Source organism: Streptococcus sp. GMD4S (assembly GCF_000296955.1).
This window is the reverse complement of the sequence record NZ_AJRE01000028.1, coordinates 57,672-115,342: the sequence shown is the minus strand read 5'-3', so window position 1 is coordinate 115,342 and position 57,671 is coordinate 57,672. Positions and strand designations below refer to the sequence as shown.

The window sequence follows — 57,671 nt, the reverse complement described above, 5'->3', positions numbered from 1 at the left end:
ATGATTTACGAATTTTGTGCTGAAAATGTGACCTTGCTAGAAAAAGCGATGCAGTCTGGAGCTCGTCGAATCGAACTTTGTGACAATCTAGCAGTGGGTGGAACAACACCTAGCTATGGAGTGACCAAGGCAGCGGTTGAACTGGCAGCTAACTACGACACGACCATTATGACCATGATTCGTCCCCGTGGTGGCGACTTTGTCTATACTGATCTTGAAATAGCGATCATGCTAGAAGACATTCGTTTGACTGCTCAGGCTGGAAGTCAAGGTGTTGTATTTGGTGCTTTAACTGCTGATAAGAAGTTGGATAAGGCTAATCTTGAAAAGCTGATTGCCGCATCTAAAGGAATGGAAATTGTCTATCACATGGCCTTTGATGAATTGAGTGATGAAGACCAGTTGGAAGCCATTGACTGGCTCAGCCAAGCCGGAGTCACTCGTATCTTAACTCGTGCTGGTGTGTCTGGAGACTCGCTAGAGAAACGTTTCGCTCATTATCACAGAATTTTGAAACATGCAGCTGGTAAAATTGAAATTCTACCAGGTGGGGGGATTGACTTGGACAACCGTCAAACCTTTATCGACCAGCTGGGTGTGACACAATTGCATGGAACTAAGGTTGTCTTTTAAAAAATAGAAAGGAACTGCTAGCTTTGGGTAGCAGTTTTCACTTATGTTTGAAATTTTTAAATCCTATCAGTTTAATCAAGAAAAAGCCAGTGCCTACGGTTTTATAGAAAACGAGGGAGTCTGGACCTACAGTTTACAGATCTTGGATGGAGCCTTTGTCATGAAAGTATCCACCTCTACGGATAAAGTGAGCTTTCAAGTTTTTGATCAGGAGACTGGTGACCTTTATCCTCAAGTCCATATGGAAAGCATGAGAGGGACTTTTGTAGGAACTGTTCGTCAAGCTTGTCTGGAGATTCTCTATCAAATTCGGAAGGCTTGTTTTGATGTGCAGGATTTTATCTGCCCTCAGACTAAGCGTATCATGGATCAGATTCAGGAAAAGTATGGTAATCAGTTGGAGTATTTGTGGGAAAAGTCACCTGATACAGCTGTATTGCGCCATGGAGGCAATCAAAAGTGGTATGCTGTTTTAATGAGAATCCCATGGGATAAGCTGGAAAAGGGCAGAGAAGGGCTAGTCGAAGCAATCAACCTCAAACACGACCAAGTAGCTGACCTGCTTTCACAAAAGGGTATTTATCCAGCTTTTCATATGAATAAACGCTACTGGCTTAGTCTGGCGCTTGATGATAGTTTGCAAGATGAAGAAGTGATAGAACTCATCGAAAGAAGTTGGAACTTGACTGTGAAAAAATAAGGAAAGTTACTTGAGTTTTCAAATACTTTCAATTAGCAAAATATTCTTTACTGAAGAAATTTTCAGAAAATATTGGATTTTTTCTTGACAAGTGTTTTTAGCTATGCTAAAATACTAAACAAGATATCAAACGAAGGAGAAAGTCAAACATGAAAACAGCTAAGTTTAATCAATTTGCTTTGTTGTTGAGGTACTCGGGCTAGTGCAAAAGCATTAGTCCTGTTTGGCTTACCAAGCGGGAGTAAATCAACATCTCGCTTGGGCTTCTAAGCGAGATGTTTTTTTAAAACCACATTTGGAAAAGGGGAAATCTTATGCGTAAAGTTGAATTTTTTGATACAAGCCTTCGTGATGGGGAACAAACACCTGGTGTTAACTTCTCAATAAAGGAAAAAGTTTCCATTGCAAGACAGCTGGAGAAATGGGGAATTTCTGTAATTGAAGCTGGTTTTCCGGCTGCTAGTCCAGATTCATTTATAGCCGTTCAAAAAATTGCTAGAGCCATGAAAAAAACTGCAGTGACAGGATTAGCTCGTTCTGTAAAATCTGATATTGATGCTTGTTATGAGGCGCTTAAGGATGCCAAGTATCCTCAAATTCATGTCTTTATCGCTACCAGTCCGATTCACCGCAAGTATAAGCTCAATAAGAGCAAGGAAGAGATTTTAGAAGCTATCAAGGAACATGTTTCTTATGCTCGTTCTAAGTTTGAAATCGTCGAATTCTCTCCTGAAGATGCGACTAGAACAGAGTTGGATTTCCTATTACAAGTCGTTCAAACAGCGGTCGATGCAGGAGCATCTTATATCAATATCCCTGACACAGTTGGCTTTACGACTCCAGAAGAGTTTGCACGTATCTTTGATCACTTGACTGAAAATATTAAATCAGATCATAAAGTTGTCTTTGGTGTCCACTGTCACGATGATCTCGGTATGGCAACTGCAAATACTTTGACAGCAATTAAACATGGTGCTGGACGTGTCCAGGGAACTATTAATGGTATCGGTGAACGCGCAGGTAATGTTGCTCTTGAAGAAGTAGCTGTTGCTTTGAAGATTCGTGAGGATTTCTTCCAAGCAACTAGTGATATTGTTTTGGATGAAACAATGAATACGTCTGAAATGGTTTCTCGCTTCTCTGGTATTCCAGTTCCTAAAAACAAGGCTGTGGTTGGTGGTAATGCCTTCTCTCACGAGTCTGGTATTCACCAAGATGGAGTCCTTAAAAATCCTCTCACTTATGAAATCATCACACCTGAATTGGTCGGTGTCAAGAGCAATAGTCTTCCACTTGGTAAATTGTCAGGTCGCCATGCCTTTGTTGAAAAACTAAGAGAACTGGCCCTAGATTTTACAGAAGAGGATATCAAACCACTCTTCGCTAAGTTCAAGGCACTGGCAGATAAGAAACAAGAAATCACAGATGCAGATATTCGAGCTCTGGTAGCTGGAACCATGGTTGAAAATCCAGAAGGATTCCATTTTGATGATTTACAACTTCAAACTCATGCAGACAATGACATTGAAGCGCTTGTTAGTCTGGCTAATATGGATGGTGAAAAAGTCGAATTTAATGCGACAGGACAAGGTTCCGTTGAAGCAATCTTTAACGCTATCGATAAGTTCTTTAACCAATCTGTTCGCTTGGTGTCCTATACCATTGATGCTGTGACAGATGGAATTGATGCTCAAGCTCGTGTCTTGGTTACTGTTGAAAACAGAGATACAGAAACCATCTTTAACGCAGCAGGCCTCGATTTCGATGTATTGAAGGCTTCGGCTATTGCTTATATCAATGCTAATACCTTTGTTCAAAAAGAGAATGCAGGTGAGATGGGGCATAGCGTTTCCTACCGAGACATGCCTAGTGTGTAAAGGAGATGGCTATGACAAAGAAAATAGTAGCTCTAGCAGGGGATGGAATCGGTCCAGAAATTATGGAAGCTGGTTTAGCGGTTCTGGAAGCTCTAGCTTCAAAAACGGGCTCTGACTATGAGATAGATAGATGCCCCTTTGGAGGTGCAGGTATTGATGCTGCGGGGCATCCCTTACCTGATGAAACCCTCAAGGCATGTAGAGAAGCAGATGCTATTCTCCTTGCGGCTATCGGTAGTCCCCAGTATGATGGGGCGGCAATTCGGCCTGAACAAGGCTTGCTAGCTCTTCGTAAGGAACTCAATCTCTATGCCAATATTCGGCCTGTAAAAATCTTTGATAGTCTCAAGCATTTATCACCACTTAAACCAGAACGAATTGCTGGTGTAGACTTTGTCGTGGTGCGTGAGTTGACAGGTGGGATTTACTTTGGGGATCATATCCTTGAAGAGCGAAAAGCGCGTGATATCAACGACTACAGCTACGAAGAAGTAGAGCGGATTATTCGCAAGGCATTTGAAATTGCAAGAAATCGGAGAAAACTCGTTACTAGTATCGATAAGCAAAATGTTCTAGCAACATCAAAACTCTGGCGCAGAGTAGCTGAGGAAGTCGCGCAGGATTTCCCAGATGTGACCTTGGAAGACCAGTTGGTGGACTCAGCTGCCATGCTTATGATTACCAATCCTGGCAAGTTTGATGTCATCGTGACGGAAAATCTTTTTGGAGATATTCTATCTGATGAATCAAGCGTTCTATCAGGCACTCTTGGTGTTATGCCATCAGCCAGTCATTCTGAAAAGGGGCCAAGTCTTTATGAGCCTATTCACGGTTCGGCACCCGATATTGCAGGTCAAGGAATCGCTAATCCTATTTCCATGATATTATCTGTTGCCATGATGTTGAGAGATAGTTTTGGACTTTATGAGGATGCAGAGCGTATCGAATATGCTGTTGAAGCTAGTTTAGCGGCTGGTATTTTAACAAGAGATATAGGAGGACAGGCTTCAACCAAGGAAATGACAGAAGCCATCATTGAAAGATTATGAAGATAAATGAAGGAATCACGCTTGCTCTCTTGATTTGGAATTTGCTGATTTTCTTGATTTATGGCATTGACAAATCCAAGGCAAGAAGAGGTGCTTGGCGCGTACCAGAGAAAATCTTACTCATTTTAGCCCTTACTTGTGGTGGTTTTGGTGCCTGGTTGGCAGGAATCACCTTTCACCACAAGACTAGAAAATGGTATTTTAAAACAGTTTGGTTTCTCGGGATGGTGACCACACTAGTAGCCTTATATTTTATTTGGAGGTAATGGATGGCAGGAAAATCGATTTTTGATAAATTATGGGACCGTCATGTCATCACAGGAGAAGAAGGGCAGCCCCAACTCATGTATGTGGACCAGCACTATATTCATGAAGTGACTAGTCCCCAAGCTTTTCAAGGATTACGAGATGCAGGCCGCAGATTGAGACGACCAGACTTGACATTTGGAACCTTTGACCACAATGTACCAACGGTCAACATCTATGATATTCGAGATGTCATTTCCAAGGCTCAAATTGATAAGCTTGCTGAAAATGTTGAGGAGTTTGGGATTGAACATGCTGCCCACGGTTCTGAAAAGCAGGGAATCGTTCACATGGTAGGTCCAGAGACAGGACGGACACAACCAGGAAAATTCATCGTCTGTGGAGACAGCCACACAGCTACCCACGGAGCTTTCGGAGCTATCGCCTTTGGGATTGGGACCAGTGAGGTCGAGCATGTCTTTGCTACCCAGACACTCTGGCAAGTTAAACCCAAGAAAATGCTGGTAGAATTCACTGGTGTTCCTCAAAAAGGAGTTTATTCTAAGGATTACATTCTCGCCTTAATTGCCAAGTACGGCGTTGCCTGTGGTGTTGGCTATGTGGTTGAATATCGTGGAGAAGCCATTGATGCACTGAGCATGGAAGAGAGAATGACCATCTGCAATATGTCCATCGAGTTTGGCTCCAAGATGGGAATCATGAATCCAGACCAGACTACCTATGACTATCTCAAGGGACGGGAATGTGTTCCCGAAGCTTTCGAGGAGGCTGTTGCTGACTGGAAGACGCTTGTCAGCGATGACGATGCTGTTTATGATAAGGTTATCCGGATGGATGTCTCAGACTTGGCTCCTATGGTGACCTGGGGAACCAATCCTGCTATGGGCGTTGACTTTGACAGTAGCTTCCCAGAAATTAAGGATATGAACGATGAACGTGCTTATCATTACATGGACTTGGAGCCTGGTCAAAAGCCAGCGGATATTGAACTAGGTTATATCTTTATCGGGTCTTGTACCAATGCTCGACTCAGTGACTTACAGCTGGCTGCGCGATTTGTCAAAGGGAAGAAAATTGCTCCCAATCTAACAGCAATTGTAGTGCCAGGATCGCGTCCTGTCAAACGAGCTGCGGAGAAGTTGGGCTTGGATAAAGTATTCTTAGACGCTGGCTTTGAGTGGAGAGACCCAGGTTGCTCTATGTGCTTAGGGATGAATCCGGACAAGGTTCCTGATGGGGTTCACTGTGCCTCAACCAGCAACCGTAACTTTGAAGACAGACAGGGATTTGGCGCTAAGACCCATCTTTGCAGTCCAGCTATGGCAGCTGCGGCGGCTATCGCAGGGCGCTTCGTAGATGTTCGGCAAATGCCAGAGGCCCAGTAAGGAGAGGATATGGAGAAATTTACAGTTTATACGGGAACGACCGTTCCTCTCATGAATGATAACATTGACACTGACCAAATCCTCCCCAAGCAGTTTCTCAAGTTAATTGATAAGAAAGGCTTTGGTAAGTACCTCATGTATGCTTGGCGTTATTTGGACGATAAGTATACTGAGGATCCAGACTTTGTCTTTAACCGACCTGAATATCGTAAAGCCAGTATCCTCATCTCAGGGGATAACTTTGGGGCAGGTTCTTCAAGGGAACACGCAGCTTGGGCTCTAGCCGACTATGGTTTTAAGGTCGTGATTGCAGGATCTTTCGGGGACATTCATTACAATAATGAACTCAATAATGGTATGTTGCCTATTGTTCAGCCTAGGGAGGTTAGAGAAAAGCTAGCCCAACTCAAACCGACCGACCAGGTAACTGTAGACTTGGAACAACAAAAAATCATCTCACCAGTTGGAGAATTCACTTTCGAAATTGATAGCGAATGGAAACACAAGCTCTTAAATGGTTTGGATGATATCGGTATTACTTTGCAGTATGAAGATTTGATTGCTGCCTATGAAAAACAACGACCAGCCTACTGGCAGGAATAGAAAAATAGAAAAGGAAATATAGAACTATGACAAAACACATTCAATGGAACGGTACACTTTCACAAGAAGGCTATGACATTTTAAAAGGTGAGGGCGGATGTATCGTTTGCCCTACAAAAGTTGGTTACATTATCATGACGAGCGATAAGGCAGGTCTTGAACGCAAATTTGAAGCTAAAGAGCGTAACCGTAACAAACCAGGTGTTGTACTTTGTGGTAGCATGGACGAGCTACGTGCTTTAGCACAACTCAACCCAGAAATTGAAGCCTTCTACCAAAAACATTGGGACGAAGACATTCTCCTAGGTTGTATCCTTCCTTGGAAACCAGAAGCTTTTGAAAAACTCAAAGCATACGGTGATGGCCGTGAAGAACTCATGACTGACGTTCGTGGTACTAGCTGTTTTGTCATCAAGTTTGGTAAATCTGGTGAACAACTGGCTGCTAAACTTTGGGAAGAAGGTAAAATGGTCTATGCCTCATCAGCCAACCCATCTGGTAAAGGAAACCGTGGTAAGGTGGAAGGTATCGGTCAACGTATCGAAGGAGCAGTGGACCTTGTCATCGAAGCAGACGACTATGTGGCATCCATCCAACCGGACAAAACGATTGAAACTCGCTACGAGCAAGGTGTGATGGTATCAATGGTCGATAAGGACGGCAAACTCATCCCAGAACAAGGAGGAGACCGTTCAATCTCACCAGCGCCAGTTGTTATCCGCAAAGGGCTTGACATTGATAAAATCATGATGCATTTGTCAGATACCTTTAACTCATGGGACTACCGTCAGGGTGAGTATTATTAATATTGAAAAGAAGTCTAGTGTTAAGAAACATTGAAGCTCCTAACACTGGGCTTTTTCTTTGGAAATTCTTTTCTTTTTTAAATAGATATGATATTCTAGGAGTGGACTGTGGTTAGAAGATAATTTAGCAAAAGTCAAATGAATTATCATTAAATATTGTGTTTTGAAATGGAAAAATTTTATGGAGAATATAGTGAACTTTTGGTTAATTGCGATTCCTACGCATAAAGGTATATGGGATGATTTTATAAAAAATAATAAACTTTCTATTGATTTTTCAAATTATAATATTTCAGATTTATTTAAATATAACAATTATCGGGAGCTTCCTGCTGGGGATAAACAAAAGAAGTTTATATGGCAATTTGCACATAAAATTAAAGTTGGCGATATTGTGATAGCTAAGAAAGGAATATCAAAATTTTATGGAATCGGAAAAGTAATTAAATCCTACTATTATGAATCATCAAAAGAAAAGTTCAACCATTCTATTGGTGTAGAATGGTTGAAAATTGGTGAATGGAACATGGGTAATAACACAAACAGACATACAGTGTATTGGGATAGAAATTCAGAACGTATCAATTTATATAAATCCATTCTAAATGGTACATACAGAAAAAATATAGAGAAAGTTGTTATGAATAAAAATATTAACGATTATTTAGATAAATTAAAAAAATCCAAAAACCTCATCCTCCGCGGTGCTCCTGGCACAGGAAAAACTTATCTTGCTAAAGAAATTGCTAAAGAATTAACGGATGGCAACGAAGACCAAATCGGCTTTGTACAGTTTCATCCATCTTATGATTATACGGATTTTGTTGAGGGGTTAAGACCGGTATCAAATGGGGATGGAGCTATTGAGTTTAAGCTAGAGGATGGTATTTTTAAGAAGTTCTGTCAGAGAGCGAAAGAAGCTCAGAAAACTGGAGGACAAGATAATTTTGATGAAGCTTGGGATCTTTATCTTGAGTATGTTAATAGTAGAGATGAAAAAGAATATTTGACAGAATTTTCCTATCTCACAGTAAATAGTCGAAATAATTTTAATATCAATTATGAAACTAAAGCCAAAGGAACTGTCTTAACAAAATCTTATGTTTATGAACTCTATAAAGACAAAAATTATCTGAAAAAGCTCTATTATCGTAACCAAGGAAAAAAAGTCCTTGAAACTTTAAAGAAAAGATTTGGTTTGAAAGACTATATCTCTCCAACAGAGATCAAGACAGACAAGAATTTTATCTTCATCATCGATGAAATCAACCGTGGTGAGATTTCTAAGATTTTTGGTGAACTCTTTTTCTCTATTGACCCTGGCTATCGTGGTGAAAAGGGATGTGTTTCTACTCAGTATGCTAATTTACATGAGACTGATGAGAAATTTTATATCCCTGAAAATGTCTACATTATTGGAACCATGAATGATATTGACCGTTCAGTGGACACCTTTGATTTTGCTATGCGCCGTCGTTTCCGTTTTGTTGAAGTTACTGCTGAAAGCCAAGTTGCTATGTTGGATAAAGAACTAGATATCCATGCAGAAGAAGCAAAACTTCGTCTAAGAAACTTGAATGCTGCTATCGAAAACGTTCAGGAATTAAACAGTCATTATCATATCGGTCCAAGTTATTTCCTTAAATTGAAGGATGTAGACTTTGACTATGAATTCCTCTGGTCTGATTATATTAAACCCCTCCTAGAAGACTACTTGCGGGGTTCTTATGAAGAGTCTGAAACTCTGGCAATATTGAAAAAAGCATTTGATCTGACAAATAAAGAGCAAACAGTTCAGCAAGATACTGGTGATGATAATGCGGATAACTGATAATCAGCATAGAATTGCTAAAGAAGATTTTGTCGCAGAATATCCCAAACTAAGTCAAGCTCTTCTTGATAGAACACTGGATAACCTTTCTATAGAGGACAGTATCTTTATATTCCCAAATGATTTGACTCATTCTCCTGATTTGGATAAGGACCAAAAGATTTTTGAAACTGTCGATCAGGAAATTAAGACTGGAAATGTGATTGGTTTTCTGGGGTGTGGTCAGGAAAAATTGACGATTTCCTCTCGTTTTTCTGATGAAAGTAACGACCATTTTTTGCATTATCTATTGCAGAAAGTTCTAAATATCAATCTGACTAGTTTGGATGTAGCTTTGTCGCGTGAAGATAAGCTCTATCAACTTTTGATGTATCTCTTCCCCAAGTATCTACAAGCTGCAATTCGAAAAGGTCTGTATAAGGAATACCAGCGATTTTCTCATAACGACAGTCATGTAAAAGGAGTGATAGATGTTGGAAATCACCTTAAAAGAAATGTTCCTTTCATGGGAAATGTTGTCTACACAACAAGAGAGTTCACCTATGATAATCCCCTCATGCAGTTGATTCGGCATACGATTGAGTACATAAAGAATCAGAAAAGTTTCGGAGTTCTGCTCGATAGTAATCGTGAAAATGTATCTGAAATCGTGCGTGTAACTCCAGCTTATAAACTAGCTGATCGTGCCAAGATTATCAGAATAAATAAAATCAAACCCATCCGACACGCCTATTTCAGAGAGTACAGAAAATTACAGGAACTCTGCTTGATGATTCTGAGTAGAGAAAAGCATGGTCTTGGATCTCAAGCCCAAAAGGTACATGGTATTCTTTTTGATGTTTCCTGGCTTTGGGAAGAGTATGTTTATACCTTGTTGCCAAAAGATTTCATCCATCCACGAAATAAGGATAAGACAGACGGTATTTCAGTATTTTCTAATCGTGAAAGAAAAGTATTTCCAGATTTTTATCATAAAGAGTTAAAAATAGTTTTAGATGCTAAATATAAAGAACTGGAGTTCACTGAAAAAGGAATCAACCGTGAGGACTTATTCCAGCTGATTTCCTATTCTTATATTTTAAAAGCTGAGAAAGGTGGTCTTGTTTTTCCGAGCAAGGACAAGGTTGTTGATAATGAGATAGGAAAGCTAGCAGGTTATGGAGCTTTGTTGAAGAAATTTTCTATCCAAATTCCTCAGAATGCTTCATCTTATAGGGGATTTTCTGAAATGATGGAAAGCTCTGAAGAAATTTTTAAAAAGAATATTGATAAGGAAGTGGGGAGAAACTAGTCTCTCCACTTTTTATATTTAAACCATAAAAACCGAACATTATTGTTTTATAATTGAAATTATTTGACAAAAACTGTACTTTGATTTATAATAAATCAAGGAAACGTCGCAAAAAGGCGTAGGGATGCGCAAGCATAGGTAGGTCATCACAAAAGAAACGAGACATCGATATGTTAAATGAATTTCCGATTTTTGATTACGAAGATATTCAGTTGATCCCTAATAAATGTGTCATTAAAAGCCGTGCAGAAGCGGATACGAGTGTCACACTTGGAAATCACACTTTCAAACTACCTGTTGTACCAGCCAATATGCAGACGATTTTGGATGAGAATGTTGCAGAGCAATTGGCTAAAGGCGGCTACTTCTACATTATGCACCGTTTTGATGAAGCTGGGCGCATTCCTTTTATCAAGCGCATGCACGATCAAGGGCTCATTGCTTCCATTTCTGTCGGTGTCAAGGATTACGAGTACGACTTTGTTAGCCAACTCAAGGCTGATGCTCCTGAGTATATCACGATTGATATTGCTCATGGTCATGCAGATAGCGTGATTTCTATGATTCAGCACATCAAGAAAGAATTGCCGGCTACTTTTGTCATTGCTGGGAATGTGGGAACACCAGAAGCTGTGCGTGAATTGGAAAATGCTGGTGCGGATGCTACCAAGGTTGGAATCGGTCCTGGTAAGGTTTGTATTACCAAGGTCAAGACTGGTTTTGGTACAGGTGGTTGGCAGTTGGCTGCCCTGCGTTGGTGTGCAAAGGCTGCGCGTAAACCGATCATCGCTGATGGTGGGATTCGTACTCATGGTGATATTGCCAAGTCTATCCGTTTCGGTGCTAGCATGGTCATGATTGGTTCCCTATTTGCAGGACATATCGAAAGCCCAGGAAAGACGATTGAAGTCGACGGCGAACAGTTTAAAGAATACTATGGTTCCGCTTCACAATATCAAAAGGGTGCTTATAAAAATGTGGAAGGAAAACGCATCTTACTTCCTGCCAAAGGTCATCTACAAGATACCCTTACTGAGATGGAGCAGGACTTGCAAAGTGCCATTTCCTACGCAGGTGGACGAAAAGTTGCCGACCTCAAACACGTTGATTATGTTATCGTGAAAAACTCTATCTGGAACGGTGATGCATCCCACTAAGAGACACTTAGTCCACCCATAAAAAAACTTGTTATTAGAGCAAATTTCTGTTATAATAAGACAAGTTTCCACCCTTAGTGTAATGGATATCACGTAAGATTCCGGTTCTTGAGATGGGGGTTCGATTCCCTCAGGGTGGATGTAATTAGCCTATGAAAGCCTTTAAATAAGGCTTTTTTTCTTTATATTGTCTCTAAAATTGAAAATCGCCTTCTAAAAAATGCTCAATTCCCCTCTAGTCCCGTTTTAAAGTGACTCAGGGGGCTTTTTTTGATATAATAAGAAGGACCGTTATCAGTTAGAAAGAGGTTGGTATGAAAGAATTACAAACTGTCCTGAAAGACCGTTTTGCAATCGAATTTGCAGATAAAAAGCTACTAGAAACTGCCTTTACTCATACGAGTTATGCCAATGAGCACCGCCTCTTAAAAATTTCACACAATGAGCGCTTGGAATTTTTAGGAGACGCTGTTCTGCAATTATTGATTTCAGAATATCTGTATAAAAAATATCCTAAGAAACCAGAGGGCGATTTGTCCAAGCTCCGTGCCATGATTGTCCGTGAGGAAAGTTTGGCAGGTTTTGCGCGTGATTGCCAGTTTGATCAGTTTATCAAACTAGGAAAAGGGGAAGAAAAGTCTGGTGGGCGCAATCGTGACACCATTCTTGGTGATGCCTTTGAAGCCTTTCTGGGTGCTTTGCTTTTAGACAAGGATGTGGCTAGGGTAAAAGAATTTATCTATCAGGTCATGATTCCCAAGGTTGAAGCAGGTGACTTTGAAATGATTAAGGATTACAAGACACATCTGCAAGAGTTGCTCCAGGTCAATGGAGATGTAGATATTCGCTACCAGGTTATCTCTGAGACGGGGCCTGCTCATGATAAGGTTTTTGATGTAGAAGTTCTGGTTGAGGGCAAGAGTATTGGAAAAGGCCAAGGGCGTTCTAAAAAATTAGCAGAGCAAGAGGCCGCCAAAAATGCAGTTGAGAAGGGGCTGGATTCATGTATTTAAAGGAAATTGAGATTCAGGGATTCAAGTCCTTTGCTGACAAGACTAAGGTAGTCTTTGACCAAGGTGTGACAGCTGTCGTTGGGCCCAATGGATCTGGAAAATCAAATATCACAGAAAGTCTGCGATGGGCCTTGGGAGAGTCCAGTGTCAAGAGCCTTCGTGGTGGCAAGATGCCCGATGTCATTTTTGCTGGGACAGAAAGTCGCAAACCACTCAATTATGCTTCTGTTGTCGTGACCTTGGATAATGAAGATGGCTTCATCAAGGATGCAGGGCAAGTCATTAAGGTAGAACGCCATATCTATCGTAGTGGTGATAGCGAGTATCGAATTGATGGCAAAAAAGTCCGTCTTCGTGATGTACATGACCTTTTCTTGGATACGGGATTGGGACGAGATTCCTTCTCTATTATTTCCCAAGGAAAGGTTGAGGAGATTTTCAACTCCAAGCCTGAAGAACGCCGTGCCATTTTTGAAGAAGCTGCTGGAGTTTTAAAGTACAAAACTCGAAGAAAAGAAACAGAGAGCAAACTGCAACAAACTCAGGACAATCTAGACCGTTTAGAGGATATTATCTATGAGTTAGACAATCAAATCAAGCCCCTTGAAAAACAAGCCGAGAATGCTCGTAAGTTTCTCGACTTGAATGGTCAACGTAAGGCAATTTACTTGGATGTACTGGTTGCCCAAATCAAGGAAAACAAGGCTGAACTAGAGCTGACAGTAGAAGAACTAACTCAGGTTCAGGAACTTTTGACTAGCTATTACCAAAAGCGTCAAGAGTTAGAAGAGGAAAATCAAAGTCTTAAAAAGAAACGCCAAGATCTCCAAGCTCAAATGGCTAAAGACCAAGGAAGTTTGATGGACCTGACGAATCTGATCAGTGATTTAGAGCGAAAATTAGCCCTTTCAAAACTGGAGTCCGAGCAGGTTGCCCTCAATCAACAAGAAGCACAAGCCCGTGTGACTGCTTTGGAAGATAAGAGAAAGACTCTAAGTAAAGAGAAGGCTGAAAAAGAAGCAAATCTGGCACAGTTAGAGGAAGAACTAGCTGAAAATAACAAGGAACTCAATCGTTTAGAGGCAGAAATGCTAGCTTTTTCAGATGATCCTGACCAGATGATTGAGCTCTTGCGCGAACGCTTTGTCGCTCTTTTACAAGAAGAAGCGGATGTCTCAAACCAACTGACCCGCATCGAGAATGAACTAGAGAACAGCCGTCAACTCTCTCAAAAACAAGCAGATCAACTTGAGAAACTGAAAGAACAATTGGCTACAGCTAAAGAGAAAGCAAGTCAGCAAAAGACTGAGCTTGAAACTGCTAAGGAGCAGGTTCAGAAATTATTGGCAGACTACCAAGCTAGTTCCAAGGAACAAGAGGAGCAGAAAGTTTCTTACCAAGCCCAGCAGAGCCAACTCTTTGATCGTCTAGACAGTCTCAAAAACAAGCAGGCTAGAGCCCAGAGTTTAGAAAACATCCTAAGAAATCATAGTAATTTTTATGCGGGTGTTAAGAGTGTTCTTCAAGAAAAAGCCCGTCTTGGTGGGATCATTGGTGCAGTCAGTGAACATTTGACCTTTGATGTGCATTATCAAACTGCCCTAGAGATTGCGCTTGGAGCTAGCAGTCAGCATATCATCGTAGAAGATGAAAACGCGGCAACCAAGGCGATTGATTTCCTAAAACGTAACAGAGCTGGTCGTGCAACCTTTCTTCCATTGACGACGATCAAGGCTCGTACCATTTCTAGTCAGAATCAAGATGCTATCGCAGCAAGTCCAGGATTTCTGGGAATGGCAGATGAGTTGGTGTCGTTTGATAAGAGACTAGAAGCCATTTTCAAGAATTTGCTAGCTACCACGGCTATCTTTGATACTGTAGAACATGCGCGTGCAGCTGCTCGTCAAGTTCGTTATCAGGTTCGCATGGTGACACTGGATGGGACAGAGTTGCGTACAGGTGGTTCCTACGCGGGTGGTGCCAATCGTCAAAACAATAGTATTTTCATCAAGCCAGAGCTGGAACAATTACAAAAAGAAATTGCTGAAGAAGAAGCTGACTTGCGGTCAGAAGAAGCGAGTTTGAAGACCTTGCAAGATGAGATGGCGGTATTGGCAGAAAGATTAGAAGCTATCAAATCTCAAGGTGAGCAAGCTCGTATTCAGGAGCAAGGTTTGTATCTTGCTTATCAACAAACCAATCAGCAAGTGGAAGAGTTAGAAACTCTTTGGAAACTTCAAGAAGAGGAATTAAATCGCCTTACTGAAGGAGATTGGCAAGCGGATAAGGAAAAATGCCAAGAGCGCCTTGCTACTATCGCCAGTGAAAAGCAAAATCTGGAAGCTGAGATTGAAGAGATTAAGTCTAACAAAAACGCTATTCAAGAACGCTATCAAAACTTGCAGGAACAGATTTCTCAAGCACGCTTGCTTAAGTCAGAACTGCAAGGACAAAAGCGGTACGAAGCGACTGATATTGAACGCTTAGGCAAGGAACTGGATAATCTGGATATCGAGCAAGAGGAGATTCAGCGTCTCCTCCAAGAAAAGGTTGATAATCTTGAGAAGGTTGATACGGATTTGTTAAGTCAGCAGGTGGAAGAGGCCAAAACTCAGAAAACAAACCTCCAACAAGGTTTGATTCGCAAGCAGTTTGAGTTGGATGATATCGAAGGTCAGGTGGATGATATTGCTAGCCATTTGGATCAAGCTCGTCATCAAAATGAAGAGTGGATTCGCAAACAAACACGTGCTGAAGCCAAGAAAGAAAAGGTCAGCGAACGCTTGCGCTATCTACAAGCTCAATTAACAGACCAGTACCAGATCAGCTACACTGAGGCTCTAGAAAAAGCACGTGAGTTGGAAAATCTCAATCTGGCAGAGCAAGAAGTTAAAGATCTTGAGAAGGCTATTCGCTCGCTGGGTCCTGTCAACTTGGATGCTATTGAACAGTACGAAGAAGTCCACAATCGTTTGAATTTCCTAAATAGCCAACGAGATGATATTTTGTCTGCGAAAAACCTGCTCCTTGAGACCATCACAGAGATGAATGATGAGGTTAAGGAACGCTTTAAATCAACCTTTGAGGCGATTCGTGAGTCCTTTAAAGTGACCTTTAGACAGATGTTTGGTGGGGGTCAGGCAGACTTGATATTAACTGAGGGCGATCTTTTAACAGCTGGTGTGGAGATTTCTGTTCAACCTCCAGGTAAGAAAATCCAATCTCTCAACCTCATGAGTGGTGGTGAAAAAGCCCTATCAGCTCTGGCTCTTCTCTTCTCAATTATACGAGTTAAGACAATTCCTTTCGTCATCTTGGACGAGGTAGAGGCGGCGCTGGATGAAGCCAATGTTAAACGCTTTGGGGACTATCTCAACCGCTTTGACAAGGATAGTCAGTTTATCGTCGTAACCCACCGTAAGGGGACGATGGCGGCGGCGGACTCTATCTATGGAGTTACCATGCAAGAATCAGGTGTTTCTAAGATTGTTTCGGTTAAATTAAAAGATTTAGAAGAAACAATAGACTAGTTACCAAATGATAGCACCTCTTAGGAGGTGCTATTTTTTAAAACTAAAGCGCTAAATTTTCTCTTAAGGTCAGTTCAGGCGCAGAAAACGACATTTGGGATTTCCTCTTAGCGAAAAGACTTTCTCTATGATATAATAGTTTTATGATTACAACAGTACCTATTAAGAACGAAAAAGACATTGCAGTACCAGGTAATACAGTCCTTGTACTAGGTTATTTTGATGGCATCCACAAGGGGCATCAGAAACTTTTTGAAGTGGCCAGTAAGGCTTCTATGAAGGATTATCTGCCAGTTGTCGTGATGACCTTTACAGAGTCGCCAAAACTTGCCTTGCAACCTTACCAACCTGAGCTTATGCTCCATATCGTCAATCACGAGGAACGGGAGCACAAGATGAAATGGCATGGGGTAGAGGCTCTATTCTTACTTGACTTTAGTAGCAAATTTGCCAATTTAACCGGGCAGGAATTTTTTGATACCTATATCAGGGCTTTAAAACCAGCGATTATTGTAGCAGGATTTGACTATACCTTTGGCTCAGATAAGAAAACTGCGGATGAACTGAAGGACTATTTTGATGGAGAGATCATCATTGTTCCTCCAGTTGAGGATGAAAAGGGCAAGATTAGTTCTACACGGATTCGTCAGGCTATTCTTGATGGAGATGTAAAGGAAGTCAATCAACTGCTCGGCACACCTCTCCCATCTCGTGGGATGGTCGTTCATGGAAATGCCCGTGGGCGCACTATTGGTTATCCAACAGCCAATCTAGTCCTAAGAGACCGAACTTACATGCCAGCTGACGGTGTTTATGTAGTTGATATCGAAGTGCAACGTCAGAGATATCGTGGAATGGCAAGTGTTGGAAAAAATGTTACCTTTGATGGAGAAGAACCACGTTTTGAAGTTAATATTTTCGACTTTTCAGACGATATTTACGGTGAGACAGTCATGGTCTACTGGCTGGACCGTGTCCGCGATATGATCAAATTTGACTCCGTAGAGGAACTGGTTGACCAACTCCAGAAAGACGAAGAGATTGCTCGAAACTGGAAGGATGGAGATTCTGTCATTCAAGGGGCTCAGGTATAGAAAACGTCTGAATAAGCTTATAGAAGGTTTAGTTTATTTGATTGTAGTTTTGAAAGAGTGATATAATTCTTTTTAGTTCCCATAATTCCCTATTTTAGCATCTACTTATGCTCAGAATATAGACGAGGCTTTATTATGCAAACGCAAGAAGAAATGAATGTTCTGGTACCGGAAAAATTAGCAGAAATTGAGCGTGATTATGGTGTCAGAGTTTTATGGGCTATCGAGTCTGGTAGTCGTGCCTGGGGTTTTGAGTCTCCCGATAGTGACTTTGATGTACGATTTATCTACAAACACAAGCAAGATTTTTATCTCCGTTTAAATGAACAGCGTGATGTTATCGAGCTACCAATTGACGATACTTGGGATGTGAGTGGTTGGGATTTAGACAAGACTTTAAAACTCCTTTATAAGTCAAATCCTACACTGTTTGAATGGTTACAGTCACCAATTGTCTATCGACAAACGGATTTTATCGAGCGCATGCGTCATCTTGCCAACCAGTATTTTTCTGAGAAGAAAATGCTCTACCATTACTTGAACACTGCTAGAACTCAAATGAATAAGTATCTTTCAGGAGACAAGGTCAAACCTAAAAAGTATTTCTATGCGCTGCGTCCTATTTTGGCCTGTCGTTGGATTGAAAAATACCATTCTGTTCCTCCAATTTTATTTGACGATTTGGTCAAAGAATTGCTTCCTGATGAGATGAAAGAGCATGTGTTAAGATTGCTTGATATCAAGGTCAAGGGAGCTGAAGGTATGGAAATTGATCCGATAATGCCAATTCAAGATTATATTTTAGCTAACATCCAAGAGTTGGATGCATACGTTCAAAGTGTTAGAGAGGAAAAGAAAGAGTGGAAAGCTCTAAATCAATTTTTCCTTGAAGAATTAGGCCACGACTGAGGTTTTTTATGGGTAAATGGACATGTAAATGTGGGCAAGCAATGAATGACCACCGAGCGCCCGATCCAAATGCTTATTCAGTTTATTCGGATGAGTTGTTTGAAGAAATCATAAATAAAGCTGACGACCATAATAAAATTTCTTATGATGATATTTCTGAAGCGTCATTTTATATGTGGAAGTGCCCTGAGTGTGGCAGTTTCATGGTTTTTGGCGAAGACGGGGATGGAGATCACTTTACTTTTTATGAGCGCCAAGAAGTAGAAAAGGTAGAGCCTCTCTTTGATCCAGATCAAGAGTTAAATCTTGTTGTGGTTGAGTTTCAGGAGGGAGGGAATGGCTATACGTATATCTGTGATGACCCAAATATCCATATAGGACACGCTGTTATTGTCCCAGTCGGGAAGGAAAATACTGAAAAAACTGCTTTAGTTGTACAGAAGTATCATGCCCTACCAAAGGATATCACTTTTCCTGTTGAAAAGTTAAAACGTGTCATTCGTAGGTATTCACATTTCGACCCAATCACTTCGAAAAACGTTTGTAGAAATATAATAAAGCTGGGAAGAATGCTTGATGCTTGCTCTAAAAATGTTAAACCTGCTAATCAGCAATATTATAGTATCAAAACTCCCTTAGGCTATTTCTGGTTAGAATTAAATGGAGTTCCAATTCCAATGAAAATTACGCAGGTTCAAGTCAAAGATACAAAGTACCAAGTAGATGTTGCCCTTTATATTAAGCCTTCAGAGATTAACTGTAGAAGATTCTATGAGCTGGAATTATGTGCAGATTTTGATATTGATGCTTCTAGATGGATCGATGTTCTCTCTGATGAAAACGTTTGGGGAAATACTTGGGAACTAAATGGCTTTCAATTTGGTATTACAGCAGGGGAGTCTCCAGAATTTGAAGACGAAGTTGTAGCGAGAAAGTATAGTCGTGTCCCACTTTATTATGACTGGCACCCTGAATTTGAAGATTATTATGGCTTCAGTTTAGCTTGGAAAAAATACGAGTCTGATAGCGATTTGTCAATAGATTTCTATACAACGTAAGAAGCAGGAGGATATGTATGAATCAAGCATGGGATTTATTGTTTGAGGGTAAGATTAATGAGGCTAAAAAAATAGTTGAAGCTGATTTTTTATTGGAAACTTGCACAGATTTTAGTTTGTTAAATTTGATGGGGTATATTTATCTTGAAGAGCAAAAATACAACGAGTGCTTAAGTATCTATCAGCGTTACATTGACTTAGCACGAACTAAAAGCGACCCAGAAAATGAACATATAGGCTATCATCAGTTAGCCATGGTTTATCGTGAAATGAATGAATTTCAAACAGCCCTTTTCTATATCGAAAGAGAGCAAAAAGTCATTGAAGAAGCTTTTACAGAGGATACCCTCAAATCTTCTGTTAACAATTATGAGCAAGGTTATTTACGATTAAAGTTAGGAAAAGTAGCAGAAGCATTCATGTATATGGAACAGTCCTTAAAACAAGCTTTGCAAACAGATGATTTGATTGCCCAAGCTTGTGCCTATAGAGGTTTAGGAGAGATTGGTTCGATACAAAATCCTGAAGAATCACATGAAAATTTTTTACAAGCTATCGTTCTTTTTGAAAAGGCAGGCGATCAGATTGGTGCTCAAGAGGTTAGAAAATTGCTAAATAATAAAAAGTAGCCTGAAAAGGCTACTTTTTATTAAAAAACGCGATAGACATAAGGATTTTCTGGTTTATCTACTTTTGTGAAACTCTCAACCTCTAGTGTTGGGAGTTTTTGTTTGAGTTCTTTATGGTAGTGGAGGGTCAGGGTTCCGCTAGCGGTGATCCAAGTATTGTCAGGATACTGGCGTGAGTTCCCCTTTGTCAAGAGTCCATATACACCAGAATCGGCGATACAGTGGATGATTCCAAAGCGAAAGAGGAACTGGCTATCTGGATGGCTAGGATCGTTATAGACAAAGCCTGTAAATTCGATTTTCTTTCCTTCAAACTCTTGAGGGTAGTCATAGAGAACTTCCATGACCTCCATATAGTTTTCATCAGTGATTTGAATGGTTGGTTGGGTGAGGTATTTGTCAGCTGTAGACCTCATTTCCTTTTCATAAGCAGATTTGGAAAAATAGGTGCTGGTATCGGGTTTGAGGTATTGACTGGATGTTCCTTCGCTTGCCTGAATAGCAGTATCGATTCCCTCAGCAAGTGGGAAATGGTATCCCTTAGCAGACACGGTTCTCGAGTCCAAACTTACTGTCGGAAAGGCAACCCCAATCAACAGAGGTAGTGACAGTAAAAGGAGGCTGATTCGTCTAGCTCGACGACTTTCTAAATGGCTGTGAGAGTTGATTTTCTTGATCCAGATATAGAATTGGACCAGAGCCAATAGAAGAGAAAGGAGCATGGAAATATAGACTAGATAGGAATAGTGGAGGTTAATGTAGTGACTGAGCTTGCCAGAAAGCTGCAGATACAGAGTTAGGGCAAAATAACCCAGTAAAATGAAAAATCGCATCATAGCAACACTCCAAACATGTAAGAATAAAGCAAGACAAGCACTGTCACAATACCCATAAATTGCCAGATGAAGCGCACTTTGAGATAGTGTTTCATCATGAGGAGATTTTTGATATCAAGCATGGGGCCTATGATCAGAAAGGCAAGGACTGGCGCTAGGCCGAAGCTTGAGAGGAGAGAAGCTCCGATAAAGGCGTCCGCCTCGCTACAAAGAGAGAGGAGAAAGGCTAGAAACATGAGCAAGAGAATCGCAAGGACTGGACTTGCACTGATAGAGGTCAAGATCCGAGTCGGGACATAGACCTGCACGATAGCCGCAAAGAGACAGCCAAAGACCAAGTAACGCCCCATATCGAAAAACTCATCAATAGCTTGTATAAAGATCTGAAACACTTTTCTAGCGGGACCCAAGTGTGAAAAGTCATGTTCATGGCAAGCGATAGGATTCTCTTTTTGAATGGGTTCCTTCCAGAAAAATCCTAGGAAAATCCCCAGAATCAAAGCAATCACAATAGCTCCCAGAGCTCGCAAGAAGGCAAGTTTTATTGAATTGCCAAAGGCAGAATATGTGGCGAAAAGAACGATAGGATTGATGATGGGAGCAGTCACCAGAAAAGGAACCGCTGTGTAGCTGGGCACTTTCTTTTCCAGAAAACGATTGATAATCGGAACGATACCACATTCGCAAGAAGGAAAGAGAAAGCCAATGAAGGTACCAAAAAAGATCCTCCCCCAACGATTGCGAGGGAGAAACTCATAAACTTTATCAGGTGTGATATAGACCTCAATCAATCCCGAAATGAGACTCCCAATCAAGACAAAAGGAAGGGCTTCAATCATGATGGAGAGAAAAATAGCTCCCGCTTGTAATACACTAGGAGGAAGAGATTGGAAAATCGTCATCTATTTTTTCTTCTCAACTTTTTCTTTTTTATCTTTGTCATCTGGAAAAGTGACTTGTGTTAAGTCAGGAAGTTTTGCGAATTCTTCAAACATCTTGTCCAAGTCATCCGTTTTTGTAAATTTAACAGCCATGGGCCTACCTCTTTTCTACATTCTACCTCTATTATACTATTATTTTCTTGAAAAGGGATTATTTTGATAATCAAAGAGGTAAAAAAGGGTAGGGCGAAACAAGGGCTGTTCCTTATGGTATAATAGGTATATGGATAAAAAATATGAAAAAATCTCCCAAGATTTGGGTGTAACCTTAAAGCAAATCGATACCGTTCTAAGTTTGACCGCTGAAGGAGCGACAATTCCCTTTATCGCCCGTTATCGCAAGGACATGACTGGTAGTCTGGATGAGGTAGCGATTAAGGCCATTATTGATCTGGATAAAAGTCTGACAAATCTCAACGATCGTAAAGAAGCTGTCTTAGCTAAGATTCAAGAACAAGGTAAGCTAACAAAGGAATTGGAAGAAGCTATCCTTGCAGCTGAGAAATTAGCAGATGTAGAAGAACTCTATCTTCCTTATAAGGAAAAACGTCGGACCAAGGCTACCATTGCCCGTGAAGCTGGACTCTTTCCTCTTGCTCGCTTGATTTTGCAGGATGTAGCTGACTTGGAGAAAGAAGCTGAGAAGTTTGTCTGTGAAGGATTTGCGACTGGTCAAGAAGCCTTGGCTGGTGCGGTTGATATCTTGGTCGAAGCCTTATCCGAAGATGTCAATCTACGTGCTATGACCTATCAGGAAGTGTTGAGACACTCTAAAATCACTTCGCAAGTCAAGGGTGAAAATCTCGATGAAAAACAAGTTTTTCAGATTTATTATGATTTTTCAGAGACAGTTGGCAACATGCAGGGCTATCGTACCTTGGCTCTCAACCGTGGGGAAAAATTAGGTATTTTGAAGGTTGGCTTTGAACATGCGACGGACCGTATCTTATCTTTCTTTGGTGCTCGTTTTAAAGTCAAAAATGCCTATATAGATGAAGTTGTCCAACAGTCAGTTAAGAAAAAGGTATTGCCTGCTATTGAGCGACGCATTCGGACAGAGTTGACTGAGAAAGCGGAAGAAGGGGCTATCCAACTCTTTTCTGACAATCTGCGCAATCTCCTCTTGGTTGCTCCGCTGAAAGGGCGCGTGGTTCTAGGATTTGACCCAGCCTTTCGTACAGGTGCCAAGCTAGCTGTCGTTGATGCAACAGGGAAAATGCTGACGACTCAAGTCATTTATCCAGTAAAACCAGCCTCCGATCGTCAAATCGAAGAAGCCAAGCGAGACTTAGCCGACTTGATCGGTCAGTATGGCGTGGAAATTATTGCCATCGGAAATGGAACGGCCAGTCGTGAAAGTGAAGCCTTTGTGGCGGAAGTTCTGAAAGATTTTCCAGAAGTCAGCTATGTTATCGTCAATGAAAGTGGCGCTTCTGTCTATTCTGCTAGTGAACTAGCTCGTCAGGAGTTTCCAGACTTGACCGTTGAAAAACGCTCTGCTATCTCGATCGCTCGACGTTTGCAAGATCCCCTTGCTGAATTGGTCAAAATTGATCCCAAGTCAATCGGTGTCGGTCAATACCAGCACGATGTCAGTCAGAAGAAACTGTCTGAGAGTCTGGACTTTGTCGTAGATACGGTGGTTAACCAAGTCGGTGTCAATGTCAATACAGCCAGCCCAGCTCTTCTTTCCCACGTAGCTGGACTCAATAAAACCATTTCTGAAAATATCGTCAAATACCGTGAGGAAGAAGGAAAAATCACTTCACGTTCTCAAATCAAGAAGGTTCCTCGTCTAGGTGCCAAAGCCTTTGAGCAAGCTGCAGGTTTCCTCCGTATTCCTGAAAGTAGCAATATCCTTGATAATACAGGAGTTCATCCAGAGAACTATGCTGCGGTTAAGGAGCTTTTCAAACGCTTGGATATCAAGGAGTTGAATGAAGAAGCACAAAATAAGCTTAAGTCCCTTTCAGTTAAGGAGATGGCGCAAGAACTAGATCTTGGCCCAGAAACCCTTAAAGATATTATTGCCGACCTTCTCAAACCAGGTCGAGATTTCCGTGATTCTTTTGATGCACCTGTACTCCGTCAAGATGTACTGGATATCAAAGACTTAAAAGTCGGCCAGAAGCTAGAAGGTGTGGTGCGTAATGTCGTTGACTTCGGTGCCTTCGTTGATATCGGGATTCACGAGGATGGTTTGATCCATATTTCCCACATGAGTCGCAAATTTATCAAACATCCTAGTCAAGTGGTGTCTGTTGGAGATTTGGTAACGGTTTGGGTTAAGAAAATCGATACTGAACGTGAAAAAGTTAATCTGTCGCTCCTAGCTCCAGATGAAACTGACTGAGTACGTTCAGTCCGTTTCCCTCGAAGACTTTGGTAGACCTTTTACACACCAAGCCCAATGGAATTCTCGTCTGCGAACGACAGGTGGGCGATTTTTCCCTAAAGATGGGCATTTGGATTTTAATCCCAAGGTCTATAATGAACTTGGTTTGGAGGTTTTTCGGAAAATCGTGCGCCATGAACTCTGTCACTATCACCTTTATTTTCAGAAAAAGGGGTATCGGCATAAGGACCGAGATTTTAAGGAACTTTTGAAAGAAGTGGATGGACTACGCTTTGTTCCCCCTTTGAGAGCCCAAAGTAATTTCCTAGTTTATCAGTGTCAATCCTGCCAGCAACGCTATCAACGAAAGAGGAAGATTGATACCAAGTGCTATCGCTGTGGCGTCTGCCGTGGTAAACTCGTCATCCTAAATCGGCCTAAGGACTGATGTTTGTGCCCCCGTTTCATGATATACTACTTGTAAGAATACCGAAAGAGGAACAAATCATGAATACAAAATTTTATAAAATGAAACGAAATAGTATGGTATCGGGAGTTTTAGCTGGTTTATCAGACAAGTGGAATTTTGATGTAACTCTAGTCCGCTTTCTCTTTGCCATTTTTACCATATCAAATTTTGGGATTGGTGTGATTATCTACATCATCCTCGCCTCTATTCTGCCAACTAAGGAAGAGATTGAAGCAGAAATGTACGGAACAGGACCACGCAAACGTAAGGATGCTGAGGCCATTTATGACAATGATGGACGGTTTTGGTGAGTCGGATTTGGAAATAGTTTATAGATGATTTCCTTGTTTCTTGAAGAAATTAGAAAAAGTAGTGAATCCTAACCCTTGCATCCGCAAGGGTTTTCTTCTTGCCTTTCTTTTATGGTAAAATATTGATAGCGAAATTGCTTGATATTCTTCAATCTTACAAAAATGTAAGATTAAAGTCTCTTTTGTAAGGTTAGGTTATGGCAAGCCATCTTTTTTTGCGATAAACTAGACTCATAAAGAATAAAGGAGCAAAACCATGAAAAGAATTTTACAAAAGAAAACAAGAAAACCAAGTCAAAAAGATATCGAGCGTGTTCAACTGGGATGCGCTATGATGCAAGCACAGTTTCAAATGATGGGATATTAAGAAGGAGAAAATCATGACACTTTTAGATGTAAAACACGTTCAAAAAATCTACAAAACACGTTTCCAAGGAAACCAAGTCGAAGCACTCAAAGATATTCACTTTACCGTAGAAAAGGGTGACTACGTTGCCATCATGGGTGAGTCTGGTTCAGGAAAGTCAACCCTGCTCAACATCCTAGCTATGCTGGATAAACCAACTCGAGGCCAGGTTTACCTAAACGGAACAGACACAGCCACTATTAAAAATTCACAGGCTTCGAGTTTCCGTCGGGAAAAGTTGGGATTTGTCTTCCAAGACTTTAACTTGCTAGATACCCTGTCTGTTAAGGACAATATCTTGCTTCCGTTAGTGTTATCACGAAAACCTATCACGGAGATGATGAAGAAGTTGGTAGTGACAGCTGAAAATTTGGGCATCAACCAATTGCAAGAGAAGTACCCTTACGAGATCTCTGGTGGTCAAAAACAGCGGGTAGCAGTAGCACGCGCCATCATCACTGAACCTGAAATTCTCCTTGCGGATGAGCCAACAGGAGCCCTTGACTCCAAGTCATCTGCAGCCTTACTCGATGTATTTGATGAAATCAATGAACGCGGTCAAACCATTCTCATGGTAACCCACTCAACGGCGGCAGCCAGCAGGGCCAAGCGCGTTCTCTTTATCAAAGACGGCATTCTTTACAACCAAATCTACCGTGGAGACAAGACAGAGCGTCAGATGTTCCAAGAAATCTCTGATACTTTGACTGTTATGGCAAGCGAGGTGAATTAGTATGTTCCGATTAACCAATAAGTTAGCGGTATCAAACTTAATCAAAAACCGTAAACTCTACTATCCCTTTGCCCTTGCTGTTCTCTTAGCAGTGACCATCACCTATCTTTTTTACTCATTGTCACTTAATCCTAACATAGGCAAGATTCGAGGGGGAGAAACTATCTCTATGACCCTGGCTCTCGGTATGGTAGTTGTTACCATCGCTTCTGGAATTATTGTCCTTTATGCAAATAGTTTTGTCATGAAGAACCGCTCCAAGGAGCTGGGTGTATATGGTATGCTGGGTCTCGAAAAGCGCCATTTGATCAGTATGGTTTTTAAGGAGCTTCTTATTTTTGGTTCCTTAACCTTGACAGCTGGTCTCGGTCTAGGAGCTCTCTTTGATAAGCTAATCTTCGCCCTTCTTCTGAAGCTGATGAAGATGAAAGTGGAGCTCGTTTCGACTTTCCAACCAATTGTCTTTATCCTAGTTCTCATCGTCTTTGGAGCTATCTTCCTAGGTCTAATTTTTATCAATGCCTTTCGCATCGCACGCATGAATGCCCTTCAGCTCTCTCGTGAAAAAGCCAGTGGTGAGAAAAAAGGACGTTTCTTAGGTGTCCAAACCATCCTAGGTCTGATTAGTTTGGGAGCTGGTTACTATCTAGCAGTAACAGTCGAAAACCCACTTTCTGCTGTTCTGATTTTCTTCGTAGCAGTCTTGTTGGTAATTTTGGGGACTTATCTTCTCTTCAATGCAGGGATTACAGTTTTCTTACAAATCTTAAAGAAAAACAAGACTTACTATTACCAGCCCAACAACATGATTTCCGTATCTAATCTCATTTTCCGTATGAAGAAAAATGCGGTTGGTCTTGCGACGATTGCAATTCTCTCAACCATGGTCTTGGTGACAATGTCTGCTGCAACAAGTATCTTTAAAGCATCAGAAAACTTCAAGAAGGTCATGAATCCACATGATTTTGGGATTACAGGACAGAATGTTGAAAAAGAAGACATCGAAAAACTCTTGAACCAGTATGCTAGTGATAAAGGATTGACTGTCACAAAGAAAGAAGTCCTTACATACAGTAACTTTGGTGTGGCAAATCAAGATGGTACGAAATTGACAATCTTTGATAAAGGTCAAAATCGTGTTCAACCGAAAACTATTTTTATGGTCTTTGACCAAAAAGACTATGAGAATATGACAGGACAGAAACTTGCACTTTCAGGTAAGGAAGTTGGATTGTTTGCTCAAAACAAGCAACTTCAAGGGCAGAAAGAATTGACTCTGAATGACCAGACCTACACGATCAAAGAAGAAATCAAGAAAGATTTTATTCTTGAACATGTCCCAAATCAGTACAATATCCTAACTTCGGATTATAACTATTTGGTTGTTCCTGACTTACAAGCCTTTCTTGAACAGCATCCTAACTCTTCTATCTTTAATCAATACTATGGTGGTATGAATGTAACGGCTAGTGAGGACGAGCAACTTAAAATTGCAGATGACTATTCAAAATTCGTTAACAACTTTAATAGAGAAATAAACAAAGAAGGAAGCTATGTTTACGGAAGCAATCTGGCTGATAGTAGTGCGCAGATGAGTGCTCTCTTTGGTGGAGTCTTCTTCATCGGTATCTTCCTCTCTATCATCTTTATGGTGGGAACAGTTCTTGTTATCTACTACAAACAAATCTCTGAGGGCTATGAAGACCGTGAACGTTTCATCATTTTGCAAAAGGTCGGACTTGATCAAAAGCAAATCAAGCAAACTATTAACAAACAGGTCCTAACTGTTTTCTTCCTCCCATTGCTCTTTGCCTTCCTACACCTTGCCTTTGCCTATCATATGCTTAGCCTCATCCTAAAAGTCATTGGTGTGCTAGATGCGACCATGATGTTGACTGTTACATTGTCCATTTGTGCTATCTTCCTCATCGTCTACGTTTTGATTTTTATGATTACCTCAAGAAGCTATCGCAAGATTGTGCAAATGTAAAAAAGATACCTCGAAATTCATCGAGGTATTTCTTTTATCTTAGATACTAAAGAGTTGTCCCAAGAGGAAGGTTACGCCCATGGTGAGAAGTCCGATACAGAGGTTGCGGATCATTGCAGTTTTCGTTGGAGCCTTGCCTAGCTTGGCACTAGTATAGCCGGTAATAAGAAGGGAAAGGGCCACGATAAAAACAGTAGCAGGAATGCGATAGTCGCTTGGAAAGACGGTGATTGAAAGCATAGGAGGAAGACTTCCCAGTACAAAGGCGATAAAGCTAGAGATCGCAGCATGCCAAGGGTTGGTAAACTCTTCGTACTCGATTCCATACTTTTCTTCGACCAAGGCTTTAAGAGGATTTTTCAAAAAGGCCTTGTTGGTCAAGAGTTGGGCGGACGTTTCACACTCACCATTCTGAAGGTAAGCAGCATAGAGGGATTGTTTTGCAGATTCCATATCTTTATCCAAGAGTAATTGCTCTCTAGCGACAGCGGCTTCTTCCGTGTCTTTCTGAGTGGATACAGAGACATATTCGCCACCTGCCATAGAAAAAGCACCAGCGAGGATAGCGGCTAGTCCAGATAAAAAGATAATCCAGATATTGCTTGTCGCACTAGCAACCCCGATAACGACTCCAGCGATGGAAATAATCCCATCATTGGCACCCAGAACACCTGCACGTAGGATATTAAGTCGTCCTGCAAAGTTTGCATCAATTTCATGTTTTATTTCTGTCATAGTCATCTCCTTTCTCTCCATTATAGAGAAAAGAATAGTGGAATACAAACTTTTTAAACCATCTGAAAAAAGTTCCACGATTCTAATTTTTAAGCCCTTTTCGACTTTACCGAAAAAGCACGGCAATACAGTTGCCAATCCTACTGTATAAGTCCTTTTTTAGCTTATCTATGGTATAATAGAAGGTAGATTTATCAATTGGAGTATGAAGGATTTTATGATTAAACTTGTAGCAACCGATATGGATGGAACCTTTCTAGATGGAGAGGGTCGGTTTGATATGGAACGCCTCAAAAACGTACTTGTTTCCTACAAGGAAAAGGGGATTTATTTTGCAGTGGCTTCAGGTCGCGGTATTCTGTCCCTGAAAAAGCTGTTTGCGGATGTACGTGATAAAGTGATTTTTATAGCTGAAAATGGGAGCTATGTTGAGTTTCATGGTGAGGATATGTATGAGGCTACTATGCCTCGCGACTTTTACTTGAACACTTTTGAAGCTTTAAAGAAATCGCCCTATTTTGATGAAAGAAAAATGCTACTGACTGGGAAAAAAGCTTGTTATGTTTTGGACACAGTGGATGAAACTTATCTTAAGTTAAGTAGTCACTACAATGAAAATATTCAAAAAATAGCACGTTTGGAAGAGATCACGGATGAGATTTTTAAATTCACCACTAACTTCACAGAAGATACGATAGAAGCTGGTGAGGCTTGGGTAAATGAAAATGTTCCTGGTGTGAAAGCTATGACAACTGGTTTTGAATCCATCGATATTGTATTAGACTATGTTGATAAGGGTGTGGCTATTGTTGAGCTGGCAAAAAAACTTGGTCTAACCATGGATCAGGTCATGGCGTTTGGCGATAATCTCAATGACCTTCACATGATGCAGGTTGTGGGGCACCCAATCGCTCCTGAAAATGCGCGACCAGAGATTTTAGAATTAGCAGAGACAGTGATTGGCCACCATAAGGACCAGTCAGTGATGGCTTATATGGAGGGCTTGTAATGGCAGATATTAAATTGATTGCATTGGACTTGGATGGCACCTTGCTGACAACGGATAAAAAGCTAACAGATCGTACCAAGGCGGTCCTCAAAGTTGCGCGTGACCGTGGCATCAAGGTCGTTCTGACAACAGGTCGTCCTTTGAAGGCTATGGATTTCTTTCTCCATGAGCTAGGGACTGACGGTCAAGAGGACGAGTACACCATCACCTTTAATGGTGGTCTGGTGCAGAAAAATACGGGGGAGATTCTAGATAAAACAGTCTTTTCAATCGACGATGTGGCACGCTTGTACGAGGAAACTGAAAAACTCGGATTACCGTTAGATGCTATTTCAGAAGGAACAGTCTATCAAATCCAGTCGGACCAAGAAAGTCTCTATGCTAAGTTTAATCCAGCTCTGACTTTCGTACCAGTCGCTTTTGAAGAGTTATCTAGTCAGATAACGTATAATAAATGCGTGACTGCCTTTGCCCAAGAACCCTTGGATGCAGCGATTAAACAGATTTCTCCTGAATTGTTTGACCAATACGAAATCTTCAAATCGCGTGAACTCTTATTGGAATGGTCACCGAAAAACGTCCACAAGGCAACAGGTTTAGCGAAATTAATTAAACACCTAGGAATCGACCAAAGCCAGGTCATGGCTTGTGGGGACGAGGCCAATGACCTTTCTATGATTGAGTGGGCAGGTCTGGGAGTTGCCATGCAAAATGCAGTTCCAGCGGTTAAGGCAGTTGCCAATGTCATTACCCCGATGACCAACGACGAGGAAGCCGTTGCCTGGGCTATCGAAGAATACGTGCTAAAGGAGAACTAAAATATGGGATTATTTGACCGTCTATTCGGGAAAAAAGAAGAGCCGAAAATCGAAGATATTGTTAAAGAAGCTCTGGAAAATCTTGATTTGTCAGAAGAGGTTGAAGAAAACCAAACGGCAGTCGAAGAAACAAGTCAGGAAGAGACAGCAAGGGACAAAGTGGAAGCAACTCTTGCTCAAGAAGAACTTCCTCAGGTCTTGACAGAAGAAGTGATTGAACCAGAAGCAGTTGAGGAAACTGCTCAGGAAGAGCTTGAGCCAGAATCTGATGAACTGGAACGATTCCAAGAGCCGGAAGAAATTCTAAAAGAAGAGAGCCAAGAAACTGTAGAGTTCGAAGAAGGGTTAGCTTCTGAAGTAGTAGAAGAAGAACTTCCTCAGGTTGAAGAAACTGTACAGGAAAAATATGACCGCAGTCTCAAGAAAACCCGTACAGGATTCGGTGCTCGTTTGAATGCCTTCTTTGCCAACTTCCGTTCTGTCGATGAAGAATTCTTCGAAGAATTGGAAGAACTGCTCATCATGAGCGACGTCGGTGTGCAGGTCGCTTCAAACTTAACAGAAGAACTACGTTATGAAGCCAAACTCGAAAATGCTAAGAAGCCTGACGCACTCCGTCGAGTCATTATCGAGAAATTGGTTGAACTCTATGAGAAGGATGGCAACTACGATGAACAAATCCATTTTCAAGATGGTTTGACTGTCATGCTCTTTGTCGGAGTCAATGGCGTTGGGAAAACAACTTCTATCGGGAAATTGGCTCATCGCTACAAACAAGCTGGCAAGAAAGTCATGCTAGTTGCGGCAGATACCTTCCGTGCGGGTGCAGTGGCTCAGCTAGCTGAATGGGGTCGTCGTGTGGATGTTCCTGTTGTGACAGGGCCAGAAAAGGCTGATCCAGCAAGTGTGGTCTTTGATGGGATGGAACGTGCTGTAGCTGAAGGGATTGATATCCTTATGATTGATACAGCAGGTCGTCTGCAAAACAAGGACAACCTTATGGCTGAGTTGGAAAAGATTGGTCGCATTATCAAGCGTGTCGTTCCAGAAGCACCTCATGAAACCTTCCTTGCCCTTGATGCGTCAACTGGACAGAATGCCTTGGTACAAGCTAAGGAATTTTCTAAGATAACACCATTGACTGGAATTGTTTTGACAAAAATTGACGGAACTGCCCGAGGTGGTGTTGTACTAGCTATTCGAGAAGAACTCAATATCCCTGTAAAATTGATTGGTTTCGGTGAAAAAATCGATGATATCGGGGAATTTAACTCAGAAAACTTTATGAAGGGTCTCTTAGAAGGCTTGATTTAATACAAAATAAATATCCTGCAAGTCAATCTTGCAGGATATTTTTGCTATTCTAAACGGCCATCTTCACGATAGGCGATATCGGGTTGCCAAGTCCATTTTGCTCCAAACTTCTCTAGTAAGTCAAAGCTTGCTTGTGGTCCCATGCTTCCGGACTTGTAGTCGTGGAGCGGAACTTCATTTTGAGCCCAGAGCTTTTCGATACGGTCAATCAATTTCCAAGAAGCACTTACCTCATCCCAGTGGCTAAAGTTAGTTGAATCGTTATTCAATACATCGTAGATTAGCTTTTCATAAGGATCTGGTGAAGCACCTGTTGCAGTCGCATCAGTTCTGTAGTCAAGCGAATTAGGTGCAAGTTTGAACTCTTCTCCAACTTCTTTACCGTTAAGGCTGAGAGAGAAACCTTCTGTTGGTTGGATGTAGATGGTCAAGATATTTGGCGCTAACGGTTCTCCAAAGATAGAGTCCATTTGCTTAAAGACGATATTGACATGAGTCCCTTTTTCAGTCAGACGTTTCCCTGTACGGAAGAAGAAGGGAACACCACGGAAACGATCGCTGTCTACAAAGAAGGCGCCAGATGCGAAAGTTTCTGTTGTAGATTCAGGATCGACGTTTGGCTCGCTACGATAGGAAATGTATTTCATGCCATCGATTTTACCAGAGCGATATTGACCACGGATAAACTGTTCCTTCAATTCTTCCTCAGTTGGATGATAGAGGTTTTTAAAGACCTTTATCTTTTCAGCACGAATCTCATCCTTTGTAAAGCTAGCTGGTTTGTCCATGGCTAGAAGAGAGAGGAGTTGAAGAGTATGATTTTGCACCATATCACGAAGGGCACCAGATTGATCATAGTAGCCACCGCGTTCTTCTACACCCAAGCGTTCCGCAAAGGTAATCTGAACATTATCGATGTGTTCGCGATTCCAAACATTCTCAAAGATCATGTTGGCAAAACGAACAGCAAAGATACTCTGAATCATCTCTTTACCTAGGTAATGGTCAATACGGTAGATTTGCTCCTCATCAAAGGCTGCAAGGAGATCTTCATTGAGTTTGCTAGCTGTTTCGTAGTCTGTACCAAATGGTTTCTCAACGATCAAGCGCTCAAAACCTTTGCCATCAACAATGTTTTCAGATTTGAGGTGCTTGGCAATAGTTCCAAAGAACTGAGGTGCCATAGACAAGAAGAAGAGCTTATTGTGTTCAGCTTGGTATTTTTCGTTAAGCTCAGCTTGTAATTGGCGCAAAGCAATGTAATGTTCCGTATCGTTCACATCATGGCTTTGATAGTAGAAGTGGCTAGCAAATTCTTGGGCTTGCTCGGTACTATCTGCCAAATCAAGGATGGATTCGACAACTACAGATTCAAAATATTCCTTACTCCAAGGTCTACGAGCTGTTCCGATAACAGCAAAATGCTCAGAGAGATTGCCTGATTTATAGAGTCTGAAAAGGGAAGGGTAGAGTTTGCGTTTAGCTAAATCTCCACTCGCACCGAAAATTGTAACAATAACCTTTGATGACATCTAGCTACCTAATTTCTATATTTTTTCCTAGTTGGACTAGGGATGAGATTTCCTCATTATCATAGTTTTTATTTTATCATAATTTTCAAAAAAAACAAAAAATCCAATACGCAATTAAAAAACTGTAAGGAGAACCTTACAGTTTTGTTTTATACATTTAAGACCTTGTCCAAGAACTCTTTTAGACGAGGGTGTTGTGGGTTATCGAAGATTTGATCTGGAGTTCCATCTTCCAGGAATTCACCATCAGCCGTAAAGATAACACGGTTAGCCACCTGACGAGCAAATCCCATCTCATGGGTTACGATAATCATGGTCATACCTTGCTCTGCCAATTCCTTCATAACATTCAGTACATCTCCAACCATCTCAGGGTCCAGAGCGGAAGTTGGCTCATCAAAGAGCATGATATCAGGATTCATGGCAAGTCCACGAGCGATAGCTACACGCTGTTTTTGACCACCTGATAGGCTATCTGGGTTAGCATTAGCTTTGTCTGCAAGACCGACTTTCTCCAGCAACTCCATCCCCAATTTCTCAGCTTCTTCTTTGGTCATTCGTTTGTGTTCAATAGGTGCAAAAGTGATATTTTCTAGGACTGACATGTGAGGGAAGAGGTTGAAATGTTGGAAGACCATTCCCACGTTTTCACGAACATGGTCGACATTGGTTGATTTTTCAGTCAAATCATAACCATTCACTGTGATGTGGCCACTCGTTACCTCCTCGAGAAGGTTAAGGCTACGGAGGAAAGTGGATTTACCAGAACCAGAAGGACCGATGATGCAGACAACATCTCCTTCATAGAATTTAGTTGTAATTCCTTTTAAAACTTCGTTTTTTCCATAATACTTATGCAAATCATTTACATCAATTTTTAGTTTTGCCATTAACGAATCCTCTTTTCTAAGCGTTTCGCTAGTCTAGTCAAAAGCGTGATAATTACAAGATAGAAGATAGCAAGGATTGCATACATCTTGAAACTTTGGTAGTTACGGGCTATGATGATCTTACCAGTTTGGAAGAGTTCAACCAGACCGATAGCAGATACGATGGTTGTATCTTTAAGAGCGATAACGAACTGGTTGACGAAGTTTGGCAACATCAATTTAGTCGCTTGTGGCAAGATAATCTTACGCATGGTTTTTCCATAAGAGATACCAAGACTGCGACTGGCTTCCATTTGCCCAACTGGAACAGCTTGAATCCCACCACGAACAATTTCAGCGATATAAGCTGCCGCATTGAGTGAGAGGGCAATAGTACCAGCTACAAAGTCATTGATTGGACTTTGTTGGCCAGTAATCGACTCGATGAAGTTTGGAATACCCCAGAAAATGAAGGCTGCAAGAATCATCAATGGAATACCACGGATAACGTCAACGAAAATCTCAGAGATCAGACGAAGAGATTTGTATGGGCTGACGCTAAACATACCGAAGATAATACCGATGACAATGGCAATTGCAAATGAAATAAGCGCTAGAGCAAGAGTGATTCCAAGACCACTAAGGAGTTGTTTGTAGTTGTTTTGAAGCAAGCCCCAGATAGTAGTTTCGTCAACTGTACTTGTAGAGTCAGATGAAGATTCGCTAGCGAGATACTTGTCAAGAATCTTTTGGAATTCTCCGTTAGCTTTGAGGTTCGCAAGTCCATTATTGAACATCTGGATCAATTCTGGATTAGTACCTTTTTTAACTGCAAAGGCTGTTTCTCCAATTGGAGTTCCAGCGATTGGTGTTTTCAATTTTTGCCCTTGACTGATAGAATATTTGAGAACTGGCTCATCGTCCATCACGGCATCAATAGATCCAGTATTCAGACTGTCATACATAGAAGCGCCATCTGCAAAGGTTTTAATCTTATAGCCGTATTTGCTTTGATTTTCAGTAAGGAACGTTTGAGAAGCAGTTCCGTTTTTAACACCGACAGTTTTATCCTTGAGGTCTTCATAAGAAGCAATTGTGCTTGATTCTTTCACACCAAGAATCGTATTTGCAGTGTAGTATGATTCTGAGAAGTCGAAGGTTTCCTTACGGGCATCTGTTACAGACATACCAGCAATGATACCATCTGCTTGTCCAGCTTGAACAGCACTGATGGCTGCGTCAAATCCTGGGTTGGTAATCTCAATTTCAAAACCTTGGTCTTTGGCAATGGCCTTGATGAGGTCCATATCAATACCGGTGTATTGATTGCTTGAATTTTGAAAGACGAACGGGGCGAAAGATGAATCGCTGGCAATAATGTACTTGCTTTTCACAGGAGTAGCTTTTTGTCCAGCAGCAGTAGTTGTCGTTGGGCTTGCCGTAGTTTTAGAAGCCGTCCACTTTTGGATGATTTGCTCCAAGCTACCATCTTTCTTCATTTGTGCTAGGGCTTCGTTAAACTCGGTAACCAAGTGTTCATACTTGCTCCCTTTCTTGACACCAAAGGCAAAGCTTCCAACAGCCTCACCATCCATATTGATGCTGAGATCTTGTCCTTGGTTAATCGCATACTCGATAACAGGTTTATCATCCATGATGGCATTTACAGCACCAGCACTTAGACTGTTATTCATCAAATCACCTGTATCAAAGGTTTTGATAGAGAAACCGTATTTATCTTTGATACTTTCGAGGAAACGTTGAGCGGCAGTTCCGTTCTTAACTCCAACTGTTTTCCCGCTAAGTTCCTCATATTTGGTGATTTTATTTGACTTTGTGGTAGCAATGACAACTTTTGTATCATAATAGGTATCAGACATGGTAAAGACATTTTCACGTTCTTTTGTTTTTGTCATACCTGCCATAATAGCATCTGCTTGACCTGACTGCACCGCATTTACAGCTGCATCAAAGCCAGGATAAGACATTTGGATGTTCCATCCTTTGATTTCTGCGACTTTATTGATAATATCAACATCAATCCCTTTATAGGTTTGATCTGAATCTTTAAACTCAAAAGGTGCGTAAGCTGTATCAGACACAATCTTAACAGTATCAGCTTTTGCCATACCTAGTGAGAAAATGGGAAATAAAATGAGCAAACATGCTAGTATTTTTTTCTTCATTTTTAGTCTCCTTTTCCGAATATTTTCCCATTATATCAGAAAATGAATGAAAAGGCAAATTTTATGAAATTTATGTAAGGAAATGTAACATGAAATACTCGCTCTTATCAACTTAGAGAGGAGTCTGAAAAGTAAATTTATGGTAAAATAGAAGGATAGAAAAATGAAGATGAGGCGATCATGATAAATCGAATTACAGATAATAAATTTAAACTAGTATCAAAATACCAACCTTCAGGAGATCAACCACAAGCGATTGAGCAGTTGGTCGATAATATCGAGGGTGGAGAGAAGGCTCAGATTCTGATGGGGGCGACGGGTACAGGGAAGACCTATACCATGAGTCAGGTCATTTCCAAAGTCAATAAACCAACTTTGGTTATTGCCCACAATAAGACTCTGGCTGGTCAGCTCTATGGGGAGTTCAAGGAATTTTTCCCTGAAAATGCTGTTGAGTACTTCGTATCGTACTATGATTATTATCAACCTGAGGCCTATGTCCCTTCTAGTGATACCTATATAGAGAAGGATAGCTCGGTCAATGACGAGATTGACAAGCTCCGTCACTCGGCGACTTCAGCCCTTCTGGAGCGCAATGATGTCATCGTAGTGGCTTCTGTCTCTTGTATCTATGGTTTGGGTTCGCCCAAGGAATATTCTGATAGCGTCGTTAGTCTCCGTCCAGGTCTGGAGATTTCTCGTGATAAACTCTTGAATGACTTGGTAGATATACAGTTTGAACGCAATGATATTGATTTCCAACGGGGAAGATTTCGCGTTCGCGGAGATGTGGTGGAGATTTTCCCAGCTTCTCGTGATGAACACGCTTTTAGAGTAGAATTTTTCGGAGACGAAATCGACCGTATCCGTGAAGTTGAGGCTTTGACAGGTCAGGTATTGGGAGAAGTGGATCATTTGGCGATTTTCCCTGCCACTCACTTTGTGACCAATGATGACCACATGGAGGTTGCGATTGCTAAGATTCAGGCAGAGTTGGAGGAGCAGTTGGCTGTCTTTGAAAAGGAAGGCAAACTGCTAGAAGCCCAGCGTTTGAAACAGCGCACAGAGTATGATATTGAAATGCTGCGTGAGATGGGGTATACAAATGGGGTTGAGAACTACTCACGCCACATGGATGGTCGTAGTGAAGGAGAGCCTCCTTATACGCTTCTTGATTTCTTCCCAGATGATTTCTTAATCATGATTGATGAAAGTCACATGACCATGGGGCAGATTAAGGGCATGTACAATGGAGACCGTTCACGTAAGGAAATGTTGGTCAATTATGGTTTCCGTTTGCCTTCTGCCTTGGACAATCGTCCTCTCCGTCGGGAAGAGTTTGAAAGTCATGTTCACCAGATTGTTTATGTTTCAGCGACACCAGGTGACTATGAAAATGAACAGACCGAGACAGTGATTGAGCAAATCATTCGTCCGACAGGACTTCTAGACCCAGAGGTGGAAGTTCGTCCAACTATGGGACAGATTGATGACCTCCTAGGTGAAATCAATGCCCGTGTTGAAAAGAATGAACGAACCTTTATTACAACCTTGACCAAAAAAATGGCAGAAGACTTAACCGACTACTTCAAGGAAATGGGCATCAAGGTTAAGTACATGCACTCGGACATTAAGACCTTGGAGCGGACGGAGATTATCCGTGACCTACGTTTGGGTGTTTTTGATGTCTTGGTCGGAATCAACCTGCTCCGCGAAGGGATTGACGTTCCCGAGGTAAGCTTGGTTGCTATTCTCGATGCTGACAAGGAAGGTTTCCTTCGTAACGAACGTGGCTTAATCCAGACCATTGGTCGTGCTGCTCGTAACAGCGAAGGGCATGTCATCATGTATGCGGACACGATGACTCAGTCTATGCAACGTGCCATTGATGAAACGGCCCGTCGTCGGAAAATCCAGATGGCTTATAATGAAGAGCATGGTATCGTTCCACAAACCATTAAGAAAGAAATTCGTGACCTAATCTCCGTAACCAAGGCAGTTTCTAAAGAAGAGGATAAGGAAGTCGATATCAATAGCCTCAACAAACAAGAGCGCAAGGAACTCGTCAAAAAACTGGAAAAACAAATGCAAGAAGCTGTCGAAGTGCTTGACTTTGAACTCGCAGCTCAGATCCGCGATATGATGCTGGAAGTGAAGGCGTTGGATTAGGGTGTTAGTAGGAGATGAAATGGCAAATTTACATTATTTTACAGGTAAATTTAGTGAATCTGAATTAGAGAATCATTTTGGTTCCTTGGACGAAAATAAACTGAAATACGAACTTGAAAATTTTTGTAATCAATATTTAAAGTTATCTGAAGAAAAACAATTAAAATATGCTGGAATTGTCTTGTATGTTTGTATGAATTTAATAGAAAAAATAGGTAAGACTACAGCAAAAAATATATTAGTTGCACTAAATAAAATATTATTAAATAATGTCCAGTTATTTGATTGGTTTGAAAATTTTGAATATTTTATTGTTTTGTATAGATATTTATTTTTTACAAAGGAATATGAAGAATATTCTATATTGTTTGAAGATGGAAGTTATTTTTTAAGAATTCTTGAATTAGTGTTAGATGATGGTTTTGAGGAAGCTAAATTACTCGCTCCTAGCATACTTACAGTTTTTTATCAATTATTTAACCAAAATAGTTTACCAGAAGATAGAAGAATCTATTTTAAGAGGAAATATGAATCATTGATCAGATTTATATTTGAAAATAATGGTTTTGAAGATGCTATATATGCGTATTTCCGATTAGATGAGGTTGTTTCACTTTTTCAATTTGAGCACTTAAAGATAATAAATAACTATTATATCAATAACCCTCAATCTGATTATGTTGGGAAATATTTGGATTTTGTATCAAGACACTTTAATGTTGTAATTAAAGATTCGATTGATGTTGTTCGAAAGATAGCAGAAGAAAATGATTCGGATATCATCTGCAACCAAGCTATTAAGTTAATTGAGAAGTATGATAATGATTATTTAAATGAGCAAAGTGATTCAGAATTCATCCAGTCATCGGAAGCTAATCAACTTTTAAAACAAGCGGATAAGATTATATACTATATACGCTCTAAATTGACAGTTGATGCAAATGAGTTGAAAGAAATTGGTTCCTTTGGACATTATACTAAGATTGATACTTTAACAAATTTTCTCATAAAAGCTGACTGGAAAAATGAAAATAATTCTGAAACTCAACCTCCATTTTTACGACTTACTAATCTAAAACAGTTAAATGACCCAATGGAAGGAAGAGTAATATATGATTATTTGGGTATAGATAATACGTTTTTCCAACAATATCAAACTTCTAATGTGTTTATATCTTCCTTAACTATAGTTTCTGATAGTTTACCTATGTGGAAGGAGTATGCTGATTCCTCTCAGGGAGCATTCCTTGAATATGATATGTCTTATCTTGAACATATCGTTGCTCATAAATCGATAGAGTTTGTTAAAGTTCATTATTTAGATTTAATGTCAGAGAATAAAGATGAAACAGATGTTGGTAAATCTCTTGATAATTTAAAACAGATATTTGAAAAATTGAAAGAGCTGGAAGCTGAAAAAGAATTAAAAAGTTTTGCTGAGAAATTGAAGAAGATTTCATACCTTTTTAAAGTTAAAGACTATGAGTATGAAATGGAGTATCGTATTTTAATTAATTTAGATGATACAGCGATACAAAATATTATTAATAGAGATACTAATTCACATGAGAAATACTTGAAGAAAGAAGAAATTGGGTTAGAAGTTTTTGATAAAGTCAACTATAATGATTTTAGCTTGAAGAAGGAAGAAATTGGATTAGAGATTTTTGACAAGGTTAACTATAATGATTTTAGGAAGTATATTGTATTAAGCCCAAAAGATAATGGCAGATATGATTTATTTGTATATATCAATTTACTTCCTCTGAAATACTCAAAAGTTATCCTAGGTCCCAAAATTACGGATGCAGACTATATTGCTCCTTACCTCAAACTTGCCAATCCTGATATAGAAATAGAAAGTTCAAAGATCCCTTATCGTTAAGTTGAGGATGACATAAAGCAGAAGGTGGTTTGAGAGAATTTAGTGAGATTAAAATAGAAAATGCAAACTTAATTGAAAAATTTTAAATCTTAAAATTTAACTTTGAACCCATACCACCTTTACATTTTAGATTATATTTTAAATAGAGGGAAGTTATTATGAATTTGAAAGAGAAGAATTATAAGAAGTCATCGAGCTTAGATTCTGTTCGTTTTTGGTTACAAGGGCATCGATTTTTCAAATTTATGCTTGATATTACCTTTTATATCAGCTTGTTCCTAGTTATAGAATTTACAACATCACAGAACAAGAGCATTCCAGCTGATTTTCGGTACAGAGAGCTTTTATTTCCCTTGCAATTGAATCTTTTTATCTTGGGTAATAGGTTCTATGCTCTCTTTTTGTCAATGAAAACTAAAAAAGAAAGGACCCTTAAAAGATTTTGTGAACCCTTTATTTATATCAATATCCTTAGCTTCATTTTTCAACTGATTGGTGTGAGAAAAAGAGGAAGAGTCGTTCTCTCACCTTTGTTTTCACTGGAGTCATCCTATATCTGGTTTCCTATTGTCGTCTACCTTCTAGTCTTGATGTTAACTTTGGCAATCTTCTTTCTCTCTAAAGGTTCAAAAAAAGGAGTAGATGAAAATGAAGATGAGTAGACAAATGAAGTACAAGACAAAAGAAAAGTCTTCTTGGACTAATAGGATTTTTCTTTGGATGGAAAGGCACAGAAGGATTGCTCAACTTTTGGATACGAGTGTGTTATTTGGATCTATGTTTGTATCATTTCTTGCCGCCTCTTACATTAGTTACCTATTACCGAACATAAACTATCTTTCCCCCTTAAGCTTCAATCTTATCCTTCTGATCTTATCAACCTATTTCCTTGTCTTTCGTTTTAGTAGTGATAAACTTCAGAAATGGCGTTACTTTTCATGGGGATTTATTGGGTTTAATGGTCTTCTTTTTCCCTTTCATCTCTTGGTAGGTCTGAATTGGCTAGGACGTCGTAAGTCAACGAATTTCCCTCCCATAATTTCTATGGATCCAGCATATGTCTGGGTCCCTATTGTAAGTTATCTCTTTTTCTTTTTCTTGGGGCTGGGCATTTTGCTTTTGATTATACGGATAGAAAAGAGCAGAAGGAGGCGTAAATGGAACGAAAGACTAAGAGACAAAAGAAGATCAAACAACAGAACAGACAAATGAGAAAAATCCATAAAAAGTATTCTTTGATAGCTCACGTCCAATTGTGGCAGGAAAGACATTCAAAGATTGCTTCTTTTATGGATGGTGGTATAATATTATTATCTATTTTTGGTATCATGTATGTATTGTTCGGGACGTCACTTATCCCGAAATCATATCAAGAAATGTCCTATCTCTTGCCAATTATTATGAATTTTGTCTTTTTGGTGCACACATTCTATCAAGGTATTTTTAGAGATGGTTTTAGCAATAAGGCTTCAGTACAAGGATTTTTAAAAACTTTTCTATTCATAAACGGACCTATTTTTCTCCTCCACTTACTTGTTGGGGTGAAAGGGAGAAATGTTAAAAAAATTCCTTCCCTATTATCTATCGATTATCACTACATCTGGCTTCCAATTGCTACCTATCTGATCTTTTTCATCATTCCAGCGATATTAATGGTCATTTTGAAATATAAGGACAAAAAGAGGAATAATCATGACAAAAGAAAATCTAACTAAGTTAATTTCGTTTAAGACACTTTATTTGGCTTTGCTGACCTTTGTGGTTCTTCATTTGGTGTTGCTGGTTTTTGGACTATCTTTTACGCCGATTTTGTGGAATAGTTGGTTTTTCATTCTTTGTTTAACCTTCCTAATCCATCCCTGGAGAATCTTTTATAGAACAAGAGATTTTCAATGGTATCACCTCATTTTTCAATTATTTAGTGGATTAGTGGCACTTTATCTTTGGTTTGCAGCATTCTTTGTTTTATCAGTTATCTCGGATCCAGCCGTCCCTATCAATATAGACTATCGTATAGAAGATAAGGAAATCATCATTGCTAGAGGTTTTTTGGCCCGTACTACTTATGACCATCATGAATTGATCAATCCCTTTATCATGAAGTCAGAAGTAAAATACAACGAAGATACATTTTAATAACTTAGAAAGCGAGCAAATCTATGTCCCGTGCCCAAGCAACTATTTTAACCAATATCTGTCTGATTGAAGACCTCGAAACCCAGCGCGTGGTGATGCAGTATCGTTCACTCGAAAACAATCGCTGGTCTGGCTATGCCTTTCCAGGAGGACATGTTGAGAATGGCGAGGCCTTTGCTGAGTCTGTCATTCGTGAGATTTATGAAGAAACTGGTCTAACGATTCAGAATCCCCAACTGGTCGGTATTAACCTGCTCCGTGAAGGGATTGACGTTCCCGAAGTGAGATTGGTGCTATTCTAGATGCTGACAAGGAAAGTTTCCTTCGTAACGAACGCGGTCTCATCCAGACCATTGGTCGTGCGGCCCGTAATAGCGAAGGACATGTTATCATGAATGCGGACACGATGACTCAGTCTATGCAAAGTGCCATCGATGAAACGGTCCGCCGTCGGAAAATTCAAAAGAAATCCGTGATCTAATCGCTGTAACCAAGGCAGTTGCCAAGGAAGAGGACAAGGAAGTCGATATCAATAGCCTCAATAAACAAGAACGCAAAGAACTCGTCAAAAAACTCGAAAAACAAATGCAAGAAGCCGTCGAAGTACTTGACTTTGAACTAGCAGCTCAGATCCGTGATATGATGCTCAAAGTGAGAACGTTGGGGTAGGAAAGAAAGGAAAAAGATGAACTATAAAGAAGAATTTTATGGTTTTTACAGAGAACCATTTAATAAAGAAAATATGACAAGTGAGAATACAATTATTGTGTTTGATACCAACTCATTGCTTAATGTATTTAGATTTACACCAGAAGCATCAAAAGAATATTTTGAGATAATTCAAAGTATTCAAGATAAAATTTATATTCCATATCTTGTAGCTTTAGAATTTCACTTTCATAAATCTGAAGCGTTATTATTAAATGAAGTCAACGTAACAAAATTTAAAAATAATTTTAGCAAGAATTGGAATAAAGTGAAGTCGGAAGCAGCAAAAACACTATTTTCAGGTCTTTCGTATAGAAATGATAAAGATAATAAAGAATTGATCACTTATTTGTCAGATTTACTGAACTCAAAAGAACTTGATATAGAAAATAAATTAGTTGAGAAGATTTCCTCAATAAGTAAGAACCAAACTAATATTTTTAATGCATTGGTTGAAATTATACAAAGTAAAACAGGAGAGCGATATGAACAAAATACGATTATAAATATTGAAAAGGAAGGAGATGAAAGATATAAAAATGAGATACCACCTGGTTTTAATGATGCTAATAAAAAATTATCAAGAAGTTATAATGGTATAAAGTACCAACAGAAGTTTGGAGATTTAATTATTTGGAAGGATATAATTATCAAAGCAAAGGAAGATAAAATCAAAAATGTAATTTTTGTGACCTCTGATGGTAAACGGGATAGTAAAACCGATTTAAACCATAAAGTTTGTGTTGGAAAAGATGGAAATGGTAAGGAGAAATATCAGATTATCGGTCCAAGAATTGAACTTATAGAGGAAATGAAAAATGAGACTGGGGCAGATTTTTATTTAATGGATGAACTGGAATTCATGAAACACTTCTCACAAGAGGAAGTACCATCTCGAGTATTTAAATCTATTAGTGATACATTACTCGATTTTGCTAAAATAGTATCTACTTCTTTAAATAACGACGATGTAGTAAAACCTTTTGTGAGAGCATCTTCTCAATCAGTAAACAATAGACCCTCCGTAATTAAAAGGCGAAAAGTCACAGATATTTCTGAATTATTAAAAATTGTAGAAAATGATTATGAAATTAGTGATGTAATAGAGGAATACTTAAAAACAGAACTTCCAAACATGGATTTTGAAAATAAGTATGGTGATTTAGGTTGGGGAGAATTTGAATACGTAACTATTACAGAAGTGGAGATTGAAAAATACACGTTTGAAGATGACTTTTATGAAATTAAGTGTATAGCAAGCATTGATGTGAATATAGACTTTAATATTGTTACCAAGAATCCTTTCTACGAAGAACCTGAAGATCCAGAATTTGAATATGAGTCATCGGAAATAGATGGTACTTTTGAGATATCATTTATTTATGACTTAGATTATGACACTTTTGATGATATAGAAATAATTGATTTCTATATTTAAATATTTAGAAAGCGAGCAAAGCTATGTCCCGTGCCCAAGCAACTATTTTAACCAATATCTGTCTGATTGAAGACCTCGAAACCCAGAGCGTGGTGATGCAGTATCGTTCACCCGAAAATAATCGCTGGTCTGGCTATGCCTTTCCAGGAGGACATGTTGAGAATGGCGAGGCCTTTGCCGAGTCTGTCATTCGTGAAATATACGAAGAAACTGGCCTGACCATTCAGAATCCTCAACTAGTCGGCATTAAAAATTGGCCCTTAGATACAGGTGGGCGCTACATCGTTTTTTGTTATAAGACGACAGAGTTTACTGGGAATCTCCAATCTTCAGATGAAGGAGAAGTATCTTGGGTACAAAAAGACCAGATTCCAAATTTGGAACTGGCCTATGATATGTTGCCTTTGATGGAAATGATGGAAGCACCTGACAAGTCTGAGTTCTTCTATCGCCACCGCACAGAGGACGGCTGGGAAAAAGAAATTTTCTAGTCTTTTACTAAATAACCTAACTGATCCAAGGCCTCCTCGATATAGTGGAGGTCTTGTTGTGTCTCGGCTTCAACAAGGTGGTAATGGATGCCGTCTGTCAATTCAGAAAGGGGTCTAAAGTCTGAATTCTCGACTTGTTCCAGAAAGTGCTGGACATCTCGGCGGCAGGTGAGTTTGAGTAGGGTTTCAATTTCGCCATAAACGGGATGATCGATTAAGATATTTTGAACGCGTCCGCCATTATCTACAATAGCTAGAAGTTCCTGACCGATTTCTTCCAGTTCATGTTTCACTTTAAAGAGTTTGTGCACGTAGGGGCTGGCATCATTTTCTTTGTAGATATAGCCACGATTGGTGGATAGGATAGGAGCTCCATCTGCTCGGAGAATAGCGATGTCCTGTACAATGACTTGGCGCGTAACATGAAAGTGTTCAGCCAAGGTTTGACCATTGAGAGCTTTTGGCGCCTCTTTTAACAGTTTGAGAAGAGCTTGTTTGCGATCCTTTGTCATAGTTTTTCCTTTTAGCGACGTTTTCGAAGCACTTTATAGACAGCTAGTGCTAATGTATAGTCTACCATACTATGGATGATTGTGCCAAAACCAACTAGGACAAAGAGAACATAAAACATATTTTCAACATTTGTCCCTGAAGTAGCATAAAAGATGATACAAGCTATTACTTCAGCGATAGCATGAACAACACCCAAAACAAAGTTAAAAATCCAAGATGCCTTTGGTTTATCCAAGGTTTCAGGGAATTTCTTTAAGTACAAAGCCCCCAAAGTACCAAAAACGATGTGAGAAAAGGCGCGTAGGACAATAACCATAGGGTAGCCTGCCATCAGGAAACCGAGACTAGAAGCAATAATCACAAAAGCAGCCATCAAAGGCGAAAGAAACATGGCGATAAAGATGGGGATATGACTTCCCAAGGTGTAAGAAGCCGGTGGGATAACGATTTTAAAAGGCATAATGATTGGAATCAAAATCGCTATTGCAGTGAGTAGGGCAGTCATAGTCATAAACTGCGTTTTTTTCCGTATATCCATAAGAACCTCCATTTATCTGTATATACACAAGTATAGTACAATAAATCACCAATCAAGTCAAGAAGTATTATTGATTTTTCAGGAAAATTTGGTTAAAATGTGGTAAAGAATAATAGGAGCTGAGGAGAAATTGTGATGATACTTTTTGTTTACCTAATTGTGGTAATCGTGATGATGTCAAAACAGAAAAGTGAAGGGAAAGTAGTCTCAGGTTGGACTCGTTTCCTAGTTTATAGTTTATTGGTCCTGTCGCTACTCTCTCTATTAGCAAGCAGTCTGGCTGTTTCACTTTTTAGCCTTCCTTTATTAGGTTTTCTTTTGATGGCAGCAATACTCGAAATTGCTCATTTCGTCAGATTGGTGATTGCATTTGGTTTGGTTTTACTATCTCTAACTCTATACTTGGATAGCCAAAAAAGTCAGCAACCTACACCTCTTTCGTATCAGCTCCTGCTCTTTGGCTTTCACATTCTATTGATATTTCTTATGTTTTAAATGCTAAACTCCACCTTCAGGACGAAAGTGGAGTTGTTTTTTATTTCTTCAGAGTTTCGAGACGGGGGACAATTGCTACTGTTAGAACGGCAGAGATGACAAGCTCGGCAATTGAGTTTGTAGAAATAACGGTTGCCAGGAGTTTTTGGATATTGCCATCGAAGACATTTCCAAAAAGGAAGAAGATTCCCCCGAGGACAAAGACGGTGTTGGTAAGGGAACCAAGGGCACCAGCTAGGATTAGCCCAGTTTTATTTTTCATCAGTTTATAGACCAAGTAAGGTGTCAGACCGATCAAAATGCGAGGGACAATAGCGATAATCGCAGAATAGATGTTTCCGTTCGGTACGAATGGAGAAAAGAGGTAGCTGGTTGGAAGGATGGTAATCGTGTTTACCGTTAAGCTTAGCAGTCCCATCAAGAAACCAAGTGTAACACCAACTCGTGGGCCGTAAATGATACTAGCAATGATTACTGGAATATGAACGATAGTTGGTTTAATTGGAAATGGGAAAAGATTAAATAGGAGAGAGCTCAAAAAGTGGATAACGAGCATAACTGCAAAAAAGATAGCAATTGGGGCAATGTTAGAGCGTTTGTTCATCGAGGGTTTCCTTTATTCTTTCTAATATAGTATTCAGGTCAGCTAGGGCGCCTTTGCCGTGATCGCCACAGGCTAGTAAAGATTCTTTTGGGGAGATAATCTGATAACCATAGGTCTCTAATGTTTTTAGATTAGCCTGAGTTGCAGGATGGTCATACATCTTTGTATTCATGGCTGGAGCTAAGAGTTTAGGGATGTGACTTGGTAGGGCAAGAGCCGTACTGGTCACCATGTTATCCGCAAAACCATGCGCAAGTTTGGCAATGGTATTAGCAGTAGCAGGGACAACGATAAAAAGGTCTGTTTCTTTTCCTCTTTCGATATGATTGACTTGATCAGGGTAGGGTTCCTGCATGACATCAAGGTGAACTGGATTCTGTGAGAGTACCTGTAGTGTCAAAGGCTGGATAAACTCTCTTGCCGCCTCTGTCATTAAGACAGTGACATCATGGCCATGTTTTTTCAAAGAACTGACTAAATCAGCTGCTTTATAGGAGGCTATGGAACCTGTCACTGCGATGAGAATGTTTGCCATGGCTTTCCTTTCTATGAATCGTATGTATGAATTTTCTCAAGGAGGAGGTTTGCAATTTCCTCTTTGGTTTGAACGGTTTGAAGACGATCTTTTTCAACAAAGATTGCCCGATGCTGATATGCTGAGATTTGAGTAAGATCATTCGCTATGATTAAGTCAGCCTGGTTCTTGACAAGACTCTTTCGTGCGATCTCAATGAGATAATCCTCAGAGACATCAACCAGCAATTTAAACCCAATCAGATGAATGGCAGGATTCCATTCTTTGACCAGAGATATGATTTTAGGTGTTTTCTTTAGGAATAAGACCTGAACCTCATCAGTTGAAGAAATCTTAGCTTGATGATTCTGCTTGCTTAAAAATTCTTCTAAATTAGAGCTAGCCTGAACTTCCTCAAGCCCCGTCATATAGACAGGAGTGTAGTCAGACACGGCCATTGAATGAATCAAGACTTGATAATTTTGAACACATTCTTGCATCTCAACTAGAAGGTCGTTGGTATTGTTAATTTCTCGAATGCTTAGGTTGGGATGAGCTTCTGGCTTAAGAGCTCGTTTTGTCGTTATCAAACAAACTTCATGCCCTGCAGCAAGCAAGGTTTCTGTGATGATTTTCCCCAAGCGACCTGTAGAATGGTTAGTAATAGAGCGGACACTATCAATAGCTTCACTGGTACCGCCCGATGTGACTAAAATTTTCATAGGACTATTGTACACAAAAATGATATGCAAGTCAAAGAAAGCATTTAAAAGAAAAATATATTATTATTGACATTTATAGTAATAAATAAGATAATGAATCTAAGTAAATTAATAGGGGTATTATTATGGATTTTTTTAAATTTGCAGACAACATTGCAAAGGAAGCTGGTAAAGTACTGAATGATGTCGGTTCTGCTACTAGCGAAGCTTTAAATGAAGCGAGTAAATTTACTGGAGAAGTTATTACTGAATCTGTAAAAACTATAGGTGAAGTATCAAGCCAAGTTGGTAATGTTGTCTCAGATGTCTCAGTGAAAGCTGTTGGAGTTGCCGGAGATGTAGCACATCAGATAACAAATGTGACTTCTGAAACATTTAACGAAGCTGGGAAAATAGCGAATAATACAAAAGAACAAATTGAATCGGTAGACCTTTTTAATTCTAAACTAAGACAAGAAGCTGTTGATGGATATAATGAAGCTATTAGTTGTTATAATGAGGAAGCGGATAGCTTGGCTAATAAATCAATAGAGCTTTATCAAGTTAGGGACAAAGCTATCAAAGTTGTAAAAATTGTTGAAGAAAGAATTAACAAACTAGCAAATAAACCAAAAGAGTTTGAAACAAAATTAGAAGCAATTGATGTTGAAATTCAGAATTTTGAAGATAAGCAAATTGCTATTTCACAGTCAATTAAGGAAGCTGAATTAGCAAGTGGTAGCACAGCGGCTACGGCTTCACTTAGCGCATTAGGAGTAACAGTTGCAACTTTAGGGCCTACTGCCGCTATGGGTGTTGCAACTACATTTGGTGTTGCATCAACAGGTACTGCAATTTCAAGTTTGACAGGTGCTGCAGCAAATAGCGCCGCTCTGGCTTGGTTAGGTGGTGGAAGTGTAGCAGCTGGTGGCGGTGGAGTGGCAGCCGGTAACGCATTTTTGGCATTGGCTGGTCCTGTCGGTTGGGGAATTGCAGGCGCTATGTTGACCGCTTCTGTTGGGGCGGGTGTAGTAGCTAATAGGAAAAATGAAGAAGTTGCAAAAGAGGCTATAGAGGAACAGAAAAAGGTAGAATTGTTGGCTAGACAACTTAAAGAAAAAGTAATAGAAGTTACGGAATTAATAGAACTAACTGAAAAACAAACAGAAGGAATTTATTTAGCCAATTTATCTTTAACTGGAATGGACTATAGCTTATTTACTGATGACGAAAAATATCAAGCAGGTGCTTTAGTGAATTCAACTCTATCATTGACTGCTATGGTAAATAAGGAAATTAGAATAAATGAGTAACCAGATTTTTAATCAAGCTTTTAACCAAGGTATTGGTGCATATGTCAATTGTTTAAATAACTTGAGAATTCAAGATTTACATAATGCTATGAAAATCATAGAGGATGAAGCACGCAGAGTCATCTTAAACAAGGACAATGCCTCAAAGATTTTAAACTATACGAGAGACAATATTGAAGACGTTATTTTAAAGAAGCGTGGAGGAGATTATGGTGGTCATGGCTTTATCGCTGAATTTGCAGAAGCAGGGATTGTAAATGCGAGGAGAGCCATTGAAGGGTTAAATCCTATTGTCGAAGTATTGAATGATAATGGACCAGCCGATTTATTAATTGGTAGAAATACCATTCAAATGAAGTTTTATGGTAATTTACGTGATGAACTAGCTCAATCGTTTCATTACAGTTCAAAAATGAAAATGATGTTTCCAAAAGATCACGTTCAAGTATTTGAAAAAATAATGGCTGGAGCAAAAGAAGTTGAATTGAATGGCAAGAGATTATCCATTAAACAAATTACGGATATACGCCAAATGATTAATGATATCACTGAAAGCAAGGGACTTACTTCATACAAATATTGGATGAAATCCTCTGCTCTAGATTACAAAGACGCTCAAAAAAATTCAATTCATTCTCTTATAGATTCTGAAGAGAAGAATATTCGTAAAACAGTCAGACTAAAACAACAAGAATTAAATAAAAAAAGATTAGTGACCCAAAAACATGCATTACCAAATTTAAAAGAAGCTAACAAGGTTGCAAGAAACGCAGCTTTTTTACAAGGTGGTTTAGCATTAATGTCGACTGTGTATGGAAAATACATAGAAGGAAAAAGTATCTTTGAATTCGAACAATCCGATTGGTTAGATTGTGGATTGAATTCATTAAAAGGAGTTGCAAGTGGAGCAATATCAGGATATTCAATTTACGGATTAACAAATATTTTGGGTATTAGTGCTCCAAATGCCAGTGCTTTAGTAATGGCTACTTATGGGATGATAGATGTTGTTTTGAGATTCAGATCTTCCGAAATAACTCAAGATGAACTTATGAATCTGTTGACATTAAATGTAATAGATGCTTCCTTTGCTACAATTGGTGCTTGTATTGGTCAGATCATGATTCCAATACCTGTTCTTGGTTCTGTAGTTGGTTCAATATCTACTTCAATAATTTGGGAGATAGGTAAGGGAATATTAAATGAAAGAGAACAAAGGATAATTCAAGATTACAGAGAAAATCTGAATAGTTACATAAAAACTTTAGATGAAAATTATCTTGTCATTTACAACGAAATTATAGAAAAGTATAAAAAATTGGGCGAAATACAAGCATATTCGTTTGATTTGTCAATAAATACTAAACTTAGGTTTGAGTACTCTATTGAGATGGCAGAAAGTTTAGAAATTGAAGATAATAAAATTCTCCATGATTTGTCTGAAATTGATAATTTTTTTCTTGACTAGATTATTTTCACATTCTTTATAGTCTAAAACTATAAAGCCATATAAAATTTTTCAAAGGGCCCTAAAAATCTTGAAATTCAGGATATTTACGAACGTTTAGAGAGTTTATGGATGTTAAAAATCTTGTTTTGTGTTATAATGAATTATCATATTAGAGGTTAGAGGAGTTTTGAATGAAAACAGATATTGAAATCGCACAGAGTATTGAGTTGAATCCAATCGTTGATGTTGTTGAGAAACTTGGTATTTCTTACGACGATTTGGAATTGTACGGGAAGTACAAGGCTAAGCTCAGCTTTGATAAAATTCGTGCAGTTGAGAGCAATCCAGTTGGGAAATTGATCTTGGTTACTGCCATCAATCCAACACCTGCAGGTGAAGGGAAATCAACCATTACCATTGGTCTTGCGGATGCCTTGAACAAGATTGGTAAGAAAACCATGATTGCCATTCGCGAACCGTCTCTTGGCCCAGTAATGGGGATCAAGGGTGGTGCAGCCGGTGGTGGTTATGCTCAAGTGTTGCCAATGGAGGACATCAACCTTCACTTTACTGGGGATATGCATGCCATTACAACTGCTAACAACGCTCTTTCTGCCTTGATTGACAACCACTTACACCAAGGAAATGAGCTGGGAATCGACCAACGTCGTATTCTTTGGAAACGTGTTGTGGACTTGAACGACCGCGCTCTTCGTCATGTGACCGTTGGACTTGGTGGTCCTCTAAATGGTATTCCACGTGAGGATGGTTTCGATATTACTGTTGCTTCAGAAATCATGGCTATTCTTTGCTTGGCTACGGACATCGAGGATTTGAAACGCCGTTTGGCTAACATCGTTATCGGCTATCGCTATGACCGAACACCTGTTTCTGTTGGTGATTTACAGGTTGAGGGAGCGTTAGCATTGATTTTGAAAGATGCTATCAAACCGAACTTGGTTCAGACAATTTACGGTACACCTGCCTTTGTACACGGTGGTCCATTTGCCAATATCGCTCATGGATGTAACTCTGTTTTGGCAACAAGCACAGCCCTTCGCTTGGCTGATTATACTGTTACTGAAGCTGGTTTTGGTGCGGACCTTGGTGCTGAGAAATTCCTTGACATTAAGACACCAAACTTGCCAACATCTCCAGATGCAGTTGTCATCGTTGCAACCCTTCGTGCCCTTAAGATGAATGGTGGTGTAGCTAAGGACGCTTTGACAGAGGAAAATGTAGAAGCAGTTCGTGCAGGTTTTGCTAACTTGAAACGTCACGTTGAAAATATTCGTAAGTTTGGTATTCCAGCAGTTGTTGCGATTAACGAATTTGTTACTGATACAGAAGCTGAAATTGCAGCTTTGAAAGAACTTTGTGCTTCTATTGATGTGCCAGTTGAACTAGCAAGTGTCTGGGCTGATGGGGCAGAAGGTGGTGTAGCACTTGCCGAAACGCTTGTCAAGACAATCTCAGTAAATCCAGCAAACTACACTCGTCTTTATGACAACGACCTTTCTGTCCAAGAAAAGATTGAAAAGATTGTCACTGAAATCTACCGTGGTAGCAAAGTGAACTTTGAGAAGAAAGCTCAAACGCAAATTGCCCAAATCGCTCAAAATGGTTGGGACAAATTGCCAATCTGTATGGCTAAAACTCAATATAGTTTCTCTGATAATCCAAATGCACTTGGAGCACCAGAAAACTTTGAAATTACCATTCGTGAATTGGTACCAAAATTGGGTGCTGGCTTCATCGTTGCTCTTACTGGTGATGTCATGACCATGCCAGGACTTCCAAAACGACCAGCAGCTCTCAACATGGATGTTGAAAGTGACGGAACCGTTCTAGGATTGTTCTAGTAAATTGCAATTGATTTAAATGAGTTTGGAAAAGCTATCCAAACTCATTTTCTTGTCTAGATATGAGGAGTTGTCTTCAGCTGATAATAGAGTTACTTTCTAGACGCAACCGGTCTATGTAAAGATATTTTCCCTGATTTCTGATATAATAGAAACATTGACTTCAAGAGTAAGGAAGAGAAAATGAACGCATTATTGAATGGAATGAATGACCGTCAAGCCGAGGCGGTGCAAACGACAGAAGGGCCCTTGTTAATCATGGCGGGGGCTGGTTCTGGAAAGACTCGTGTTTTAACTCACAGAATCGCTTACTTGATTGATGAAAAGATGGTCAATCCTTGGAATATCTTGGCCATTACCTTTACCAATAAGGCTGCTCGTGAGATGAAGGAGCGTGCCTATGGGCTCAATCCAGCTACTCAGGACTGTCTGATTGCGACCTTTCACTCCATGTGTGTTCGTATCCTACGTCGCGATGCGGATCATATTGGCTACAATCGTAATTTCACCATTGTAGATCCTGGTGAACAGCGAACCCTCATGAAACGAATCCTCAAGCAGTTAAACTTGGATCCTAAAAAGTGGAATGAACGGACCATTTTGGGAACCATTTCCAATGCTAAGAATGACCTGATTGATGATGCCGCATATGCTGCTCAAGCTGGTGATATGTATACGCAAATCGTGGCTCAGTGTTACACAGCCTATCAAAAAGAGCTTCGTCAATCTGAGTCGGTTGACTTTGATGATTTGATTATGCTGACCCTGCGTCTCTTTGATCAGAATCCTGATGTTCTGACCTACTATCAGCAGAAGTTCCAGTACATTCACGTTGATGAGTACCAAGATACCAACCATGCACAGTACCAACTGGTCAAACTTTTGGCTTCACGCTTTAAAAATATCTGCGTGGTCGGTGATGCAGACCAATCTATCTACGGTTGGCGTGGGGCTGATATGCAGAATATCTTGGATTTTGAGAAAGACTACCCTAACGCCAAGGTTGTTTTGTTAGAAGAAAATTATCGTTCAACAAAAACCATTCTCCAAGCCGCCAATGACGTCATCAAAAACAATAAAAATCGTCGTCCTAAGAATCTCTGGACTCAGAATGCGGATGGAGAGCAGATTATTTACTATCGCGCAAATGACGAACAGGATGAGGCTGTTTTTGTAGCAAAAACCATCGATGAACTTGGTCGTAGTCAAAACTTCCTCCACAAGGATTTTGCAGTTCTTTATCGGACTAATGCGCAATCCCGTACCATTGAGGAAGCCCTGCTCAAGTCCAATATTCCTTATACCATGGTTGGTGGGACTAAGTTCTACAGCCGTAAGGAAATCCGTGATATTATCGCTTATCTTAACCTCATTGCCAATTTGAGTGATAATATCAGTTTTGAGCGCATTATCAACGAGCCTAAACGCGGAATTGGCCCAGGAACCGTTGAGAAAATTCGCGGCTTTGCTAATATGCAAGACATGTCTATGCTGGATGCTTCAGCCAATATCATGTTATCAGGAATCAAGGGGAAGGCAGCACAGTCAATTTGGGACTTTGCCAATATGATTTTGGATTTGCGAGAAAAACTGGATCAATTAACTATCACCGAGCTGGTTGAGGCTGTTCTAGAAAAAACAGGTTATATCGATATTCTCAATGCCCAAGCGACCTTAGAAAGCAAGGCTCGGGTTGAAAATATCGAGGAATTTCTATCTGTTACCAAGAATTTTGACGACAATCCTGATAGTCAAGAAGAGGAAACAGGTTTGGACAAACTCAGTCGTTTCTTGAATGACCTTGCCCTGATTGCGGATACGGACTCTGGTAGTCAGGAAACATCGGAAGTGACCTTGATGACCTTGCACGCAGCTAAGGGACTTGAGTTCCCAGTTGTCTTTATCATTGGGATGGAGGAAAATGTCTTTCCACTTAGCCGTGCAGCTGAGGATCCTGATGAACTGGAAGAAGAACGCCGTTTGGCCTATGTCGGTATTACACGCGCAGAAAAGATCCTTTATCTGACCAATGCTAACTCTCGCTTGCTTTTTGGGCGTACCAACTACAATCGTCCAACTCGTTTTATCAATGAAATTAGTTCGGACTTGATTGAATATCAAGGCTTGGCTCGTCCGGCGAATACTAGCTTTAAGGCATCTTATAGCAGTGGTGGAGTGGCCTTTGGTCAAGGTATGAGCCTAGCTCAGGCCCTTCAAGAACGGAAACGGAATGCTGCACCAAGCTCTATCCAGTCAAGTGGTCTTCCGTTTGGACAGTTAGCAGCCGGAAATAAAAAAGATTCAAGCGATACCAACTGGTCTATTGGGGATATTGCTCTCCACAAGAAGTGGGGAGAGGGAACTGTTCTGGAAGTCTCTGGTAGCGGTGATACTCAGGAGTTGAAAATCAATTTCCCAGAAGTGGGGCTGAAAAAACTCTTAGCCAGTGTAGCTCCAATTGAGAAAAAAATCTAATTTTCCATCCTTCTCACGAATAATAAAGTGAGGAGGATTTTTATGTACAGCATTTCATTCCAAGAAGATTCACTTTTGCCTAGAGAAAGACTGGTTAAAGAAGGAGTAGAGGCACTGAGCAATCAAGAATTGCTAGCAATTCTACTCAGAACCGGAACGCGTACGGCCAATGTTTTTGAAATTTCCCAGAGAGTCTTGAATAGTCTTAACAGTCTAACTGATCTGAAAAATATGACCCTGCAGGAATTGCAGAGTCTGTCTGGTATTGGACGGATTAAAGCCATTGAACTACAAGCAGTGATTGAACTGGGACACCGCATTCACAAACATGAAACCCTTGAGATGGAAAGTATTCTCAGTAGTCAAAAGCTAGCCAAGAAAATGCAACAGGAACTTGGCGACAAAAAACAAGAGCACCTAGTGGCGCTCTATCTCAATACTCAAAATCAAATCATCCATCAGCAAACTATTTTTATCGGATCTGCGACACGCAGCATTGCTGAACCGAGGGAAATTCTTCACTATGCCCTCAAGCATATGGCTACCTCCGTGATTCTCGTTCACAATCATCCATCTGGTGCAGTATCTCCTAGTCGAAACGACGATCATGTCACTAAGCTAGTCAAGGAAGCCTGCGAACTGATGGGTATCGTTTTCTTGGACCATCTGATTGTCTCTCACTCGGATTACTTTAGTTACCGTGAAAAGACGAATCTAATTTAGAGTTCATTAACAACATAGTCAAATAGCGTTTTATCTTTGGGGCGATTTTCAAAGAGAAATTCAGGATGCCATTGGACACCAAGATAAGGAAAACCGTCCGTAGTTGTCACAGCCTCGATAACTCCATCTTTAGGATCATGTGCTACAACCTTAAGATTTGAAGCTAAATCTTTAATGCTCTGGTGGTGGAAGGAGTTGATATGAGAGATTTCTCCATAGATCTCTCGGAGAATTGTATCAGGTTCCGTTACGAGGCGTTGTGTTGTGTATTCGGCTGAACAGTCCTGCCAATGATCCTCGATATCTTGGTGAAGCGTGCCTCCCATGGCGACATTGAAAAGTTGAGTACCCCGACAAACAGAGAAAATTGGTTTCTTCTGCTTAATCGCTTCTTTGATAAGTGCTAGTTCAAAAATATCTCTTTGAAGGTGGTAGTCATCACTATCAATAGCCTTTGGTTCACCATAGTATTTTGGATCAACATTTTGCCCACCCGTTAAGATGAGCTTATCAATGATACTGATGTAATGGGTAGCCATTTCTTGATCACCAATCGGTAGGATGATTGGAATTCCGCCAGCGTCCTTGACTCCTTCAACAAAGCCTTTTGCTGCATAGCTCATCATGATGTCATCATCTGGATGAGCTTTTTCATTTCCTGTAATCCCAATAACTGGTTTTTTCATAAATGCTTTCGCTTTCTAATCCTCTTTACGCATAAAATAGAGGAGGGTTTGGAGTTCGCTTGTCAAATCGACATACTGAACGACCACATCTTTTGGGAGGTGAAGGTGAACGGGGGAAAAGCTGAGAATACCTTTTATGCCTGCATCAACCAAAAGATTGGCAACTTCTTGTGATTTAATACTTGGAACTGTTAGGATAGCAGTTTTGACATCTGCTTCTTTGATTTTTTCTTTAATCTGTGAGATACCATAGATTGGAATCCCATCTGGTGTTTGACTTCCAACTTCTGGATGGTCATCTAGGTCAAAGGCCATGATAATTTTCATCTTGTTACGCTCGTGGAATCGGTAGTGGAGAAGGGCATGGCCCATATTTCCAATCCCAACCAGCATAACATTTGTAATTGAGTTATCATTTAGGAGATCCGCAAAAAAATTCATCAATTTTTTGACATCGTAACCAAAACCACGACGACCTAGTTCGCCAAAATAGGAAAAATCCCGACGAACTGTCGCAGAATCGATACCGATAGCCTCTGCAATTTGCTTGGAGTTGGCACGTTCGATTTTTTCTGCATGAAATCTCTTGAAAATTCGATAGTAAAGAGAGAGTCTTTTTGCTGTTGCTTTTGGAATAGCAGACTGTTTATCTTT

52 protein-coding genes, 1 tRNA gene and 2 pseudogenes (1 of these 55 only partly in view) are annotated in these 57,671 nt (G+C 40.0%); 41 read left to right on the top strand and 14 right to left on the bottom strand.

Annotated elements, in window-relative coordinates; translation table 11 throughout:
• The 18 genes from GMD4S_RS01005 (at nucleotide 1) to GMD4S_RS00920 (ending at nucleotide 19,832) form a co-directional block, all read left to right on the top strand.
• Nucleotides 1–633: a copper homeostasis protein CutC gene (locus GMD4S_RS01005; protein ID WP_000638819.1), complete on the top strand. Its 633-nt coding sequence runs from the start codon at nucleotides 1–3 to the stop codon at nucleotides 631–633.
• Nucleotides 634–676: 43 nt separating this feature from the next.
• Nucleotides 677–1,333: an MmcQ/YjbR family DNA-binding protein gene (locus tag GMD4S_RS01000; protein ID WP_000461598.1), complete on the top strand. Its 657-nt coding sequence runs from the start codon at nucleotides 677–679 to the stop codon at nucleotides 1,331–1,333.
• Nucleotides 1,334–1,647: 314 nt separating this feature from the next.
• Nucleotides 1,648–3,210: a 2-isopropylmalate synthase gene (locus tag GMD4S_RS00995; RefSeq protein ID WP_001233217.1), complete on the top strand. Its 1,563-nt coding sequence runs from the start codon at nucleotides 1,648–1,650 to the stop codon at nucleotides 3,208–3,210.
• 11 nt (nucleotides 3,211–3,221) lie between these two features.
• The gene (gene leuB, locus GMD4S_RS00990) at nucleotides 3,222–4,259 is read left to right on the top strand and encodes a 3-isopropylmalate dehydrogenase (protein WP_000162515.1); all 1,038 of its coding nucleotides are present in this window, start codon (nucleotides 3,222–3,224) and stop codon (nucleotides 4,257–4,259) included.
• A complete protein-coding gene (locus tag GMD4S_RS00985) occupies nucleotides 4,256–4,525 on the top strand; it encodes a DUF1294 domain-containing protein (protein WP_000700091.1) in 270 nt (89 codons plus the stop codon). Before leuB ends, GMD4S_RS00985 begins: the two co-directional genes overlap by 4 nt.
• Nucleotides 4,526–4,528: 3 nt before the next feature.
• The gene (gene leuC / locus GMD4S_RS00980) at nucleotides 4,529–5,911 is read left to right on the top strand and encodes a 3-isopropylmalate dehydratase large subunit (protein WP_000907564.1); all 1,383 of its coding nucleotides are present in this window, start codon (nucleotides 4,529–4,531) and stop codon (nucleotides 5,909–5,911) included.
• Nucleotides 5,912–5,920: 9 nt separating this feature from the next.
• On the top strand, nucleotides 5,921–6,514 hold the full coding sequence (gene leuD / locus GMD4S_RS00975) for a 3-isopropylmalate dehydratase small subunit (RefSeq protein WP_000410622.1): 594 nt from the start codon (nucleotides 5,921–5,923) through the stop codon (nucleotides 6,512–6,514).
• Between the two features lie 26 nt (nucleotides 6,515–6,540).
• Entirely contained in the window at nucleotides 6,541–7,320 is a 780-nt protein-coding gene (locus GMD4S_RS00970; protein ID WP_000160511.1) for an L-threonylcarbamoyladenylate synthase, read from the top strand.
• 181 nt (nucleotides 7,321–7,501) lie between these two features.
• A complete protein-coding gene (locus GMD4S_RS00965) occupies nucleotides 7,502–9,151 on the top strand; it encodes an AAA family ATPase (RefSeq protein WP_000428053.1) in 1,650 nt (549 codons plus the stop codon).
• Complete coding sequence (locus tag GMD4S_RS00960; RefSeq protein ID WP_001223076.1) at nucleotides 9,138–10,442, top strand: McrC family protein; 1,305 nt, start codon at nucleotides 9,138–9,140, stop codon at nucleotides 10,440–10,442. The genes GMD4S_RS00965 and GMD4S_RS00960 overlap by 14 nt, the downstream gene beginning before the upstream one ends.
• Before the next feature lie 170 nt (nucleotides 10,443–10,612).
• Entirely contained in the window at nucleotides 10,613–11,599 is a 987-nt protein-coding gene (locus GMD4S_RS00955; protein WP_000931160.1) for a GMP reductase, read from the top strand.
• Between the two features lie 68 nt (nucleotides 11,600–11,667).
• Nucleotides 11,668–11,739: transfer RNA gene (locus tag GMD4S_RS00950), tRNA-Arg, on the top strand.
• Nucleotides 11,740–11,913: 174 nt separating this feature from the next.
• Nucleotides 11,914–12,612 (top strand): ribonuclease III, encoded by a 699-nt coding sequence (gene rnc, locus GMD4S_RS00945; protein WP_000661464.1) that lies wholly within the window; start codon nucleotides 11,914–11,916, stop codon nucleotides 12,610–12,612.
• Nucleotides 12,603–16,142: a chromosome segregation protein SMC gene (gene smc, locus GMD4S_RS00940; protein ID WP_000280909.1), complete on the top strand. Its 3,540-nt coding sequence runs from the start codon at nucleotides 12,603–12,605 to the stop codon at nucleotides 16,140–16,142. The genes rnc and smc overlap by 10 nt, the downstream gene beginning before the upstream one ends.
• Before the next feature lie 143 nt (nucleotides 16,143–16,285).
• The gene (locus tag GMD4S_RS00935; protein WP_000633649.1) at nucleotides 16,286–17,236 is read left to right on the top strand and encodes a bifunctional riboflavin kinase/FAD synthetase; all 951 of its coding nucleotides are present in this window, start codon (nucleotides 16,286–16,288) and stop codon (nucleotides 17,234–17,236) included.
• 135 nt (nucleotides 17,237–17,371) lie between these two features.
• Nucleotides 17,372–18,145: a nucleotidyltransferase domain-containing protein gene (locus GMD4S_RS00930; protein ID WP_001194460.1), complete on the top strand. Its 774-nt coding sequence runs from the start codon at nucleotides 17,372–17,374 to the stop codon at nucleotides 18,143–18,145.
• Between the two features lie 8 nt (nucleotides 18,146–18,153).
• Complete coding sequence (locus GMD4S_RS00925; RefSeq protein ID WP_000521314.1) at nucleotides 18,154–19,203, top strand: hypothetical protein; 1,050 nt, start codon at nucleotides 18,154–18,156, stop codon at nucleotides 19,201–19,203.
• Nucleotides 19,204–19,220: 17 nt separating this feature from the next.
• Nucleotides 19,221–19,832 (top strand): tetratricopeptide repeat protein, encoded by a 612-nt coding sequence (locus GMD4S_RS00920; RefSeq protein WP_001070705.1) that lies wholly within the window; start codon nucleotides 19,221–19,223, stop codon nucleotides 19,830–19,832.
• A 20-nt stretch (nucleotides 19,833–19,852) separates the two neighbouring features.
• On the opposite strand, the gene GMD4S_RS00915 is transcribed toward GMD4S_RS00920, so the two are convergent.
• Genes GMD4S_RS00915 through GMD4S_RS13865 form a run of 3 tightly spaced genes read right to left on the bottom strand, consistent with a single transcriptional unit; the run spans nucleotide 19,853 to nucleotide 21,702 of the window.
• A complete protein-coding gene (locus GMD4S_RS00915; RefSeq protein ID WP_000984354.1) occupies nucleotides 19,853–20,668 on the bottom strand; it encodes a TIGR03943 family putative permease subunit in 816 nt (271 codons plus the stop codon).
• Complete coding sequence (locus GMD4S_RS00910) at nucleotides 20,665–21,570, bottom strand: permease (RefSeq protein WP_000151876.1); 906 nt, start codon at nucleotides 21,568–21,570, stop codon at nucleotides 20,665–20,667. The genes GMD4S_RS00915 and GMD4S_RS00910 overlap by 4 nt, the downstream gene beginning before the upstream one ends.
• Nucleotides 21,571–21,702 carry an SPJ_0845 family protein gene (locus GMD4S_RS13865; protein ID WP_000268696.1) on the bottom strand — a complete coding sequence of 44 codons (132 nt, stop codon included), beginning with the start codon at nucleotides 21,700–21,702 and terminating at the stop codon, nucleotides 21,571–21,573.
• Nucleotides 21,703–21,832: 130 nt separating this feature from the next.
• Between GMD4S_RS13865 and GMD4S_RS00900 the strand changes: the two genes are divergently transcribed.
• From GMD4S_RS00900 to GMD4S_RS00880, 5 genes are all read left to right on the top strand, one after another.
• The gene (locus GMD4S_RS00900; RefSeq protein WP_000359115.1) at nucleotides 21,833–23,962 is read left to right on the top strand and encodes a Tex family protein; all 2,130 of its coding nucleotides are present in this window, start codon (nucleotides 21,833–21,835) and stop codon (nucleotides 23,960–23,962) included.
• Complete coding sequence (locus GMD4S_RS00895; RefSeq protein WP_000778613.1) at nucleotides 23,949–24,392, top strand: SprT family protein; 444 nt, start codon at nucleotides 23,949–23,951, stop codon at nucleotides 24,390–24,392. The genes GMD4S_RS00900 and GMD4S_RS00895 overlap by 14 nt, the downstream gene beginning before the upstream one ends.
• A 59-nt stretch (nucleotides 24,393–24,451) precedes the next feature.
• Nucleotides 24,452–24,724: a PspC domain-containing protein gene (locus GMD4S_RS00890; RefSeq protein WP_001092787.1), complete on the top strand. Its 273-nt coding sequence runs from the start codon at nucleotides 24,452–24,454 to the stop codon at nucleotides 24,722–24,724.
• Nucleotides 24,725–25,104: 380 nt separating this feature from the next.
• Nucleotides 25,105–25,863, top strand: a complete 759-nt coding sequence (locus GMD4S_RS00885; RefSeq protein WP_000173369.1) for an ABC transporter ATP-binding protein — start codon at nucleotides 25,105–25,107, stop codon at nucleotides 25,861–25,863.
• Between the two features lies 1 nt (nucleotide 25,864).
• On the top strand, nucleotides 25,865–27,853 hold the full coding sequence (locus GMD4S_RS00880) for an FtsX-like permease family protein (RefSeq protein WP_000489346.1): 1,989 nt from the start codon (nucleotides 25,865–25,867) through the stop codon (nucleotides 27,851–27,853).
• A 39-nt stretch (nucleotides 27,854–27,892) separates the two neighbouring features.
• On the opposite strand, the gene GMD4S_RS00875 is transcribed toward GMD4S_RS00880, so the two are convergent.
• A complete protein-coding gene (locus tag GMD4S_RS00875; RefSeq protein ID WP_000136042.1) occupies nucleotides 27,893–28,588 on the bottom strand; it encodes a VIT1/CCC1 transporter family protein in 696 nt (231 codons plus the stop codon).
• A gap of 217 nt (nucleotides 28,589–28,805) precedes the next feature.
• Between GMD4S_RS00875 and GMD4S_RS00870 the strand changes: the two genes are divergently transcribed.
• Genes GMD4S_RS00870 through ftsY form a run of 3 tightly spaced genes read left to right on the top strand, consistent with a single transcriptional unit; the run spans nucleotide 28,806 to nucleotide 31,729 of the window.
• Nucleotides 28,806–29,597, top strand: coding sequence for a Cof-type HAD-IIB family hydrolase (locus GMD4S_RS00870; protein ID WP_000594109.1), 792 nt, complete (start codon nucleotides 28,806–28,808; stop codon nucleotides 29,595–29,597).
• Entirely contained in the window at nucleotides 29,597–30,415 is an 819-nt protein-coding gene (locus tag GMD4S_RS00865) for a Cof-type HAD-IIB family hydrolase (protein WP_000763423.1), read from the top strand. Before GMD4S_RS00870 ends, GMD4S_RS00865 begins: the two co-directional genes overlap by 1 nt.
• A gap of 3 nt (nucleotides 30,416–30,418) precedes the next feature.
• Nucleotides 30,419–31,729, top strand: coding sequence for a signal recognition particle-docking protein FtsY (gene ftsY / locus GMD4S_RS00860; protein WP_000522283.1), 1,311 nt, complete (start codon nucleotides 30,419–30,421; stop codon nucleotides 31,727–31,729).
• Nucleotides 31,730–31,773: 44 nt separating this feature from the next.
• On the opposite strand, the gene zwf is transcribed toward ftsY, so the two are convergent.
• From zwf to GMD4S_RS00845, 3 genes are all read right to left on the bottom strand, one after another.
• Nucleotides 31,774–33,261: a glucose-6-phosphate dehydrogenase gene (zwf, locus tag GMD4S_RS00855; RefSeq protein WP_000096108.1), complete on the bottom strand. Its 1,488-nt coding sequence runs from the start codon at nucleotides 33,259–33,261 to the stop codon at nucleotides 31,774–31,776.
• A 149-nt stretch (nucleotides 33,262–33,410) separates the two neighbouring features.
• On the bottom strand, nucleotides 33,411–34,151 hold the full coding sequence (locus GMD4S_RS00850; RefSeq protein ID WP_001096337.1) for an amino acid ABC transporter ATP-binding protein: 741 nt from the start codon (nucleotides 34,149–34,151) through the stop codon (nucleotides 33,411–33,413).
• A complete protein-coding gene (locus GMD4S_RS00845) occupies nucleotides 34,151–36,316 on the bottom strand; it encodes an ABC transporter substrate-binding protein/permease (protein WP_000726967.1) in 2,166 nt (721 codons plus the stop codon). The genes GMD4S_RS00850 and GMD4S_RS00845 overlap by 1 nt, the downstream gene beginning before the upstream one ends.
• Nucleotides 36,317–36,496: 180 nt before the next feature.
• On the opposite strand from GMD4S_RS00845, the gene uvrB reads away from it, so the two are divergent.
• The 9 genes and pseudogenes from uvrB (at nucleotide 36,497) to GMD4S_RS00795 (ending at nucleotide 45,143) form a co-directional block, all read left to right on the top strand.
• Nucleotides 36,497–38,485: an excinuclease ABC subunit UvrB gene (gene uvrB, locus GMD4S_RS00840; protein WP_000610414.1), complete on the top strand. Its 1,989-nt coding sequence runs from the start codon at nucleotides 36,497–36,499 to the stop codon at nucleotides 38,483–38,485.
• A gap of 19 nt (nucleotides 38,486–38,504) precedes the next feature.
• A complete protein-coding gene (locus GMD4S_RS00835; protein ID WP_001284940.1) occupies nucleotides 38,505–40,370 on the top strand; it encodes a DUF2971 domain-containing protein in 1,866 nt (621 codons plus the stop codon).
• Nucleotides 40,371–40,528: 158 nt separating this feature from the next.
• A complete protein-coding gene (locus GMD4S_RS00830) occupies nucleotides 40,529–41,032 on the top strand; it encodes a hypothetical protein (RefSeq protein WP_001049350.1) in 504 nt (167 codons plus the stop codon).
• A 495-nt stretch (nucleotides 41,033–41,527) separates the two neighbouring features.
• The gene (locus GMD4S_RS00820; RefSeq protein ID WP_000440206.1) at nucleotides 41,528–42,085 is read left to right on the top strand and encodes a hypothetical protein; all 558 of its coding nucleotides are present in this window, start codon (nucleotides 41,528–41,530) and stop codon (nucleotides 42,083–42,085) included.
• A complete protein-coding gene (locus GMD4S_RS00815; RefSeq protein WP_000159691.1) occupies nucleotides 42,063–42,506 on the top strand; it encodes a hypothetical protein in 444 nt (147 codons plus the stop codon). The genes GMD4S_RS00820 and GMD4S_RS00815 overlap by 23 nt, the downstream gene beginning before the upstream one ends.
• A 23-nt stretch (nucleotides 42,507–42,529) precedes the next feature.
• A pseudogene (locus GMD4S_RS13470) lies at nucleotides 42,530–42,754 on the top strand (NUDIX domain-containing protein); the annotation flags it as partial.
• Nucleotides 42,743–43,175, top strand: a pseudogene (locus GMD4S_RS13955) (UvrB/UvrC motif-containing protein); the annotation flags it as partial. The pseudogenes GMD4S_RS13470 and GMD4S_RS13955, both read left to right, overlap by 12 nt.
• 16 nt (nucleotides 43,176–43,191) lie before the next feature.
• On the top strand, nucleotides 43,192–44,652 hold the full coding sequence (locus GMD4S_RS00800) for a PIN-like domain-containing protein (protein ID WP_001106842.1): 1,461 nt from the start codon (nucleotides 43,192–43,194) through the stop codon (nucleotides 44,650–44,652).
• A 23-nt stretch (nucleotides 44,653–44,675) separates the two neighbouring features.
• Complete coding sequence (locus tag GMD4S_RS00795; RefSeq protein WP_000085297.1) at nucleotides 44,676–45,143, top strand: 8-oxo-dGTP diphosphatase; 468 nt, start codon at nucleotides 44,676–44,678, stop codon at nucleotides 45,141–45,143.
• Here the strand turns inward: GMD4S_RS00795 and GMD4S_RS00790 are convergent.
• Together GMD4S_RS00790 and GMD4S_RS00785 are read right to left on the bottom strand one after the other, a co-directional pair.
• Nucleotides 45,140–45,655: a transcription repressor NadR gene (locus GMD4S_RS00790; protein WP_000159158.1), complete on the bottom strand. Its 516-nt coding sequence runs from the start codon at nucleotides 45,653–45,655 to the stop codon at nucleotides 45,140–45,142. The genes GMD4S_RS00795 and GMD4S_RS00790 overlap by 4 nt on opposite strands.
• Before the next feature lie 11 nt (nucleotides 45,656–45,666).
• Nucleotides 45,667–46,194, bottom strand: coding sequence for an ECF transporter S component (locus GMD4S_RS00785; RefSeq protein ID WP_000354640.1), 528 nt, complete (start codon nucleotides 46,192–46,194; stop codon nucleotides 45,667–45,669).
• 135 nt (nucleotides 46,195–46,329) lie between these two features.
• Between GMD4S_RS00785 and GMD4S_RS00780 the strand changes: the two genes are divergently transcribed.
• Complete coding sequence (locus GMD4S_RS00780) at nucleotides 46,330–46,689, top strand: hypothetical protein (protein WP_000600206.1); 360 nt, start codon at nucleotides 46,330–46,332, stop codon at nucleotides 46,687–46,689.
• 40 nt (nucleotides 46,690–46,729) lie between these two features.
• On the opposite strand, the gene GMD4S_RS00775 is transcribed toward GMD4S_RS00780, so the two are convergent.
• Genes GMD4S_RS00775 through coaB form a run of 3 tightly spaced genes read right to left on the bottom strand, consistent with a single transcriptional unit; the run spans nucleotide 46,730 to nucleotide 48,529 of the window.
• Nucleotides 46,730–47,293 (bottom strand): ECF transporter S component, encoded by a 564-nt coding sequence (locus GMD4S_RS00775; protein WP_001042719.1) that lies wholly within the window; start codon nucleotides 47,291–47,293, stop codon nucleotides 46,730–46,732.
• On the bottom strand, nucleotides 47,277–47,828 hold the full coding sequence (coaC, locus tag GMD4S_RS00770) for a phosphopantothenoylcysteine decarboxylase (protein ID WP_001274049.1): 552 nt from the start codon (nucleotides 47,826–47,828) through the stop codon (nucleotides 47,277–47,279). Before coaC ends, GMD4S_RS00775 begins: the two co-directional genes overlap by 17 nt.
• A gap of 11 nt (nucleotides 47,829–47,839) precedes the next feature.
• Nucleotides 47,840–48,529 carry a phosphopantothenate--cysteine ligase gene (gene coaB / locus GMD4S_RS00765; RefSeq protein ID WP_000699511.1) on the bottom strand — a complete coding sequence of 230 codons (690 nt, stop codon included), beginning with the start codon at nucleotides 48,527–48,529 and terminating at the stop codon, nucleotides 47,840–47,842.
• Nucleotides 48,530–48,654: 125 nt separating this feature from the next.
• On the opposite strand from coaB, the gene GMD4S_RS00760 reads away from it, so the two are divergent.
• From GMD4S_RS00760 to radC, 5 genes are all read left to right on the top strand, one after another.
• Entirely contained in the window at nucleotides 48,655–49,821 is a 1,167-nt protein-coding gene (locus GMD4S_RS00760; RefSeq protein WP_000345295.1) for a hypothetical protein, read from the top strand.
• Entirely contained in the window at nucleotides 49,814–51,289 is a 1,476-nt protein-coding gene (locus GMD4S_RS00755) for a hypothetical protein (protein ID WP_000070715.1), read from the top strand. Before GMD4S_RS00760 ends, GMD4S_RS00755 begins: the two co-directional genes overlap by 8 nt.
• A 173-nt stretch (nucleotides 51,290–51,462) precedes the next feature.
• On the top strand, nucleotides 51,463–53,133 hold the full coding sequence (locus GMD4S_RS00750) for a formate--tetrahydrofolate ligase (RefSeq protein WP_000845303.1): 1,671 nt from the start codon (nucleotides 51,463–51,465) through the stop codon (nucleotides 53,131–53,133).
• A gap of 183 nt (nucleotides 53,134–53,316) precedes the next feature.
• Entirely contained in the window at nucleotides 53,317–55,608 is a 2,292-nt protein-coding gene (pcrA, locus tag GMD4S_RS00745; protein WP_000992895.1) for a DNA helicase PcrA, read from the top strand.
• A 42-nt stretch (nucleotides 55,609–55,650) separates the two neighbouring features.
• Complete coding sequence (gene radC / locus GMD4S_RS00740) at nucleotides 55,651–56,331, top strand: RadC family protein (protein WP_000286949.1); 681 nt, start codon at nucleotides 55,651–55,653, stop codon at nucleotides 56,329–56,331.
• Here the strand turns inward: radC and GMD4S_RS00735 are convergent.
• Nucleotides 56,328–57,017 carry a gamma-glutamyl-gamma-aminobutyrate hydrolase family protein gene (locus tag GMD4S_RS00735; protein ID WP_000743322.1) on the bottom strand — a complete coding sequence of 230 codons (690 nt, stop codon included), beginning with the start codon at nucleotides 57,015–57,017 and terminating at the stop codon, nucleotides 56,328–56,330. The genes radC and GMD4S_RS00735 overlap by 4 nt on opposite strands.
• Before the next feature lie 15 nt (nucleotides 57,018–57,032).
• Nucleotides 57,033–57,671, bottom strand: the 3' portion of a protein-coding gene (locus tag GMD4S_RS00730; RefSeq protein ID WP_000653408.1) for a redox-sensing transcriptional repressor Rex. The gene runs 3 nt beyond the window's last position; only the last 639 of its 642 coding nucleotides appear in the window; the start codon falls outside the window, past its right edge — the gene reads right to left on this strand; the stop codon is at nucleotides 57,033–57,035.

Coding starts and splice junctions, on each gene's coding strand:
- GMD4S_RS01005 (WP_000638819.1), top strand. CDS start 1: ATGATTTACGAATTTTGTGCTGAAAATGTGACCTTGCTAGAAAAAGCG.
- GMD4S_RS01000 (WP_000461598.1), top strand. CDS start 677: ATGTTTGAAATTTTTAAATCCTATCAGTTTAATCAAGAAAAAGCCAGT.
- GMD4S_RS00995 (WP_001233217.1), top strand. CDS start 1,648: ATGCGTAAAGTTGAATTTTTTGATACAAGCCTTCGTGATGGGGAACAA.
- leuB (WP_000162515.1), top strand. CDS start 3,222: ATGACAAAGAAAATAGTAGCTCTAGCAGGGGATGGAATCGGTCCAGAA.
- GMD4S_RS00985 (WP_000700091.1), top strand. CDS start 4,256: ATGAAGATAAATGAAGGAATCACGCTTGCTCTCTTGATTTGGAATTTG.
- leuC (WP_000907564.1), top strand. CDS start 4,529: ATGGCAGGAAAATCGATTTTTGATAAATTATGGGACCGTCATGTCATC.
- leuD (WP_000410622.1), top strand. CDS start 5,921: ATGGAGAAATTTACAGTTTATACGGGAACGACCGTTCCTCTCATGAAT.
- GMD4S_RS00970 (WP_000160511.1), top strand. CDS start 6,541: ATGACAAAACACATTCAATGGAACGGTACACTTTCACAAGAAGGCTAT.
- GMD4S_RS00965 (WP_000428053.1), top strand. CDS start 7,502: ATGGAGAATATAGTGAACTTTTGGTTAATTGCGATTCCTACGCATAAA.
- GMD4S_RS00960 (WP_001223076.1), top strand. CDS start 9,138: ATGCGGATAACTGATAATCAGCATAGAATTGCTAAAGAAGATTTTGTC.
- GMD4S_RS00955 (WP_000931160.1), top strand. CDS start 10,613: ATGTTAAATGAATTTCCGATTTTTGATTACGAAGATATTCAGTTGATC.
- rnc (WP_000661464.1), top strand. CDS start 11,914: ATGAAAGAATTACAAACTGTCCTGAAAGACCGTTTTGCAATCGAATTT.
- smc (WP_000280909.1), top strand. CDS start 12,603: ATGTATTTAAAGGAAATTGAGATTCAGGGATTCAAGTCCTTTGCTGAC.
- GMD4S_RS00935 (WP_000633649.1), top strand. CDS start 16,286: ATGATTACAACAGTACCTATTAAGAACGAAAAAGACATTGCAGTACCA.
- GMD4S_RS00930 (WP_001194460.1), top strand. CDS start 17,372: ATGCAAACGCAAGAAGAAATGAATGTTCTGGTACCGGAAAAATTAGCA.
- GMD4S_RS00925 (WP_000521314.1), top strand. CDS start 18,154: ATGGGTAAATGGACATGTAAATGTGGGCAAGCAATGAATGACCACCGA.
- GMD4S_RS00920 (WP_001070705.1), top strand. CDS start 19,221: ATGAATCAAGCATGGGATTTATTGTTTGAGGGTAAGATTAATGAGGCT.
- GMD4S_RS00915 (WP_000984354.1), bottom strand. CDS start 20,668: ATGATGCGATTTTTCATTTTACTGGGTTATTTTGCCCTAACTCTGTAT.
- GMD4S_RS00910 (WP_000151876.1), bottom strand. CDS start 21,570: ATGACGATTTTCCAATCTCTTCCTCCTAGTGTATTACAAGCGGGAGCT.
- GMD4S_RS13865 (WP_000268696.1), bottom strand. CDS start 21,702: ATGGCTGTTAAATTTACAAAAACGGATGACTTGGACAAGATGTTTGAA.
- GMD4S_RS00900 (WP_000359115.1), top strand. CDS start 21,833: ATGGATAAAAAATATGAAAAAATCTCCCAAGATTTGGGTGTAACCTTA.
- GMD4S_RS00895 (WP_000778613.1), top strand. CDS start 23,949: ATGAAACTGACTGAGTACGTTCAGTCCGTTTCCCTCGAAGACTTTGGT.
- GMD4S_RS00890 (WP_001092787.1), top strand. CDS start 24,452: ATGAATACAAAATTTTATAAAATGAAACGAAATAGTATGGTATCGGGA.
- GMD4S_RS00885 (WP_000173369.1), top strand. CDS start 25,105: ATGACACTTTTAGATGTAAAACACGTTCAAAAAATCTACAAAACACGT.
- GMD4S_RS00880 (WP_000489346.1), top strand. CDS start 25,865: ATGTTCCGATTAACCAATAAGTTAGCGGTATCAAACTTAATCAAAAAC.
- GMD4S_RS00875 (WP_000136042.1), bottom strand. CDS start 28,588: ATGACAGAAATAAAACATGAAATTGATGCAAACTTTGCAGGACGACTT.
- GMD4S_RS00870 (WP_000594109.1), top strand. CDS start 28,806: ATGATTAAACTTGTAGCAACCGATATGGATGGAACCTTTCTAGATGGA.
- GMD4S_RS00865 (WP_000763423.1), top strand. CDS start 29,597: ATGGCAGATATTAAATTGATTGCATTGGACTTGGATGGCACCTTGCTG.
- ftsY (WP_000522283.1), top strand. CDS start 30,419: ATGGGATTATTTGACCGTCTATTCGGGAAAAAAGAAGAGCCGAAAATC.
- zwf (WP_000096108.1), bottom strand. CDS start 33,261: ATGTCATCAAAGGTTATTGTTACAATTTTCGGTGCGAGTGGAGATTTA.
- GMD4S_RS00850 (WP_001096337.1), bottom strand. CDS start 34,151: ATGGCAAAACTAAAAATTGATGTAAATGATTTGCATAAGTATTATGGA.
- GMD4S_RS00845 (WP_000726967.1), bottom strand. CDS start 36,316: ATGAAGAAAAAAATACTAGCATGTTTGCTCATTTTATTTCCCATTTTC.
- uvrB (WP_000610414.1), top strand. CDS start 36,497: ATGATAAATCGAATTACAGATAATAAATTTAAACTAGTATCAAAATAC.
- GMD4S_RS00835 (WP_001284940.1), top strand. CDS start 38,505: ATGGCAAATTTACATTATTTTACAGGTAAATTTAGTGAATCTGAATTA.
- GMD4S_RS00830 (WP_001049350.1), top strand. CDS start 40,529: ATGAATTTGAAAGAGAAGAATTATAAGAAGTCATCGAGCTTAGATTCT.
- GMD4S_RS00820 (WP_000440206.1), top strand. CDS start 41,528: ATGGAACGAAAGACTAAGAGACAAAAGAAGATCAAACAACAGAACAGA.
- GMD4S_RS00815 (WP_000159691.1), top strand. CDS start 42,063: ATGACAAAAGAAAATCTAACTAAGTTAATTTCGTTTAAGACACTTTAT.
- GMD4S_RS00800 (WP_001106842.1), top strand. CDS start 43,192: ATGAACTATAAAGAAGAATTTTATGGTTTTTACAGAGAACCATTTAAT.
- GMD4S_RS00795 (WP_000085297.1), top strand. CDS start 44,676: ATGTCCCGTGCCCAAGCAACTATTTTAACCAATATCTGTCTGATTGAA.
- GMD4S_RS00790 (WP_000159158.1), bottom strand. CDS start 45,655: ATGACAAAGGATCGCAAACAAGCTCTTCTCAAACTGTTAAAAGAGGCG.
- GMD4S_RS00785 (WP_000354640.1), bottom strand. CDS start 46,194: ATGGATATACGGAAAAAAACGCAGTTTATGACTATGACTGCCCTACTC.
- GMD4S_RS00780 (WP_000600206.1), top strand. CDS start 46,330: ATGATACTTTTTGTTTACCTAATTGTGGTAATCGTGATGATGTCAAAA.
- GMD4S_RS00775 (WP_001042719.1), bottom strand. CDS start 47,293: ATGAACAAACGCTCTAACATTGCCCCAATTGCTATCTTTTTTGCAGTT.
- coaC (WP_001274049.1), bottom strand. CDS start 47,828: ATGGCAAACATTCTCATCGCAGTGACAGGTTCCATAGCCTCCTATAAA.
- coaB (WP_000699511.1), bottom strand. CDS start 48,529: ATGAAAATTTTAGTCACATCGGGCGGTACCAGTGAAGCTATTGATAGT.
- GMD4S_RS00760 (WP_000345295.1), top strand. CDS start 48,655: ATGGATTTTTTTAAATTTGCAGACAACATTGCAAAGGAAGCTGGTAAA.
- GMD4S_RS00755 (WP_000070715.1), top strand. CDS start 49,814: ATGAGTAACCAGATTTTTAATCAAGCTTTTAACCAAGGTATTGGTGCA.
- GMD4S_RS00750 (WP_000845303.1), top strand. CDS start 51,463: ATGAAAACAGATATTGAAATCGCACAGAGTATTGAGTTGAATCCAATC.
- pcrA (WP_000992895.1), top strand. CDS start 53,317: ATGAACGCATTATTGAATGGAATGAATGACCGTCAAGCCGAGGCGGTG.
- radC (WP_000286949.1), top strand. CDS start 55,651: ATGTACAGCATTTCATTCCAAGAAGATTCACTTTTGCCTAGAGAAAGA.
- GMD4S_RS00735 (WP_000743322.1), bottom strand. CDS start 57,017: ATGAAAAAACCAGTTATTGGGATTACAGGAAATGAAAAAGCTCATCCA.